Source organism: Planococcus sp. TJ-307 (assembly GCF_058268435.1).
In genome coordinates this window covers 230,686-285,219 of the sequence record NZ_JBZDOJ010000002.1, presented here as the reverse complement: position 1 = coordinate 285,219, position 54,534 = coordinate 230,686, and the positions used below count along the sequence as shown (strand labels likewise).

The 54,534-nt window shown below is 42.5% G+C and carries 73 protein-coding genes and 1 other annotated feature (2 of these 74 cut by a window edge); of the genes, 14 read left to right on the top strand and 59 right to left on the bottom strand.

What is annotated here, in order from left to right:
• The 4 genes from AC4EHK_RS07675 to murG form a co-directional block, all read right to left on the bottom strand.
• Positions 1-32, bottom strand: partial view of a 2-oxoglutarate dehydrogenase E1 component gene (locus AC4EHK_RS07675; RefSeq protein WP_490978208.1) — the start only. The gene continues 2,785 nt to the left of window position 1, outside the view; 32 of the gene's 2,817 nt are visible here — the first part of the coding sequence; its start codon is at positions 30-32; its stop codon lies off the left edge, out of view.
• 245 nt (positions 33-277) lie between these two features.
• A complete protein-coding gene (locus AC4EHK_RS07670) occupies positions 278-1,924 on the bottom strand; it encodes a diguanylate cyclase domain-containing protein (RefSeq protein ID WP_490978207.1) in 1,647 nt (548 codons plus the stop codon).
• Positions 1,925-1,942: 18 nt separating this feature from the next.
• The gene (dapF, locus tag AC4EHK_RS07665; protein WP_490978206.1) at positions 1,943-2,896 is read right to left on the bottom strand and encodes a diaminopimelate epimerase; all 954 of its coding nucleotides are present in this window, start codon (positions 2,894-2,896) and stop codon (positions 1,943-1,945) included.
• A gap of 29 nt (positions 2,897-2,925) precedes the next feature.
• A complete protein-coding gene (murG, locus tag AC4EHK_RS07660; RefSeq protein ID WP_490978205.1) occupies positions 2,926-4,002 on the bottom strand; it encodes an undecaprenyldiphospho-muramoylpentapeptide beta-N-acetylglucosaminyltransferase in 1,077 nt (358 codons plus the stop codon).
• Positions 4,003-4,298: 296 nt separating this feature from the next.
• Here murG and AC4EHK_RS07655 point away from each other — a divergent pair, with 296 nt between their 5' ends.
• The gene (locus tag AC4EHK_RS07655; protein WP_490978204.1) at positions 4,299-5,675 is read left to right on the top strand and encodes an MATE family efflux transporter; all 1,377 of its coding nucleotides are present in this window, start codon (positions 4,299-4,301) and stop codon (positions 5,673-5,675) included.
• 79 nt (positions 5,676-5,754) lie between these two features.
• On the opposite strand, the gene AC4EHK_RS07650 is transcribed toward AC4EHK_RS07655, so the two are convergent.
• From AC4EHK_RS07650 to pnuC, 20 genes are all read right to left on the bottom strand, one after another.
• The gene (locus AC4EHK_RS07650) at positions 5,755-5,994 is read right to left on the bottom strand and encodes a hypothetical protein (RefSeq protein WP_490978203.1); all 240 of its coding nucleotides are present in this window, start codon (positions 5,992-5,994) and stop codon (positions 5,755-5,757) included.
• Entirely contained in the window at positions 5,991-6,872 is an 882-nt protein-coding gene (locus AC4EHK_RS07645; protein ID WP_490978202.1) for a CobW family GTP-binding protein, read from the bottom strand. The genes AC4EHK_RS07650 and AC4EHK_RS07645 overlap by 4 nt, the downstream gene beginning before the upstream one ends.
• A 54-nt stretch (positions 6,873-6,926) precedes the next feature.
• Positions 6,927-8,456: a lmo1851 family serine protease gene (locus AC4EHK_RS07640; RefSeq protein WP_490978201.1), complete on the bottom strand. Its 1,530-nt coding sequence runs from the start codon at positions 8,454-8,456 to the stop codon at positions 6,927-6,929.
• 267 nt (positions 8,457-8,723) lie between these two features.
• On the bottom strand, positions 8,724-9,428 hold the full coding sequence (gene deoD / locus AC4EHK_RS07635; protein WP_490978200.1) for a purine-nucleoside phosphorylase: 705 nt from the start codon (positions 9,426-9,428) through the stop codon (positions 8,724-8,726).
• Positions 9,429-9,498: 70 nt separating this feature from the next.
• The gene (locus tag AC4EHK_RS07630; RefSeq protein WP_490978199.1) at positions 9,499-9,714 is read right to left on the bottom strand and encodes a YozE family protein; all 216 of its coding nucleotides are present in this window, start codon (positions 9,712-9,714) and stop codon (positions 9,499-9,501) included.
• Positions 9,715-9,772: 58 nt separating this feature from the next.
• A complete protein-coding gene (gene msrB, locus AC4EHK_RS07625) occupies positions 9,773-10,198 on the bottom strand; it encodes a peptide-methionine (R)-S-oxide reductase MsrB (RefSeq protein WP_490978198.1) in 426 nt (141 codons plus the stop codon).
• Positions 10,195-10,725, bottom strand: coding sequence for a peptide-methionine (S)-S-oxide reductase MsrA (gene msrA, locus AC4EHK_RS07620; protein ID WP_490978197.1), 531 nt, complete (start codon positions 10,723-10,725; stop codon positions 10,195-10,197). The genes msrB and msrA overlap by 4 nt, the downstream gene beginning before the upstream one ends.
• A 16-nt stretch (positions 10,726-10,741) precedes the next feature.
• On the bottom strand, positions 10,742-11,317 hold the full coding sequence (locus AC4EHK_RS07615; RefSeq protein WP_490978196.1) for a YpmS family protein: 576 nt from the start codon (positions 11,315-11,317) through the stop codon (positions 10,742-10,744).
• A gap of 13 nt (positions 11,318-11,330) precedes the next feature.
• The gene (locus AC4EHK_RS07610; protein ID WP_490978195.1) at positions 11,331-12,128 is read right to left on the bottom strand and encodes a GDSL-type esterase/lipase family protein; all 798 of its coding nucleotides are present in this window, start codon (positions 12,126-12,128) and stop codon (positions 11,331-11,333) included.
• Between the two features lie 20 nt (positions 12,129-12,148).
• Positions 12,149-12,988: a DegV family protein gene (locus AC4EHK_RS07605; RefSeq protein ID WP_490978194.1), complete on the bottom strand. Its 840-nt coding sequence runs from the start codon at positions 12,986-12,988 to the stop codon at positions 12,149-12,151.
• 96 nt (positions 12,989-13,084) lie between these two features.
• Complete coding sequence (locus AC4EHK_RS07600; protein ID WP_490978193.1) at positions 13,085-13,825, bottom strand: lysophospholipid acyltransferase family protein; 741 nt, start codon at positions 13,823-13,825, stop codon at positions 13,085-13,087.
• On the bottom strand, positions 13,818-14,315 hold the full coding sequence (locus AC4EHK_RS07595) for a dihydrofolate reductase (protein WP_490978192.1): 498 nt from the start codon (positions 14,313-14,315) through the stop codon (positions 13,818-13,820). The genes AC4EHK_RS07600 and AC4EHK_RS07595 overlap by 8 nt, the downstream gene beginning before the upstream one ends.
• 52 nt (positions 14,316-14,367) lie before the next feature.
• Positions 14,368-15,312, bottom strand: a complete 945-nt coding sequence (locus tag AC4EHK_RS07590; protein WP_490978191.1) for a thymidylate synthase — start codon at positions 15,310-15,312, stop codon at positions 14,368-14,370.
• A 183-nt stretch (positions 15,313-15,495) separates the two neighbouring features.
• The gene (locus AC4EHK_RS07585) at positions 15,496-16,089 is read right to left on the bottom strand and encodes a YpjP family protein (RefSeq protein ID WP_490978190.1); all 594 of its coding nucleotides are present in this window, start codon (positions 16,087-16,089) and stop codon (positions 15,496-15,498) included.
• Between the two features lie 280 nt (positions 16,090-16,369).
• Positions 16,370-17,146, bottom strand: coding sequence for a class I SAM-dependent methyltransferase (locus AC4EHK_RS07580; protein WP_490978189.1), 777 nt, complete (start codon positions 17,144-17,146; stop codon positions 16,370-16,372).
• Positions 17,143-17,580 carry a BrxA/BrxB family bacilliredoxin gene (locus AC4EHK_RS07575; RefSeq protein WP_490978188.1) on the bottom strand — a complete coding sequence of 146 codons (438 nt, stop codon included), beginning with the start codon at positions 17,578-17,580 and terminating at the stop codon, positions 17,143-17,145. Before AC4EHK_RS07575 ends, AC4EHK_RS07580 begins: the two co-directional genes overlap by 4 nt.
• Before the next feature lie 515 nt (positions 17,581-18,095).
• Complete coding sequence (locus tag AC4EHK_RS07570; RefSeq protein WP_490978187.1) at positions 18,096-18,227, bottom strand: hypothetical protein; 132 nt, start codon at positions 18,225-18,227, stop codon at positions 18,096-18,098.
• Between the two features lie 165 nt (positions 18,228-18,392).
• Positions 18,393-18,635, bottom strand: a complete 243-nt coding sequence (locus AC4EHK_RS07565) for a hypothetical protein (protein ID WP_490978186.1) — start codon at positions 18,633-18,635, stop codon at positions 18,393-18,395.
• Positions 18,636-18,802: 167 nt separating this feature from the next.
• On the bottom strand, positions 18,803-19,855 hold the full coding sequence (nadR, locus tag AC4EHK_RS07560; RefSeq protein WP_490978185.1) for a multifunctional transcriptional regulator/nicotinamide-nucleotide adenylyltransferase/ribosylnicotinamide kinase NadR: 1,053 nt from the start codon (positions 19,853-19,855) through the stop codon (positions 18,803-18,805).
• Positions 19,856-20,593: a nicotinamide riboside transporter PnuC gene (gene pnuC / locus AC4EHK_RS07555; protein WP_490978184.1), complete on the bottom strand. Its 738-nt coding sequence runs from the start codon at positions 20,591-20,593 to the stop codon at positions 19,856-19,858.
• 289 nt (positions 20,594-20,882) lie between these two features.
• Here pnuC and AC4EHK_RS07550 point away from each other — a divergent pair, with 289 nt between their 5' ends.
• Positions 20,883-21,107 (top strand): hypothetical protein, encoded by a 225-nt coding sequence (locus AC4EHK_RS07550; protein WP_490978183.1) that lies wholly within the window; start codon positions 20,883-20,885, stop codon positions 21,105-21,107.
• Between the two features lie 136 nt (positions 21,108-21,243).
• Complete coding sequence (locus tag AC4EHK_RS07545) at positions 21,244-21,480, top strand: hypothetical protein (RefSeq protein WP_490978182.1); 237 nt, start codon at positions 21,244-21,246, stop codon at positions 21,478-21,480.
• 196 nt (positions 21,481-21,676) lie between these two features.
• On the opposite strand, the gene AC4EHK_RS07540 is transcribed toward AC4EHK_RS07545, so the two are convergent.
• The 5 genes from AC4EHK_RS07540 to AC4EHK_RS07520 all read right to left on the bottom strand — a co-directional run bounded on the left by AC4EHK_RS07540 (position 21,677) and on the right by AC4EHK_RS07520 (position 26,291).
• Complete coding sequence (locus AC4EHK_RS07540) at positions 21,677-21,883, bottom strand: hypothetical protein (RefSeq protein WP_490978181.1); 207 nt, start codon at positions 21,881-21,883, stop codon at positions 21,677-21,679.
• Between the two features lie 301 nt (positions 21,884-22,184).
• Positions 22,185-22,487: a hypothetical protein gene (locus AC4EHK_RS07535; RefSeq protein WP_490978180.1), complete on the bottom strand. Its 303-nt coding sequence runs from the start codon at positions 22,485-22,487 to the stop codon at positions 22,185-22,187.
• A gap of 137 nt (positions 22,488-22,624) precedes the next feature.
• Positions 22,625-23,755, bottom strand: coding sequence for a conserved virulence factor C family protein (locus AC4EHK_RS07530; RefSeq protein WP_490978179.1), 1,131 nt, complete (start codon positions 23,753-23,755; stop codon positions 22,625-22,627).
• 26 nt (positions 23,756-23,781) lie between these two features.
• Positions 23,782-25,659: an ABC-F family ATP-binding cassette domain-containing protein gene (locus AC4EHK_RS07525; RefSeq protein WP_490978178.1), complete on the bottom strand. Its 1,878-nt coding sequence runs from the start codon at positions 25,657-25,659 to the stop codon at positions 23,782-23,784.
• Positions 25,656-26,291 (bottom strand): HD domain-containing protein, encoded by a 636-nt coding sequence (locus AC4EHK_RS07520; RefSeq protein ID WP_490978177.1) that lies wholly within the window; start codon positions 26,289-26,291, stop codon positions 25,656-25,658. Before AC4EHK_RS07520 ends, AC4EHK_RS07525 begins: the two co-directional genes overlap by 4 nt.
• Positions 26,292-26,456: 165 nt before the next feature.
• Here AC4EHK_RS07520 and AC4EHK_RS07515 point away from each other — a divergent pair, with 165 nt between their 5' ends.
• Entirely contained in the window at positions 26,457-26,666 is a 210-nt protein-coding gene (locus AC4EHK_RS07515) for a cold-shock protein (protein ID WP_490978176.1), read from the top strand.
• Positions 26,667-26,732: 66 nt separating this feature from the next.
• On the opposite strand, the gene AC4EHK_RS07510 is transcribed toward AC4EHK_RS07515, so the two are convergent.
• The gene (locus tag AC4EHK_RS07510; protein ID WP_490978175.1) at positions 26,733-26,930 is read right to left on the bottom strand and encodes a zinc-finger domain-containing protein; all 198 of its coding nucleotides are present in this window, start codon (positions 26,928-26,930) and stop codon (positions 26,733-26,735) included.
• Positions 26,931-27,077: 147 nt separating this feature from the next.
• Between AC4EHK_RS07510 and AC4EHK_RS07505 the strand changes: the two genes are divergently transcribed.
• The 4 genes from AC4EHK_RS07505 to AC4EHK_RS07490 all read left to right on the top strand — a co-directional run bounded on the left by AC4EHK_RS07505 (position 27,078) and on the right by AC4EHK_RS07490 (position 28,820).
• Positions 27,078-27,761, top strand: coding sequence for a queuosine precursor transporter (locus AC4EHK_RS07505; protein WP_490978174.1), 684 nt, complete (start codon positions 27,078-27,080; stop codon positions 27,759-27,761).
• An 8-nt stretch (positions 27,762-27,769) separates the two neighbouring features.
• Entirely contained in the window at positions 27,770-28,159 is a 390-nt protein-coding gene (locus AC4EHK_RS07500; protein WP_490978173.1) for a ribonuclease HI family protein, read from the top strand.
• Between the two features lie 117 nt (positions 28,160-28,276).
• On the top strand, positions 28,277-28,486 hold the full coding sequence (locus tag AC4EHK_RS07495; RefSeq protein WP_490978172.1) for a hypothetical protein: 210 nt from the start codon (positions 28,277-28,279) through the stop codon (positions 28,484-28,486).
• Positions 28,487-28,505: 19 nt separating this feature from the next.
• On the top strand, positions 28,506-28,820 hold the full coding sequence (locus tag AC4EHK_RS07490; RefSeq protein WP_490978171.1) for a hypothetical protein: 315 nt from the start codon (positions 28,506-28,508) through the stop codon (positions 28,818-28,820).
• Between the two features lie 117 nt (positions 28,821-28,937).
• On the opposite strand, the gene AC4EHK_RS07485 is transcribed toward AC4EHK_RS07490, so the two are convergent.
• The gene (locus AC4EHK_RS07485) at positions 28,938-29,060 is read right to left on the bottom strand and encodes a hypothetical protein (protein ID WP_490978170.1); all 123 of its coding nucleotides are present in this window, start codon (positions 29,058-29,060) and stop codon (positions 28,938-28,940) included.
• Between the two features lie 75 nt (positions 29,061-29,135).
• Here AC4EHK_RS07485 and AC4EHK_RS07480 point away from each other — a divergent pair, with 75 nt between their 5' ends.
• The gene (locus tag AC4EHK_RS07480; protein WP_490978169.1) at positions 29,136-30,146 is read left to right on the top strand and encodes a PQQ-dependent sugar dehydrogenase; all 1,011 of its coding nucleotides are present in this window, start codon (positions 29,136-29,138) and stop codon (positions 30,144-30,146) included.
• Positions 30,147-30,196: 50 nt separating this feature from the next.
• Here the strand turns inward: AC4EHK_RS07480 and AC4EHK_RS07475 are convergent, their stop codons facing one another.
• From AC4EHK_RS07475 to AC4EHK_RS07465, 3 genes are read right to left on the bottom strand one after another with little or no spacing between them, the layout of a single operon-like run.
• Positions 30,197-30,694, bottom strand: coding sequence for a GNAT family N-acetyltransferase (locus AC4EHK_RS07475; protein ID WP_490978168.1), 498 nt, complete (start codon positions 30,692-30,694; stop codon positions 30,197-30,199).
• Between the two features lie 15 nt (positions 30,695-30,709).
• Positions 30,710-31,720: a S66 family peptidase gene (locus tag AC4EHK_RS07470; RefSeq protein WP_490978167.1), complete on the bottom strand. Its 1,011-nt coding sequence runs from the start codon at positions 31,718-31,720 to the stop codon at positions 30,710-30,712.
• 20 nt (positions 31,721-31,740) lie between these two features.
• Entirely contained in the window at positions 31,741-31,947 is a 207-nt protein-coding gene (locus AC4EHK_RS07465; protein ID WP_490978166.1) for a hypothetical protein, read from the bottom strand.
• A 193-nt stretch (positions 31,948-32,140) separates the two neighbouring features.
• On the opposite strand from AC4EHK_RS07465, the gene AC4EHK_RS07460 reads away from it, so the two are divergent.
• Positions 32,141-32,785, top strand: a complete 645-nt coding sequence (locus AC4EHK_RS07460) for an SDR family oxidoreductase (RefSeq protein ID WP_490978165.1) — start codon at positions 32,141-32,143, stop codon at positions 32,783-32,785.
• 178 nt (positions 32,786-32,963) lie between these two features.
• Here the strand turns inward: AC4EHK_RS07460 and AC4EHK_RS07455 are convergent, their stop codons facing one another.
• From AC4EHK_RS07455 to AC4EHK_RS07445, 3 genes are all read right to left on the bottom strand, one after another.
• A complete protein-coding gene (locus AC4EHK_RS07455) occupies positions 32,964-33,458 on the bottom strand; it encodes a hypothetical protein (RefSeq protein ID WP_490978164.1) in 495 nt (164 codons plus the stop codon).
• 166 nt (positions 33,459-33,624) lie between these two features.
• Entirely contained in the window at positions 33,625-33,888 is a 264-nt protein-coding gene (locus AC4EHK_RS07450; protein WP_490978163.1) for a hypothetical protein, read from the bottom strand.
• A 76-nt stretch (positions 33,889-33,964) separates the two neighbouring features.
• On the bottom strand, positions 33,965-34,453 hold the full coding sequence (locus AC4EHK_RS07445; RefSeq protein ID WP_490978162.1) for a cupin domain-containing protein: 489 nt from the start codon (positions 34,451-34,453) through the stop codon (positions 33,965-33,967).
• A 117-nt stretch (positions 34,454-34,570) separates the two neighbouring features.
• Between AC4EHK_RS07445 and AC4EHK_RS07440 the strand changes: the two genes are divergently transcribed.
• Positions 34,571-35,371: a TIGR00266 family protein gene (locus tag AC4EHK_RS07440; protein WP_490978161.1), complete on the top strand. Its 801-nt coding sequence runs from the start codon at positions 34,571-34,573 to the stop codon at positions 35,369-35,371.
• A gap of 241 nt (positions 35,372-35,612) precedes the next feature.
• Here AC4EHK_RS07440 and AC4EHK_RS07435 read toward each other — a convergent pair whose 3' ends face one another.
• The gene (locus AC4EHK_RS07435; protein WP_490978160.1) at positions 35,613-36,371 is read right to left on the bottom strand and encodes an MBL fold metallo-hydrolase; all 759 of its coding nucleotides are present in this window, start codon (positions 36,369-36,371) and stop codon (positions 35,613-35,615) included.
• Between the two features lie 193 nt (positions 36,372-36,564).
• On the opposite strand from AC4EHK_RS07435, the gene AC4EHK_RS07430 reads away from it, so the two are divergent.
• Positions 36,565-37,086, top strand: coding sequence for a GNAT family N-acetyltransferase (locus tag AC4EHK_RS07430; RefSeq protein WP_490978940.1), 522 nt, complete (start codon positions 36,565-36,567; stop codon positions 37,084-37,086).
• Between the two features lie 51 nt (positions 37,087-37,137).
• On the opposite strand, the gene AC4EHK_RS07425 is transcribed toward AC4EHK_RS07430, so the two are convergent.
• The 15 genes from AC4EHK_RS07425 to AC4EHK_RS07355 form a co-directional block, all read right to left on the bottom strand.
• Positions 37,138-37,524, bottom strand: a complete 387-nt coding sequence (locus AC4EHK_RS07425; RefSeq protein WP_490978159.1) for a VOC family protein — start codon at positions 37,522-37,524, stop codon at positions 37,138-37,140.
• Positions 37,525-37,568: 44 nt separating this feature from the next.
• Positions 37,569-37,844, bottom strand: a complete 276-nt coding sequence (locus AC4EHK_RS07420; RefSeq protein ID WP_490978158.1) for an ArsR/SmtB family transcription factor — start codon at positions 37,842-37,844, stop codon at positions 37,569-37,571.
• A gap of 68 nt (positions 37,845-37,912) precedes the next feature.
• The gene (locus tag AC4EHK_RS07415) at positions 37,913-38,362 is read right to left on the bottom strand and encodes a GNAT family N-acetyltransferase (protein ID WP_490978157.1); all 450 of its coding nucleotides are present in this window, start codon (positions 38,360-38,362) and stop codon (positions 37,913-37,915) included.
• A gap of 100 nt (positions 38,363-38,462) precedes the next feature.
• Positions 38,463-39,002 (bottom strand): GNAT family N-acetyltransferase, encoded by a 540-nt coding sequence (locus tag AC4EHK_RS07410; protein WP_490978156.1) that lies wholly within the window; start codon positions 39,000-39,002, stop codon positions 38,463-38,465.
• 33 nt (positions 39,003-39,035) lie between these two features.
• Positions 39,036-40,277, bottom strand: a complete 1,242-nt coding sequence (locus AC4EHK_RS07405) for an MFS transporter (RefSeq protein WP_490978155.1) — start codon at positions 40,275-40,277, stop codon at positions 39,036-39,038.
• A gap of 152 nt (positions 40,278-40,429) precedes the next feature.
• The gene (locus AC4EHK_RS07400) at positions 40,430-40,840 is read right to left on the bottom strand and encodes an HIT family protein (protein WP_490978154.1); all 411 of its coding nucleotides are present in this window, start codon (positions 40,838-40,840) and stop codon (positions 40,430-40,432) included.
• 21 nt (positions 40,841-40,861) lie between these two features.
• Positions 40,862-42,553 carry an arginine--tRNA ligase gene (argS, locus tag AC4EHK_RS07395; protein WP_490978153.1) on the bottom strand — a complete coding sequence of 564 codons (1,692 nt, stop codon included), beginning with the start codon at positions 42,551-42,553 and terminating at the stop codon, positions 40,862-40,864.
• Between the two features lie 55 nt (positions 42,554-42,608).
• Positions 42,609-42,824: a binding site (T-box leader), on the bottom strand.
• A 38-nt stretch (positions 42,825-42,862) separates the two neighbouring features.
• Complete coding sequence (locus tag AC4EHK_RS07390) at positions 42,863-43,300, bottom strand: NUDIX hydrolase (RefSeq protein ID WP_490978152.1); 438 nt, start codon at positions 43,298-43,300, stop codon at positions 42,863-42,865.
• Positions 43,293-43,718: an NUDIX hydrolase gene (locus AC4EHK_RS07385; protein WP_490978151.1), complete on the bottom strand. Its 426-nt coding sequence runs from the start codon at positions 43,716-43,718 to the stop codon at positions 43,293-43,295. Before AC4EHK_RS07385 ends, AC4EHK_RS07390 begins: the two co-directional genes overlap by 8 nt.
• A gap of 62 nt (positions 43,719-43,780) precedes the next feature.
• Complete coding sequence (locus AC4EHK_RS07380) at positions 43,781-43,975, bottom strand: hypothetical protein (RefSeq protein WP_490978150.1); 195 nt, start codon at positions 43,973-43,975, stop codon at positions 43,781-43,783.
• Entirely contained in the window at positions 43,972-44,460 is a 489-nt protein-coding gene (locus AC4EHK_RS07375; protein WP_490978149.1) for a hypothetical protein, read from the bottom strand. Before AC4EHK_RS07375 ends, AC4EHK_RS07380 begins: the two co-directional genes overlap by 4 nt.
• A gap of 114 nt (positions 44,461-44,574) precedes the next feature.
• On the bottom strand, positions 44,575-45,027 hold the full coding sequence (locus tag AC4EHK_RS07370; protein ID WP_490978148.1) for a hypothetical protein: 453 nt from the start codon (positions 45,025-45,027) through the stop codon (positions 44,575-44,577).
• Positions 45,028-45,357: 330 nt separating this feature from the next.
• Positions 45,358-46,746, bottom strand: coding sequence for a M1 family metallopeptidase (locus AC4EHK_RS07365; RefSeq protein ID WP_490978147.1), 1,389 nt, complete (start codon positions 46,744-46,746; stop codon positions 45,358-45,360).
• Positions 46,747-46,967: 221 nt separating this feature from the next.
• Positions 46,968-47,555: a class I SAM-dependent methyltransferase gene (locus AC4EHK_RS07360; protein ID WP_490978146.1), complete on the bottom strand. Its 588-nt coding sequence runs from the start codon at positions 47,553-47,555 to the stop codon at positions 46,968-46,970.
• A gap of 36 nt (positions 47,556-47,591) precedes the next feature.
• Positions 47,592-48,503, bottom strand: a complete 912-nt coding sequence (locus tag AC4EHK_RS07355; RefSeq protein ID WP_490978145.1) for an NAD(P)/FAD-dependent oxidoreductase — start codon at positions 48,501-48,503, stop codon at positions 47,592-47,594.
• 425 nt (positions 48,504-48,928) lie between these two features.
• On the opposite strand from AC4EHK_RS07355, the gene AC4EHK_RS07350 reads away from it, so the two are divergent.
• Together AC4EHK_RS07350 and AC4EHK_RS07345 are read left to right on the top strand one after the other, a co-directional pair.
• Positions 48,929-49,135, top strand: a complete 207-nt coding sequence (locus AC4EHK_RS07350; RefSeq protein ID WP_490978144.1) for a helix-turn-helix transcriptional regulator — start codon at positions 48,929-48,931, stop codon at positions 49,133-49,135.
• A complete protein-coding gene (locus AC4EHK_RS07345; RefSeq protein ID WP_490978143.1) occupies positions 49,132-49,824 on the top strand; it encodes a DUF3169 family protein in 693 nt (230 codons plus the stop codon). The genes AC4EHK_RS07350 and AC4EHK_RS07345 overlap by 4 nt, the downstream gene beginning before the upstream one ends.
• 69 nt (positions 49,825-49,893) lie before the next feature.
• Here the strand turns inward: AC4EHK_RS07345 and AC4EHK_RS07340 are convergent, their stop codons facing one another.
• The 6 genes from AC4EHK_RS07340 to AC4EHK_RS07315 all read right to left on the bottom strand — a co-directional run.
• On the bottom strand, positions 49,894-50,109 hold the full coding sequence (locus tag AC4EHK_RS07340; RefSeq protein ID WP_490978142.1) for a hypothetical protein: 216 nt from the start codon (positions 50,107-50,109) through the stop codon (positions 49,894-49,896).
• A 209-nt stretch (positions 50,110-50,318) separates the two neighbouring features.
• Positions 50,319-51,254: a phosphotransferase enzyme family protein gene (locus AC4EHK_RS07335; protein ID WP_490978141.1), complete on the bottom strand. Its 936-nt coding sequence runs from the start codon at positions 51,252-51,254 to the stop codon at positions 50,319-50,321.
• Between the two features lie 156 nt (positions 51,255-51,410).
• Positions 51,411-52,841, bottom strand: coding sequence for a cardiolipin synthase (gene cls / locus AC4EHK_RS07330; RefSeq protein WP_490978939.1), 1,431 nt, complete (start codon positions 52,839-52,841; stop codon positions 51,411-51,413).
• Positions 52,842-53,068: 227 nt separating this feature from the next.
• On the bottom strand, positions 53,069-53,323 hold the full coding sequence (locus AC4EHK_RS07325) for a hypothetical protein (protein ID WP_490978140.1): 255 nt from the start codon (positions 53,321-53,323) through the stop codon (positions 53,069-53,071).
• A gap of 246 nt (positions 53,324-53,569) precedes the next feature.
• Entirely contained in the window at positions 53,570-54,052 is a 483-nt protein-coding gene (locus tag AC4EHK_RS07320; RefSeq protein ID WP_490978139.1) for a nucleotidyltransferase family protein, read from the bottom strand.
• Between the two features lie 34 nt (positions 54,053-54,086).
• Positions 54,087-54,534: the 3' portion of an NUDIX hydrolase gene (locus AC4EHK_RS07315; protein ID WP_490978138.1), read on the bottom strand. The gene runs 41 nt beyond the window's last position; 448 of the gene's 489 nt are visible here — the last part of the coding sequence; its start codon lies beyond the right edge, outside the window; its stop codon occupies positions 54,087-54,089.

Below are 54,534 nucleotides of genomic sequence, written 5' to 3'. Positions count from 1 at the left end.
GGGGATTTGGCATCTGAATAATTGCTAGACATTAAAAAAACCTCCAACTATTTGTTTGACGGCAGTCATACTAATTTGTTATATGTCTCATTTATTTTATCATGCATCCCACTAGACATAAAGCAGAAGGCGTTATAGCAATAAAAGATTAAAATTCCCTATCAATCTTACTACTTCCAGAATGAAAAACAAAGCATTTCCGTGAAAAGATTCACACACTTTTGTGTAAAGCGCTTTCATTATTTGCAGTGATTTACATTACGCGGTTTTTGCTTATTTAAGAAGACGTATAAAGGTAGCATTTCCCTTTTCCGTTGCTCTTGGCTACATAGAGGGCAGCATCCGCTTTTTTGACCAGATCATCAAAATCGTTTCCATGAATGGGATATACAGATATGCCGATCGACGAACTTGGCGTGAAATGATGTCCATTTATTTCCCATCCCTCAGCCAACGTTTGGTTGATACGGCCAATAATTTTTTCAATATGCAATTGGCTTTCTTCAGGAGCAATTCCGCAAAGTGCTACGAGAAATTCGTCGCCGCCTATCCTGGCAGCCAAATCCCCTTTACGCAAACTCTTTTTGATCGCTTGGCCAAAATGATAGATAAAGTCATCTCCCACATCATGTCCAAACTGATCATTGATCGATTTAAAATTATCTCCATCCATGTAGAGCAATGCGATATGTTCGCCATTTTTTTCCGCGTGCTCTTTCATTTGTTGAAATTTTTTGACCATTAAACGGCGATTTGGCAAAGTAGTCAAACTATCGTGATAAGCCATGAAGTGGAGCTGCTCTTCCAGTTGTTTTCTTTCTGTTATATCGAACAATATTGATAGTACTTGGTAAATGTTTCCGTTCACTTCCAACAACGGAATAATGGTTGCATCGACCCAAAAAATTTCGCCATTTTTTTTCATGCTCTGGAGCTGACCGCGCCAGATAGTGCCTTGCAAAACTTCTGCCCGTATTTTTTCATACTCTTCAGTAGACACGATCGCTTCTCCAATATCATAAACATTCAAACCTATTAATTCTTCAGGCATGTAGCCAGTAAGCTTGTTTAAATTATCATTGACGAACTCTATCGTACCAGACAGACTCCATATTGCGACCAGCGCTGCGTAATTAAGCGCATCTTTGTAGCTTTCCAGTATATTCTCTGTCTTTTTCAGCTCATTTTTCAACAGCAGTTCACTGGTCAACTCGCGAAATACAACATGAAATGCCCGGATAATACCGTTTTCATTAATTGGCGAATAACTTGCTGAGAATTTCGCCATCGTGCCATCGCCTTTTCGGCGCTTCATAAGGAGCGAAGAACTTTTGGATCCAGGGACAAATTGATCAATAAGGTCTTTGCCAGACCGAAATAGTTCTTTTTGATGGTCGGGCAAATCTTTAAAGTAGCGATTGATCCACGTTTCTTTTTTGACACCAAATGTTTTTTCATAAGCTGGGTTCAGATCAATGATCATGTACTCTGCAGAAATCATGAGCATAGGATCGACCGAGTTTTGTACCAATGACTGATAGAACAGGTAGTCCTCTTCCACTTTTTTCTGCGAGCTTACATTTTTTGTTACTGCCAATACGAATCTTTGTCCGCCAAATTTAATGGGAGTCAATTCTGTTTCCATCGCAGCAGCATTGTCACTGAACAAGCTGTAATCACGGTAAGTACGCTTCTCACCCACCTTCAAAGCAATGAGATATTGTTTTTTAATTTCTCTGGACAGCTCATACGGCATGCTCTCATCCAAACTTGTGCCCACCAATTCTTTTTTGAAAATAATTAAACAAGCAGGATTGACATACACATAGTCAAATGTGTCGCCATTTTGTTTCATAAAAAAAACTGGATCTTTTGCATTTTTATAAAGAAGATCCAACTGTCCCACCGTAAAAGGCATTGGCATCTATTTCACCGCTTTCCATTATACAAATTGTTTTGAGATGGTAGAAATGTGCTCAATAAACTCTTCGTAATGCACTTGTTCATTCAGGGGTTCAGAGGCCAAGATGCTGCTTTCCTCCACATTTTCCGACCAGTTGAATTTCATTGCCGATAAATAAGTCGCATTGCCGGTAAGCTGCAGGTGAAGGTCCTCACCTTGCTTGGAAATGGAACACTTCACCATGCCTCCTGGATTGTAGACCGAAACATCCCCGTAAGGCATCAGCCCTGCCATACAAACAATCAATGCAGAAGCGGTCATCGCGGTTCCGCAAGCATTGGTAAATCCAACACCCCGTTCATAAGTTCGGACAAATATACCGTCCTCCATTGGCGTTACGTAACTAACATTGACCCCATCAGAAAAATATTCGTTTTTGCTATTAAAGTATTGCGCCCATTGCTGCTGGTGACTGACATCCCTTTGCAGTTCAGATGGAACAATCCCGATCAAATGCGGATTGGGAACTGATACTGCAGAAAAGGGAATTTCTTCTGAAACAAATGGCAAGGCTTGATGAATCCATTCGCGATTGTCTCCGTAGCTCATAGGCAAGCTGCTAAGCGAAAAAGAAACCGGCGAGATTTCAACCGAGTAGGTTTCGATTCCCTCATTCAAGGTTTCTTCATGTTTCACACGAAGAGAAGCTTTCATGGTTTCGATGACCGCTTCCTGCATTCCGTCCCGTTCACAAACAAACCGGGCTACGCAGCGCAGGCCATTTCCACACATCGATGCTTCTGAGCCGTCGTTATTGAATACGCGCATTTTTGCATGTGCCACTGCAGAAGGCAAAATCACTAAAATCCCATCAATTTCTGGATCCAGTGCAGAAAGCTGGATAGCCAGCTGTGCAAAATCAGCACGTTCTGCAGATTCAAACATATAGAAGGTATTCATAGAGCCATGAACTTTTAACATTGTCATTTCCATTTCAGTCACCTCTTCAAATATACTCGGCGTTATTTTGTATAGGACGAAACCAGTTTCGCCATTTCCGCAGCGGTAATCGGTGCTTCCGCTTGTGTCATGGTTTCAATTAATTGGTCTTTATCAGCTTGCAGACGATCCAGCTCCTCCATAAACCGGTCAGCCGACAGCTCTTCTTCTTCAACCACATGGGCAAATCCTTGTTTTTCAAACAAATTGGCATTCAATATTTGGTCGCCACGGCTTTTTTGCATAGAAAGCGGCACGAGCAGCATGGGCTTTTTCAATGCCAAAAATTCAAAAATGGAATTGGACCCTGCCCGAGACACCACAAAATCGGTCATGTGCAGCAAATGCGGCAGTTCATGCGTCACGTATTCAAACTGGCGGTAATTCACATGGACGTTCAGTTCCGGCATGCTATTGCCTTTGCCGCATAAGTGAATAATATTAAACTGTTCCAACAGCCGTTCCAAGTTGTTTCGGACAGCTGAATTGATCATCGCCGAACCTTGGCTTCCACCCATAACCAGTAAGACGGGCCTTTTGTTATCAAAAGGACAAATTTCCTGCCCTTGTGCTGCCGATCCCTCCATCAGTTCGCTGCGAATGACAGATCCCGTACACGTCGATTTCGTACTTGGCACGTGCGCCAAAGTTTCTTTAAAGACTGTAAAAATATGATCAGCAAATGGCAAAGCTAACTTATTAGCAAGTCCTGGTGTCACATCCGATTCATGGATAATAACCGGCACAGACATCATTCGCCCAGCCATGACGACCGGTACCGAGACAAATCCACCTTTTGAGAAAATTGCGACAGGCTTGGTTTTGCGGATAATATTAAGTGCCTGTGTCAGTCCAGCCCCTACACGGAAAGGGTCCGAAAAATTCTTAGTCGAAAAATAACGTCTTAATTTACCGCTGGAAATGGGGTGATACGGGACCGATGGAAACGAATCGCGGATCAGTTCGTTTTCAATCCCTTCTTTGGAACCAATGTATTCAACGTGAAAACCTAAATTTTTCAGTTCTGGTATTAATGCTTGATTTAGGGAGACGTGCCCTGCGGTTCCGCCTCCGGTTAATAAAATGGTTTTGCTTTTCATTGCTAGTCCTACTTTCATCTATTAATTTGGCGCAGCCAGATTTGCTTTAGCGCAATACCATCTATGCTATACTGGATTTTATGTGTTAAATTGGAATCGGATAACATAAAACATTGAATTCACTACATAATGATTTAGCTTTTCTTGAATTGCAACTTCGTTTTACTTTATTTTCAAAATTGAAGATGGATTGCCTTTTCATCCACTAGCTTTTTCAGCACCAACGCATCCATCTATGCTAAAAGTTGCCGGTGCAATGCAAAAATTAATTTTAGGGATTGGCGGGGGAAAGAAGTATGTACCAAACAACTACCAAAAAAGAAAAAATGCTGCTGCTACTAAAAATTGTGTTTCCGATTCTTGTTACGCAAGTCGCGATGTATATGGTAACATTTTTCGATATTTACATGACTGCCCGCTACGGAACAGAAGATTTGGCTGGTGTTTCTATTGGGTCATCCTTTTGGGTTCCCGTCTACATCGGATTAGCCGGTATTCTCATGTCCATTACTCCAATTGTAGCACAATTGATGGGGGCTAAGAAAAAAGAACAAGTAAAACAATCCGTCCAGCAAGGAATTTATTTGGCTGTCCTGCTGGCCGCAATTGTCTTTGCCTTTTTCTATTTCGGCATCGACTACCTGCTTGCATTTATGGATCTCGAACCGGTCGTTGCTGATGTCGCGAGCCGCTACATCTTTGCGATGTCGATTGGGCTGATTCCGTTATTTGTTTACAATGCTCTGCGCTCGTACATTGATGCACTTGGAGCGACCCGTGTAACAATGGTCATCTCGCTATTGTCCACACCGATTAATATTTTCTTCAACTACTTGCTGATTTTCGGAAAGTTTGGTTTTCCGGAACTTGGAGGCGTTGGCGCCGGACTCGCATCGGCCATTACTTATTGGCTGATTCTTGCCATTGCCATTTGGATCATCCATACAAGAAATCCATTTAACGCTTATAATATTTTCCGCAAGTGGCCAAAATTTTCATTGAGCAGCTGGATCGAAATCAGTCGAATCGGTGTACCAATCGGCATTTCAATCTTTGTGGAGACCAGCATTTTCTCTGCCGTCACTTTTCTCTTGGCAGTTTACGGCACTGTCACCATCGCAGCTCATCAAATTGCCTTGAATTTCGCCTCTCTGCTTTATATGCTGCCGCTCAGCATCTCCATGGGTGCAACGATCTTAGTCGGCTATGAAGTCGGCGCCAAGCGCTTCCAGGATGCCAAACAATACAGTTGGCTGAGCGTCGGATCCGCTGTCGGATTAAGCTCTCTGTCCGCTTGTGTTCTGTTTTTCATGCGCAGTGAAATTGCCGCTTTGTACTCATCTGACCCGGTAGTGGTTGAACTCGCTGTGCAATTCCTGCTGTTTGCAGCGTTGTTCCAATTGTCGGATGCGATTCAAGCACCTGTCCAAGGAGCACTCCGCGGCTACAAGGACGTGAACATCACCTTTGTCATGGCGCTTGTGTCTTACTGGGTTATTGGTTTGCCTTCTGGTTATTTGCTCGCCAACTTCACCGACTTTGGTGCTTTTGGCTACTGGATCGGCCTGATTATTGGCTTAACGGCAGGTGCGATTACCTTGTCTATTCGCTTGCTCTCGATTCAAAAAAGAATTTCTGGTCAAACAGCCACTCACAAACAAGCAGTAAAATAAAAACTGGCAAGGAAAATGATTAATTTTCCTTGCCAGTTTTTTTAGTCGGATTGCCTAAGTATTTAAACACATAAGCACATTAGCGGGAAGCAAGATTTTTGTACAATGCACTCAAGCCGCTTTTTTCGGACGCCGATAAATCCGAAGCTTCGATTCGAGCCAATGCCAATGCTAACTTTTCCGCTTTGGATTTTCGAACACGTGGATGGGTCAGTTCATCGTTCAATTCAATCAAAATGTTTTTTTCAAGGTCCAGATGTGTTGAAATCCCTGCCACAGCTTTACGATCTGACCAAAGTTTACGGTACGATTCAATCACGGCAACTCGACTCCTTCCAGCCCTTCCCCTATCACAACCACCTGGTTTTGCATCTTTATATATTCCGGAAGCCACTGTGCCATCCCATATGCAAACTGAAAGGCGTGTGGGTATTTATCTCCTTCAAGCGGCACATACCCCTTAATGCGAAACACAGAATCAGGCAAAGCTCGAAGCCATTCTTCAAACTTTTCACGTTGGACCGGCGCATTAAACTGAAGAACTTTCGCATTCAAATTCATTTTTGCAACAGGAGTTTTCACAACGTCTTCTGCCGCTGTAGGCGTTATTTTTTCCAATGCTGAAAATGGTACTTTGGCATGGACCGTTTGGATAATTTGTGCTGTCGGATTTAGCGACTGAATTTCATAAGTTACTGTGCCTTGTTCAGCATCGGTCAATAAATCCATTTTATTGGCGAGAATAAGATCGGCATGGCGGATCTGTTCCAAAAATAGAGAACGGATCTGCGGAGACAAGCGATTGCGGTCCATCCAGCGTTTGCTGTCTGCTACCGTTACAATTCCCTTAAAGTTCAACTGTTCAGCAAACAAAGGTGAAAAGATGGCATCCAATGCTTCTACCGGATGCGCCGCACCTGTTGTTTCGATCAACAACACATCAAACTCTTCTTCAGCCAGTAAAGTTTGAATTTGTGCTTCAGATTTCTCTGATCCCGTGCAGCAAATACAGCCATCAAGAATTTCCTTTAACGGCACTCCATCCTCTACAGAATCCGAATCCATGTTCATTTTTCCTAATTCATTCATGAAGACTGCCGGCTTTAAGCCTTGGCTTTTCATTTGGCTGATCATGCTTTTTAGCAGCGTCGTTTTGCCACTTCCTAAAAATCCGCTGAACAAATATACATCTTTCATGTTCTCATCCTTTCTTTTCCTGAAGAAAAGGCCCGCCTAAGCGGACCTTTAACATCACTCTTCAGTTTCTTCTGATGCAGCTTCATTTTCTTCTGACGGTGTAATTCCAGCTTCTTCCATCAAAATATCTTTTGCTTGCAACAGTTGTGGATCTTCATCTTCAATTTTCTGGCGTAATGCATCCATAACTGCGACTGTACTCTCCCCAGTTAAGATACCCGTTACTTCCAGGTCATTTTCTTCTTGGAACGTTTCAACAGCTTCTGTCATTTGCTCTTCGAAGACGCCGTCTATATCACCGACTTCATAACCTAGCGCTTCAAGCATTTGTTCAGCAGTTTCCACTTGGTCAGAAATGACGCCATCTTGCAGTTCCAATGAAGTATCTAAAACTGGAAGAGATGCATACTCTGGATAGGCGACTTCTACATCCGGCTCGATTCCTTTTTCATGAATCCAATTGCCATCAGGTGTCAGCCATTTAGCTGTTGTAAATTTCAGATTTGAGCCGTCTTGAAGATCGTTAGCAGTTTGAACTGTCCCTTTGCCGAATGTTTTTTCTCCAACTAATTGGATATCAGCCGATTCTTTCATCGCTCCAGCTAAAATTTCAGAGGCTGAGGCGCTGCCGCCATCAATCAACAAAGTAACAGGCACTTCGATTTTGGTACCTGGTGACGACATGTAAATTTCGGGTTCTGCACCTTTTGCCTGTACTTCAAACAAAGGGTTGCCATCTTCAATAAACAAGTTGGAAATATCAAGTGCTACATCCAGCAAGCCACCCGGGTTTTGGCGAACGTCCATCACGACCGCTTCCATTCCTTCAGCTTCCATCGCTTCAATGGCATCCAACAATTCTTGATAGGTGTTTTCAGAGAAGCTTGTCACTTGAATATGGGCCACATTGTCTCCGATCATTTCTGCGTACACGGTCTCAATTGGTATTTCATCGCGAACGATGGTGATGTCAATTGGATCAGTGTTTTCCCCGCGTTGAATGGTTAAAGTAACTTCAGTTCCTTTTTCACCACGAATCAGCATAACAGCTTCAGTTGTGGTAAAACCTTGAATGCTTTCACCGTCAACTGCTAGAATTTGATCATTTGGCTGAACGCCTGCTTCTTCAGCTGGTGAATTTCTAATGGGTGATACCACCGTTACATATCCACCACGTTCCTGCACTTCTGCACCTATCCCCTGGAAACTGGACGAAATCCCTTCCAGAAATTGCGATGCTTCTTCTTCATTCAAGTAATCGGAATATGGATCTTCCAATGAATCAACCATACCGTTAATGGCTCCGTTCACAAGAACTTCTCGGTCAACTTCTTCAAAATATTGATCTTGTATTTGATCATAAGCTGTGTAAAGTTTTTCGAACTCACGTCTTTCTGGTGAATTGACTTCCACTGCTTTGTCGTCGCCAAACGTCAATGCAAAAACGGTCAAACCTGCCGTAGCTATTATCAAAAGAAACACAAGCATTATAAATGAGAATGTCTTCATCTTAATAGTGTGCGACGGCGATTCTTCTACTGGCGGAATCTGTTCGTGCTCTTCCTCCGGACGTTTATCATCCATCTATTTCACCACTTTCATAATTGCTGCAGAGCCAAGAATATGAAAACAAAAAGACTGCCGAGACAGTCTTTTTGTTATGTTTCGCTTTTCTTTATTGTCTAGACTTCAGCCCCCAGCTACACGGGCGCTTGCGCTTTTCTTCTTGTCCAGACTCCAGCGCCCAGATTCTAGGGTCATAAGCCACCCTGGCTGTGCGGCTGAAGAAACGCCACTTCGCCAGTGCGTCTTATGCCCGTCGAATCTACACGGGCGCTTGCGCTTTTCTTTCTACTCTTGTATTGCTGCGTCCAAAGCCACGACAATCATATCGTTGAATGTTGTTTGGCGTTCTTCAGAAGTTGTTACTTCGCCCGTCAACAAGTGATCGCTGACAGTCAGGATTGATAATGCCTGACGGCCAAATTTTGCAGCCAATGTGTAAAGGGCTGAAGATTCCATTTCAAGTGCTAGCACACCGTACTGCGCCCATTTTTCATGTTCTGCAAATTCGTTGTAGAAAACATCTTCGGTAAAGACATTTCCGACACGCAAGTTCAATCCTTTTTCAACGCCTGCGTTATAAGCTTTCAACAATAAATCAAAATCAGCTGTTGGTGCATAGTTGATGCCGTTGAAAATAATTTCATTCATTTTTGAATCGGTTGAAGCACTTTGTGCCAAAATGACGTCGCGGACTTTTACGTCTTTGTGGATTGAACCGCAAGTTCCAACGCGGATCAATTTTTTCACATCATACTCCTGCATTAATTCTGTTACGTAGATAGAAATCGACGGTACGCCCATTCCTGTTCCTTGTACGGAAATGCGTTTACCTTTATATGTTCCGGTATAGCCAAACATATTGCGGACTTCATTGTATAACGTTACATCTTCCAAAAAAGTTTCCGCTATGTATTTTGCGCGGAGTGGATCTCCTGGCAGTAAAATTGTTTCAGCGATATCGCCTTTTTTTGCATTGATATGAACACTCATTTAAAAAACCTCACTTTAATATAGTCGAATTAATCATACTGTTTTTTTTCCTATAGTGCAATGACCAGCATTATTCGCCCGCGTATTCTTCCCAAATTTCATCAAAGATGGACGCTCTCATGACAGGATGCGCCTTTTCTTCGACATATTTGGACAGCTGGTCGAAGTTTGAAGATGATTTTGGAAAAGAATGGTCCAAAAACATCGAGTCTGCAAATCGGGAAAAATCATCTTCATGCAGTTTTCCACGGTATTTTAATGCAAATTGATAAAATGATCGGTCCATGAAAGGCTCCTTCCAGATTTTAAGCAAAAAAAACCCGGACAGTTGTCCGGGCAACTTATTATTCAAACAGTTTTTTGTATTCGGATAAGCCTTCTGCTTCCAATTGCTCTTTTGGAACAAAACGAAGCGCTGCTGAATTGATGCAGTACCGCAGGCCGCCAAGAGATGACGGACCATCCGGGAACAAATGTCCAAGATGAGAGTCGGCAGTCTCAGAACGTACTTCCGTTCTTCTCATGCCATGGCTCGTGTCCAAGTTCTCTTTTACTTCAGATCCTTCGATCGGCTTTGCAAAACTCGGCCAACCGCAATGCGCATCAAATTTGTCCAAAGAACTGAACAATGGTTTGCCAGAAACAATATCCACATATATGCCTTCTTCAAAATGCTGGTCGTATTCTCCTTGGAATGGCGGCTCTGTGCCACTTTCCTGGGTTACATGATATTGCATCGGTGTTAATTTAGCTTTCAAGTCTTCTTTCATGATTGTCCACCCCAATTCTTTTCAATAAAAGCTGTCCGCCCGGAACCAACCGAATAACGATTGTAATGGGCAGGGTTTTTCTTATAATAATCTTGATGGTAAGTTTCTGCCAAATAAAACGGTTTTGCTTCAACAATTGGTGTCGCTACAGGTTTTTGAAATCTGCCGGAATTGTCCAGTTCCTGCTTGGATTTTTCAGCAGCTTGCTGCTGTTCTTCAGAATGATAAAAAATCGCTGTTTGGTAAGACTCCCCACGGTCAAAAAATTGTCCCCCAGCATCAGTTGGGTCAATTTGTGTCCAAAATACATCAAGTAATTTTTCGTAAGGAAAAATGTCAGGCTGGAACGTGATTTGGACTGCTTCAACATGTCCTGTAGCATTCGAGCATACTTGCTCATAGGTCGGATTCGGCAATTCGCCGCCTGTATAGCCGCTCACTACTTCTTCAATGCCATCCAAAGAATCAAATGGTTTGACCATGCACCAAAAACAGCCTCCTGCAAATGTCGCTTTTTCCGTTTTCATATGCTCACTCCGTTCCCTATGGTTCAATTGTCACCAATAACCGAATATCGTCTTCTTGCAAGTTGAACGATGCTGCCCGCACTGAGATGCCATCATCCAACGGAATTTCCGTCAGTTTCAGCAGCACTTCTTCGTCGGCAGGCATCACTTCCATAAATTCTGGAAGTTCAACTGAGTCTCTAAGCAACTTTAACGCAGATTCAGGCGGAATATCCAGCATGCCGACTTCAACTGACTTTTGTTCCAACAATAAATTGCCATCTTCTTGAACAAGTGGTTCAAACTTCATTAATATTGGCAAGGTCACTGAAAAGATAGTCAGTTCGGTTGATATGCTGACGTCGTCATTAACCGACAGCGCCAATGGAATGGGTTGATCTTTCATTGCATCCTGTATATACGTATTGGCTATTCCTTCAAAATCGGCTTTCGTGGTGTTGACGACAACTGTATTTCCAGCAGTCGATGAATTTTGCAAGGCTTGGTAAGTTGTATGGTCCTGAGATGGAGTGGTTACGTAAACAACAAGTCCCACTAAAGCTAGAGCATTTACAGCCAAAAGTACAAAGAAAGCAAAACGCCATTTTTTCATTTGTCACCACCCCTTATTCTTCATAGCTTATCCCGCATTCTTCCATCCGTTCCAACATGCGTTCGGCAATAAGGTCATACCCATTGCTGTTCGGATGGAAAAAATCTGAATGATAAACCAAATTCTTATTGCCGACAAACAAATCGCTGACAGGCACAAAGCATGCCTGAGGATCTTGTTCAACTCTTTCCTCCATCGCCTCATTATAGGATGCGATGATTTGATCAAATTCTTCCACTTCATCCGTGATCAGCGAAAACGGATTGTAGATGCCCATGACGATCATGGGCGCATTCGGGTTGATTTCCCGAATTGCCATGAAGATTGTGTTAAATCTATTTTCATAGAGGACCAGTTCACCCTCAAATGCTTCCATATTCAGTGAAAACAAATCGCGCTTGATGATTCGCATCACATCGTTGCCACCAATTGTCAGCGACAAATAATCAGCTTCCGCGACAGGTCCGGTCAGTTCACCTTGTTGAATCATGGCCAGAAGCTGGTCGCTGCGGCGTCCGCGCTTAGCTGTATTTTCAACGGCAACACCTTCAATTCCTTGCCAAGTTCGAATCTCGTTTGCCAATCGACCCGTGTAGCCGCCCAAGTTTTCTTCATCACCTACACCTTGAGACAAGGAATCCCCAAGCGCCGTCATCACAACGGCTTGAGGTATGAAATTTGGCGGAATGGTATATGAATTGATTAATGGTTCGGTTCTTACTTGTGCTTCTTTATCGCCAAAGATAAAAGTTGGACTGCATCCCGCTACTATACCCATGGACAAAATGATGATGAACAGGATGCGCTTCAATTTTTTCTCTCCCTTTCAAATCAATCCGTATAATACATAAAACCAATGGCTCCAATTCCTGTGTGCGTGGAGATGACCGGCGTTGTAAAATCAAATTTAATATCGGTAAAACCTGTTTCCTTAATTTTTTCACGAAGTGGTTCCGCCATAGCCAGACCATTTGCTTGGGCTATGCCAACACCTTTCACAATTTTCCCTGCTGTCCGGTCCACAAAGTCTTTCATCAAGTATTCAACTACTTGCTTATGGCTTCTCACTTTAGCAACTGGTGTGTATTCCCCGTCATCCAAAGACGCGATTGGCTTAATCTTCATTAACGATCCTAGCAATGCGCGGCCTTTTCCGATGCGCCCACCTTTAACCAAATTATCGAGGGTGTCCACAACCACAAAAAGCTTCGTATTCAGCCGAATTTGTTCTACCCGCGCAACAATTTCTTCCATTGATTTCCCATCTTTCGCCATATCGGCCGCTTCAAACACTTGAAATGCCAGAGCATGGGAAATATAACGCGAGTCGATGACCGTAACGTCTGAATCCGTCAGTTGAGCTGCTGCTTTCGCCGATTCAACCGTGCCACTCATTCCACCAGTCATATGAATGGAAAGGATTTGATCTCCCGTTTTCCCGAGTTCATCATATAGTTCCTTAAATACTCCTGGAGCTGGCTGTGAGCTTTTTGGCATTTCATCCGAGCTTTTCATCAGCTCCAGAAAAGATTCCGGGTCCAAGTCTACACGGTCTAAATATGTTTTTCCGCCAATTTGAATGGTTAGCGGAACCACATGTAAATTGTATTTTTTGATGACTTCCGGCTTTAAATCCGCAGTCGAGTCCGTGACAATGTGAATTTTCGGCATGCAAAACACTTCCTTCTTCGCTTTAGTTTAAGTAAATAGTCGATAAACAACCACTGATAGGGCTGCTAGTTTAATGGCTGGGATCCGAAAAAACATTTAACTGACAGGATTTTTAGAGAGCTCTGATTGAAGAGCTGCTTCGATTCGTGAACGAATCAGTTCGATTGCTGATTTGGCTCCTAACTCTTTGATTACTTCCGAGGAAACTTGTTCGAGCAATTGAACTGTTACAGTTGCTGCCATAATTTTGTTGTTGTTTTTTTCCATAATATCAGAAGTTCCGGAAATCGCAATCGGCAAGATTGGGACATTGGCATCTTTCGCAATGCGCATAAAACCGGATTTGAACTCACCCATCCCCTGCCCTTTGCTTCTGGTGCCTTCCGGAAAAATGAGGATGGAGTGGCCTAGTTTCAGTTTTTCAACGGTATCAGTGATTGATTTTAAAGCACTCCGGCGATCGGTACGGTCCAAAAACACACAGTTCATCTCTTCCATATACATCGGAATGATCGGCATTTTCTTCACTTCTTTTTTGGAAATAAAGCCAAACGGTTTGGGAATAGTTGACAGCAAGACCGGAATATCAAAATTCCCTTCGTGGTTACTGACAAAAAGGACAGGCCCAGCAGGAAGATTCTCCAAACCTGTTACGGAAACAGTACTTTTCGTTCGTTTCATAATGCCTGTCGCCCATTTTTGAGGCTCCGAGTGAATCAACTTGTCGTACTCCTCAATACTCAGCTGTGGTTTTTGTTTAATGAATTTTTTCAAATGAACAGCACTGATCGGCAAATAGCCAAATAGGAATGAGAAAGTCCGGACCGAATTAAGCATAATCTTTTTTCTTTTTGCGCCGCTCATATACTTGATACGAAAATGGCACTTCGTTTGAGATTTGCTGCTCTGACTCTGAAACAAGCTTCCATTCACGGCCGTATTCCGGAAAATACGTATCCCCTTCAAAAGTTTGGTGAACGAGCGTGATATACAGTCGGTCAGCGTCATCTAAAATCGAATTAAAAATCTGTTCGCCGCCAATAATCATCACTTCTTCATGAAACTCTTTAGCCAATTTCACAGCGTCCTGCAGATTATGGACCACATCTACGCCTTCTGCCTGATAATCGTCGTTGCGTGTCACAACAATGTTGCGGCGTTTTGGAAGCGGGCGGCCAATGGATTCAAACGTATTGCGCCCCATGACGATGCCTTTTCCGATTGTCTGCTCTTTGAAATACGCCAAGTCAGCTGGAATGTGCCAAGGCAATTCGTTGTCTATTCCGATGACCCGGTTGGGATCATGCGCTACCATCAATGAAATCATAAATCTTCCTCCTATCCCGCTTTTAACGGGAGTGAACTTTAAGTATGGACCGTTAAACTGCGACCGGCGCTTTGATCCGTGGATGCGGATCATAGCCTTCGATGGTGATATCTTCTAATTTCAGGTCAAAAATGGATGCGATGTCTTCGTTGATTTTTAAGGTTGGCAAAGGTTTGGGTTGTCTGGTCAATTGCTCCTTGACTTGCTCCATATGATTGGAATACAAGTGGGTGTCACCTGTCGTATGGACAAAATCACCGACTTCCAAATTGCATTCGCGCGCAATAAGATGCGTCAACAGCGCATAGGAAGCAATATTAAACGGCACGCCCAAAAAGACGTCTGCACTGCGCTGATAAAGCTGACAGGATAGTTTGCCATCTGCTACGTAGAATTGGAACATGATGTGGCACGGCGGCAAAGCCATGTCGTCAATGAATTCCGGGTTCCAAGCGGTCACGAGGTGGCGGCGCGAATCTGGATTTTGTTTGATGGATTTGATGACGTTCTTTAATTGGTCAATGGTGCCGCCTTCAGTTGTCGCCCACGAACGCCATTGCTTGCCGTAAACCGGTCCAAGATCTCCATATTTTTCCGCAAACTCCGGATTTTCAATGACTTTTCGCTGAAAACTTTGCATCTCCAATTTATACAGTTCCGCAAACTCCGGATCTTTTTGCGCACGCCGTCCAAAGTCGGACATGTCGGGCCCTGCATATTCCTCACTTGCTATCCACTGGGCAAATGCCCATTCATCCCAAATATGATTATTGTCCTGAAGTAAAGTTCGGACATTTGTATCGCCCTTAATAAACCAAAGAAGTTCTGAAACGATTAGGCGAAATGCTGTTTTTTTAGTGGTCATCAGCGGAAATCCTTCGCTCAAATCAAATCGCATCTGGTGGCCGAAGACACTTAAAGTGCCTGTGCCGGTCCGGTCTTCTTTTGTCGCTCCATTATGTAAAACGTGTTCGCATAAATCTAAATATTGCTTCATATAATTCGCCTCCATTGTTATGTTTAATCATAACAATACTGCCTGTGTTAATAAAGCATGACAGTTATTTCAAATATCGCTCTGGCTGCTGAACTTATTGCATTAAAGAGCACAATTAAAGATGATCCTTATTTTAACTTATATAAATGGTGCAAAACAAAAAACCGCCACAAAGTGAACGGTTTAGGAAAGCCATTTGGGCGGCGTATTTTTGGACCAATAAATATCGCCAACGGTAATGTGTTTTTGGAAATCATCTTCGGCTAGATGGTAATGAAAATTGAAGGAATAGCCCACTTGCGGCTTTTTTTCCGTTCTCACATGGAAACGAATTTCATCTTTGTTGGTTTCGGTATCATACACATGGAAAATCTTTTCCGAGTAGTCGCCTGACGGCTTTTCAGAAATGGCCAATTTGTTCAATTTGCTGGTGTCTAGTGTAGCCAAATGCATGTCAATTGCCTGTTGGATGTTTGGAAGAATCATCGTCTGGAACTCATCTTGAATGACAGGGCCAATCCGCGAACCGAATTTTAAATAAGATTGCTCTTCAGCAGACTGGTGGACTGTGTCGAGTATGGATACGCTGGTGTCGTAAAATTCACTCGGGTCGATCCAATCATAGAAATATTGTTTGTTATCGCTTTCAGCAGCGTGTGATTTGGGTTGTCCTTTTTCGTCTAGAAGCGACTCCCAAATTAAATGATTCGGGGAGATCGCACCTAATGTCAAAACGGCAACTGCAATCATCAGCGACTTTTGCCACCAATTTTTCATCAACATCACCTTTTCATTTATGAACATTTTAGTAACACGTTTGCTTATTTATACGATTTATATTGGTAAAGGTTTCATCTTCTTGAAATTCATTGTACAATAAAGTCATTAACAACGCCTTGTTTTTTTTGAAAAGGAGGAATTTTCATGGATGCATCATTATTGATTGGACTGGGTCTCCTGTTTATGCTCGGATACTTGACTTCGCTTTCTTTTACAGACTAATATGCACACAAAAAGAACCTTCTGGACAATTCAGAAGGTTCTTTTTGTGTCTATTTTATGGCTGAATAGTAATCACACCGTAATGGAATTTTGTATTTGGCCGAACGCGCCGGACAAATCCAAATCGTTCAAAATCCCCTGAGCGGAAGTGAGCTTTTAACACAACCGATTTGCGTGCCACCCGTCTTGCTTCAGCAACCCACCCGTCTGTCAATTGCTCTTGGTTGGCAGGTCCTCTGAGCGGAGCAAAGTTGGAAGCCTCGGCAATTTCCTCAGTAAACATTGGATCCATATAGATCACATCAAACGAATCGGATTCGAGCGTCTCCAGAAATGAGACCGCATTGGATGAAATCACGTTGATGCGCTGCATTGCCTGTTCTAAATGAGGCATCTCCTTATACCCTTTCAAGCCCTCTCCAACAACGTAGGCAAGAATGGGATGGCTCTCGCAACCAACGATCCTGCCATCCTCACCAACACGCTGAGAAGCCACGATCGAGTCTGAAGCTAAACCCAAAGTACAGTCTAAAAAAGAATCTCCAGGTTCGAGTCCTGAAACTTCGATGACCGGATCTTGTTCAAGCGGCCGTTTTGTCCGGAAAGCCGCGGAATTGGGATGAAAAAAGAACGGCTCCTTTTTACCCAATGGGTAAAACTCAAGCCGTTCTTTTAAACAGACCAGCACATCTGCCTCTTCATCTGCATGCAATTTCTCAATAGAACGTTTGTTGCGAGAGACTTGCATAAGCGAAAGATCTGCCGAAACACGAGCTGCCCGCTCCAATGTGTATGAAGTTGGCCGGTATGCTGTCGTTACTACTGTTTTCACTGAGCTGCCACCTGTTCAAGAACCTGCGACAAATGGTCGCGAATTTGTTCCATTGGATAGCCTTCAATTTGTTCACGCGGAATAAAGTAAGCCAGCTGGCCATCTTTCAATACCGCAATGGACGGCGATGACGGTGGAACTTCTTCAAAATAATTGCGCATTTGCGCAGTTGCTTCTTTGTCTTGGCCAGCAAAGACCGTTACCAAATGTTCCGGCCTTGCTTCTACTGTCTGAAGCGCTTCGATAACTGCTGGACGTGCCAAACCTGCAGCACAACCGCAAACCGAGTTAATGACAACAAGGCTTGTCCCTTCAGAACTGCTCATATGTTCATTGACTTCCTCAGCCGTCAATAATTCCTTAAATCCTGCACCCGTCAACTCTTGGCGCATCGGCACGACAATGCCTTTCATGTACTCGTCATATGCGTTCATGCTTTCGCCCCTTTTCATCTAATTAGTTTTGGCATGGAGATAGTCTCTTATCCTTTTCAGTGTAACCTAGATGGTCTGGAATTTCATAGTGGACTGTTTCGGAGCCGCATACTTTATGCTGGAATAAACTATTTTTAAAAAATCAGATCGATGTAAAAATTTTCTATATAATAATTTATAACGAAAACAAATACTGCCACGAGAGACTCTCGTGGCAGTATTTAAAAACTTGAGCAGACTAGGAGATAGGACATGAAGAAAAAGCCGAAGAAAAAGGAAAATTGTTTTACTGAACTGCTTAAAGAGCTTAGCTTTGAAATGGTTGCTAATATGATATTTTCGATCATATGGAATACCATTCTGTTCATACCAAGAATGACCTTTCGATTTTTTAGCAATATATGATTCAACTATCAGCTAACGGGGCATGCAGCAGAAAATACCCATCACTCCTGATTATTCGTATAATTTCAGATGGTTGATGGAATATTGAAATGCCTCTATGCACTCAAACATTAAGTAGAATCGGTTCTTTCGCTTTTTTCAAAAGCACGCTCCTCTTTAAGGTAACGAATGTAACTGCTCCCAAAAGCGGCAAGTGATGTGATCCAAAGCGAAATTACAGCAGCATTTAAGATCATGAACATAATTGTTCCTCCTCTTTTGCTCATCAGCAAATTAGTCAACTAACAGTTCAACTCGCTTATTCATGGCTTTTGCAAATGTTTCATCGTGCTTCATTATTTTCATTAGTCGTTTTAGGGCATCAATAAGTTTCACAGAAAAAGAGCGCCCATTGGACGCTCTCTCAGTTACTCGTTAGAAATGCTGGTATACATATTTTTGAGGTATTTATCCGGATGAGGCATCGGATGACTTTTTCCTCTTTTGGTATTTTTTTGATAACTTTCAAAAGCAGTATTAATCAATTCCCAATCTTCGGGAAAATCATTTTTGAAGTTTATTTTGAACGTATGCCACGTCATGTCTTTGCCATATTTTTGGATCATAGCTTCCAGTTTTTTCTTTTTTGCCGGAAATACTGCACTGCCCATATCATCACTCTTTTCTTTTATCAATATACAACAAAAGCAACATTTTGAAAAGAAACGAAAAGCGGTTTTTGCCCCATTGGTCTTAAACGATTCATCTTTTTTTCTTCAATCAAAAAAGGATGCGATCGAAGCTCTCGCTCACAACCAGCATCCCGTATCCGAATGAGTTAGTTTTCTTTGCTGCTGTATAGCTGTTCTTCTAAAACCTCGTCTACCAATCGAACTGCCTGTTCCAGACGTTCGCTGTAGTTTCCACTGATAGAGTGATAGTGAATATTTTGGCGATCGAGTATTGCTTTCAAATAGTTATTGTTGCGATCACGGATTTCTTGCGCACCGAATAGACGAGTGCCATCATCGACCCATTTTACATCAGGTTCAAGGAAAATCCACAAGTCGTATTGTTGGAGCGCGGCTACTTGGTCCAGTACCGGCTGTTCGTAACCGAGATAAGCCCAGGAAAAATACTGCGTGACATTTGCTTCTGTGTCGATAAACAGCAGCTTGTTCGCACGCTTTGCTTGTTCTTCTTCGTGGTATTTGTGCTCGAATGCAATCTTCGGAAAATCTGACTCTATGGTGATCTCAGCACCAATATTTTCATAAAACTTGCGCCCGTATTCCTCAACATAACTGGTGTTGTAGAGATTTGCCAGATTTTTCACCAATGTCGACTTCCCAGCGCTTTCGGTTCCAACTATGACAACGGTCCGAACAAAATAAGGCTGCACGACGTGCGGGATGATGGCCCAGTGCTTCATCGCACCTTCTTCTCGTATTTGCGTTGCGGAAATCGGGTAGGTTTGCCGTTCTGCATCCAGTACAACATGCTTCGCACCTGGATAGAGCTTTTCGAAATGTTCGCCGTATGCATGTTCTGAACTGAAGACGGTATCAATTTCTTTGCCAATTGCTGCCTTAATGCCAATGGAACCTTTTTCCCAGTCATAAAATTCACCCGTCTGCTTTTCAGCGATGGCATGGACTTTCACATGAGGAAGGTCTTTCGTGAGTTCATTCCACCAGCGAAGCCGTTGGTGGAATGGGATAGGTTTCATCGTCGTACCATTAAAGTAAAATTTGCGTTCATACTCCTCGTCATGCGTTAAAATGACATGCAACTCTTCTACCATTGTACTCGCCCGAATCATGGCACTGACATGCCCCTGATGGATAATTAAAAACTTACCGCCGTACATTCCAATTTTGCCCATTGCCATTTAACTGGTCTCCTCTTTTAACACTTGTTTTGTAGCCATTTTTCTCCAGTTGTAATATCCGTAAATTGAGTTGACAAGAAAAGCCGTCCACATGACAACTAATGTATAGTCATTGCCGCCTGTAGCATCTAGCGTAACAACCCAAAGTATGATGGAAAGAATGTTCACTGCTATCCAAATCAGCCATTGTTCGGCAAAGCGCTTCAGCATAAAAATTTGTGCAGTAACAGACAATACATTTGTTGCAGAATCAAGACCGACAGATCGTCCACCGATTGTCCCCAGCAAGATGGCGTACAGAATGGTTCCTATAACGATGGCAATTGCAGTATACAGCCAAGAACGAAGATTCATCGTTTTAACAACTACATCTTCACCCTGAACACTATTTTTATTTTTTATGGTGTTACGGCGCCATAAATAAAGTCCGATAAATTGAATCGGAAAGTAAAAGAGGCCATTGAGCATCGCCTCTCCGTAAAGCCCATATGTAAAAGAAATGTAGGCATAAGTAGATGTTTGAATTATGCCGAAGTAATAATTGCTGATTTTCCCTTTTGCCACTAGAAGTACACAAAGCATACCGCTGAGAGAGCTGATCAAACCGAGTAATGTGTCGTCCCATGCGAAAAACAGGTAAATGTTCACGGCCGTGAAAATAAGAAGCCAAGATTTTTCGAACAAACTCCAGTCTTTTAAAAATCGATGTGATTTTGATTCGGTGGCAGTAATGGACATAGCGGTTCCTCCAATTTTTATGCGTTACAACTCTTTTTGCACTACTTGAAGCTATATTTTTTATACCCAAATTATAACATCTACTTTTAGCACGATGTATATTTTTTCACTACACACAATATTATCTTTTGGGCCTATGCTCCTTGCCTGATGCGTTTGCATGAGTTTCTACTTGCTTCACCTGACGAACAGACTTTGCTTTTGTATGCTATAGTGAGGTCCGACAGATATTAATGGATTCTTCGAGACTTTTATTAGTCAATTTCCAAAGTGGAAGCGAGGAATTACGATGAGCCCGGAAAGAATTAATGAAATATTATCTACAATGCGTCAATACAACACAGCCAAAATCACTCATGTTTTTAGCAAAGATGGTAATGGTTTGATTCGTGCGAGATGCGTACCTTTAACTTCGACTTTAGAACTTACTTTTTTAATGGATCAAAGAGTAGAATTGTATGAATCTCTTGCTGAAGCAGTGAAAGTAGTAGAAATACAAGTTAATTTGACTTAACCTTTCCATCCCTGACATTTTCAGGTTTTTTATGCCTTTCTCGAAGATAGTGAAATATATTGCCTTTCATGGAACTCGCCTTGGATTCACTTAAAAGTGAAACAGCTATGCCTTACCTTGAAAGAGAGCGATTTTCATGCAACTGGATCATATTAAAGAACTTTTGGTTATCACATGCAATTTCAATACATCTACCATCACCCATACATTTGCCATTGATGACGGCGAAGATGCACTCATCGTTAAGTGCATCAGAGACACATTCATCATAGAGATCACATCACGTAAAAGCCATTATGTGGAACATTACACATCTATCGACCAAGCTGCTGAAAGACTTTTTAACAAAATGGATTCCAACAAAGCTTGCTGATTCATTAGCATAATAAAGACAGTTAAAATTATACGATGTATGCACGATGTTTCCGCAAAAATACTAGCCGCATGAAATATTGTTTTAAACGCTAACCCAAAAAGCAATTTGCCGTTTGTTTGCGAACGGCAAATTGCTTTTATATATATTCATCTATTTTTCTGTGAAGTTCTTAGACCATATTAAAAGCCATCTTTCACGATGACTTGAATAGCGATATTTGAATGCCTTCAACCGACGGTGGACGAAGTATAATCGAACTGTCTGATTCTTCCACTGTATAGTTTTTCAAAAATTCTTCCACATCTTTTGGATGTTCAGCAACTTCTTCTCGCATAAGTTCTCGAATTATTAACGAACTTCTTTTGTGATTTAAGATGACCCCATTGACTGTAAGATTCACGCGTAACCCTCCTATGTATACATACACGATATCATAATTTTATTACCAATAAACGTATATAAGGACCTAATGTTTTTTTATATATTTTACGAATTTTAGTAATTTTATACCTTTTGATATATAAAGTGATTTAAAATACCTATTTTACCCGAGATTCGTATTATTCCACATCTTTAAAACAACGTATTTGTGACACTAAAAAAAACTACCTAAACTAGGTAGTTTGCTTGTCATTTACTTTACTTTTATGTGATCACAATATGCCGCTGGCCCTTAGCTTTATTCTACAGTACTGGAAGTGCTACTCTTTTTTATCGTATTCTTTGTTAATAAAATCAAGCATTTGGCTGAAAATATCATATTCGAACCATTCATAAGATGTGTCCTGGTCGTATTTTCCGTCTTCTTTTATTTCTAAGTTATTAGAGGAAAGCTGTACAATTTGCGTATCTTCCACTTGATCTTCCTGTTCTGTTACCTTCTGGCCTGCAAACTGATTGGCTACCTTGCCATAAAAAGCATCCCGCTTTTGCCGGTCTTCAAACTCCCATGATTCATACTTGCCGCTATATAAGATTTCCATCGAATACACACTGTTTTCCACTTTAAATTCCTCCTAGTAATGATGACCCCTTATTTTCTATCGTTTAGGTGCACTTTACCTCTTATTGGACACTTGGAAACATTTAATTTATCTGGAACAGAAAAAGGCCAAGGACTCTTCAGTCCCCGACCTTTTTCTTATTCGTCTTTCATGGCTTGGCGTGCTTCGGTCATTTGTTTCCAAACGGACCCTTTCGCATCTTCGCCTTGTTCGATTCGTGCGATGGCCATTTTGATCTGCAGCTTGACTTCAAACTCCGGATCTTCCTGCGCTTGCTTTAACGCCGGCAAAGCCGCTTCAGTTCCTGTTTCGTACAAGAACATCGCTGCTCTCCAGCGAACCAATTTGTTTTTGTCTTTCAAGGTTTCCATCATAACCGGTTCAAATTCCTCAAAACCAAGATCACTGATGGTGTCCCCCGTTGTTCTGCGGACTGCCCAACTCTTGTCTTTCATTGCGCGTTCAGCGAAAGGCACGACTGCCTTGTCCTTGATATCACCCAGGAAAATAGCTGCTTGGCGTCGAATGGACATTTTTTCATCGTCTAACGCCAGCGACAGCAGCGGCAAGTCATCAGCATCTGCCTCAATCATTTGATCCAAAAGCTGGAAACGGGTTTCCCAATCAGGTGCATTGAATTCTTCCGCCGAAATTTTGCGTCCACGTGGTGCTGCCTCGTGTTGTTCCGCATCTTGTTTCGCAGTCAAGACATCTAAACGCTCTTGCGGAAAGGCAGCTTCAATTTCCTCAACCATGCTTTTGCCAATCTCCGCTTTATCGCCGTAGCGGACGCCGTAATCTGCCCATTTGCGCTGCAGCAGGTAGTTCTCTTCTGTCGGGTCCATCACCAGCTGCATCGCCGCGACAAAGCGCTCTGGCATGCCAAAACGTTCTTCTGAACTGTTGTCAAAGACTTTGACCTGGAGCGGAATTCCCTTGAACTCTTGAACATGTACATATACTTCTCCGTAATGCTCATCCAACTCGATTTCTTCGCTGCTGTGCTCGCGATCTTCCCCAAAGACATTACGGACTTGCGCCAAAATCGCCTCCCAATCGAACTTGGAAATGCGTTCGACCGCTAAAAAGTCAGCTACATGGTAAACGCCTTTTACGCCATCAATCAAGAGCATCTCTTGGACTTCTTTCGGAGCGCCTTCTAAATTGTCCTTATGGTAGTTATGGCTTTTGCCAAACGGCAACTCCTGATCGATGATGACTTTCATCGTATTCGGGCTTGGTGTTGGTTCAATGGTAATGATTTTCACAAAAAATCCCTCCTGCAATTAGTAGATCATGCTTCCGCGATTTCCTGAAGATAGGTCCAACGTTCGACCAAAGCATCGTATTCGGCCGTTAACGCATTGACTTCTTGGGTCAATTTTTGCAGCTTGTCGTAATCTGCACCAGCCAACGCCATTTCTTCTTCGCTTGATTCGATTTTCGCTTCTGTTTGTGCAATTTTATCAAGAATGCCATCGTATTCCTGTTGTTCTTTATAGCTCATTTTCTTTTTTGCTTTTACCGGTTGGGCTGTAAACGTCTCGACAAGCTCCTGTTCAGCGAGTTCCACTGGATTGCTCTTGTCTTTGATAAATTCAGAGTATAAGCCTTGGTATTCTTCGATACGTCCAGTACCTGTTGTCCATAATTTCCGCGCGATGCGGTCCAGGAAAAAGCGATCGTGCGAAATCGTAATAACGACGCCCGGGAAGTTTTCCAGGAAATCTTCCAGTACGGAAAGTGTTTGAATGTCCAAATCGTTTGTCGGCTCATCCAGGAACAAAATATTTGGCTGTTCCATCAACAGTTTCAATAAATACAGACGCTTGCGCTCTCCGCCGGACAACTTGCCGATTTGCGTACCATGACCATTTGATGGGAACAAGAAACGCTCCAGCATTTGAGTCGCTGATAAGCGAACCCCTTTTTCAGCTTCAAAATCACTTGATGTTTCCTGAATGTATTCGATCATTCGCTGCGATTCATCCATTTCCGGCAAATGCTGTGTAAAGTGGGCAATTTTCACGGTGCTGCCGTATTCCATCTTGCCGGTAGTCGGTTCCAGTTCACCAGCCAACATTTTCATCAAAGTCGATTTGCCGGCGCCATTCGGTCCAACGATGCCGATTCGGTCTCCCCCTTGCAAAAGAAAGTCAAAGCCGCTGAAAATTTGCTTGTCGCCATATGCGACGCCCATGTCCTTGCCCTCAATAATTTTCTTGCCAAGACGCTGGCTTTGCATTGATAGTTCAAGCGACGTATTGTCATTTACTTTTTGCACATCTTCTTTGATTTCATCAAAACGCTGAATCCGCGCTTTTTGTTTGGTTGAACGAGCTTTCGCCCCTCGGCGAATCCATTTTAGTTCAGACCGGAAACGGTTTTCCAGTTTTTGTTGAGACGAAGCGTTCATTTCATCGCGAATCGCTTTGTTTTCCAAATAATCGCCGTAGTTTCCTTTATGCGTATACATGGTTTGGTCGGCAATTTCGAAAATATGTGTTGAAACGGCATCTAAAAAGTACCGGTCATGCGTCACAAACAGCATGGCTGAACCCATACGCAATAAGGTTTCCTGTAGCCATTCTGTTGAAACAGCGTCTAAATGGTTGGTAGGCTCATCCAACAGGATTAAGTCCGCTGGTTCGATCAATGCTTTCGCGAGTGCGACACGCTTGCGCTGGCCGCCTGACAATTCGCTGACCACCTGGTCGTACATATCGATCCCCAGTTTTGATAAAGCCGTTTTCGCTAAGGCATTGATGTCCCATGCGTTTTCCTGTTCCATTTTTTCCTGGATGTCCATCAGTTCATCCTGCAATTTCGTAGAACTTGAATCGACCATCATATTCTTCAATGCATTTTCATAGGCACGGTTCAACGCCAAAATTGGCGATTTTCCTGAGAATACTGTTTCGAGTACCGTCAAGGACTCATCAAACTCAGGCTCCTGCATCAAGTACGTAATCTGATATTTTTTAGGGTGATCCATGACAACATTGTCAGCATCCATTGATCCCGCCAAAATAGACATTAAGGTCGATTTCCCTGTTCCGTTGACGCCGATCAATCCGGCACGTTCTCCTGGATACAATGAAAACTCGACATCTTTAAATAAAGTTTTCGCTCCAACTGTTTTGGTTAGTTTTGTAATATTTAAGTGGCTCATTTATTCCCATCCGTTTCTGTTTGTAGTTGCTTTAAGAAGGATAGCATAAATTGATGGCGTTCTTCAGCCATCTGCCTACCCGTTTCCGTCGTCATTTGATCTTTCAGCAATAGTAGCTTTTCGTAAAAATGTGTCACGCTGCTCGTCTGCGCTTGCCGATATTCGTGTTCGGTCATCTCGGTGCGGGCTTTTTCATCCCAATCGTATAGCTTTCGTCCTTTGGCTCCCCCGTAGGCAAATGCACGTGCGATGCCAATCGCCCCAATAGCATCCAGACGGTCTGCGTCCTGGACAATTTTCGCTTCCATGGTTTCTGCTGCTCTGCCATTTCCGCCTTTAAAGGAAACCGATGCAATAATGTCCTGGATGTGCTGCCGCTGTCTACCCGGCAATTCCAGACGATCCAAAATATCCTGTTCCAGGTGTTCCCCTGGCTTTTTGTATTTCGGGTCCGAGACGTCGTGCAGCAGCACGGCCAACTCGATCATATAAGCATCTGCTGGTTCGTGCTCAAGAATCTTTTTGGCGTTTTTCATGACGCGTTCAATATGCTGCCAATCGTGGCTGGCATCAAACTGCTCGTAAATTTTTTGTACTTCCTTTTGGCATTGCTTGATTTTTTGCTGCTCCATGCTTCCGCTCCTATCGCCTGTTTCTTCTATTATAACCTGAAATCACTCCAGAATGCCTGTATTCCCAACGATTATTGACGTTTCCTTAGGCTTCATGTATAGTATAGCCATCCATAACATGGCGTCTATAGGTCCATGGCATACTCAATAATAGGGGGAACTCGCATGCACCAGGGAACAGTGAAATGGTTTAACTCAGAAAAAGGATACGGATTTATTGAGTATAATGATGGTGATGATGTATTTGTCCATTTTACAGGCATCCAGGGCGAAGGGTTTAAGACATTGGCTGAAGGCAAGACCGTGTCATTCGATATTATTGATGGCAACCGCGGACCACAGGCTGCAAATGTTATCCAGATTGATTCAGAGTAAAACAATAGAAAAAAGCAGGGACGGAAATTCCGTTCCTGCTTTTTATATTGCAGAAAAACAACTTTGTTATTTGTCACCGGTTCCGACTTTGTTGAGCTCATTTCCAAGGAATTGGAGTTGGGTGCCGACTGTACAGTTGCTGATGCAAAATCTGTGGGCAGCCGTTTTCCCTTCGTCTTTGCGAAGTTGGGTCCGCACAAAGCAGCCTTCACAATATGTAGCCAGCATTTCATCAATTTCGTTGATAATGGAAACTTTTTTCACTTTGTCACCTCTTAGCAAATCGTCATTTCCTCATTCTACTACGCATTTGTTTTTTATTCCAACAATAGTTATACTAACTGAGGATATTTTTAGAGGGACCAAGCGGTTCGCAAATTCCCGCTCTACCAAAACTAAGGAGGAAGTTTTTTGTTTAATGAATTTTGGGGACTGGGCTTTGCCCTGTTCAATTTTGTATTATTATTGATCATGTATAAGTTTTTTGGAAAAACCGGCTTGTTTGCTTGGGTCGCCATTTCAACTGTTTTGGCCAACATTCAAGTGACCAAAACCATCGAAATTATTGGCCTAACGGCAACCTTAGGAAATAGTTTGTATGCTTCCACATTTCTGGCAACTGATATCCTAAATGAAAAGTATGGCAAAAAAGAAGCCAAAAAAGCGGTATGGCTCGGTTTTTCTTCCTTGCTTATCATGGTGCTGGTCATGCAGTTTGGCATTAAGTTCATTCCAGCCGAAAGTGATTTCGCACAAGGCTCATTGGAGACTATTTTCGGATTGATTCCACAAATCGCCATCGGCAGCATGGTCGCTTACCTTGCCAGTCAGCATTTAGATGTCATTATCTTTAGTGCACTGCGCAGAATGTTTCCTAAAGACAGCCAGTTTTGGATCCGCAACAACGGATCGACATTGATCAGCCAGCTTTTGGATACGCTTATTTTTACTTCCATCGCTTTTTGGGGCGTATTTCCATTTGATGTATGGCTTCAAATTTTCATCTCGACTTATGTGCTGAAATTTATTGTCTCCGTTTTGGATACCCCATTCGGCTATTTGGCGAAGCGAATCAACCCCATTGACGAAAAGTAGGTGATCTCATGCTCGAAGTGTTTGTGGATGCGGCAACTGCCGGTGCTCCTCAAGTCAGCGCTGTAGGCATTTTTATTCGCGGCGAAGGCCATATGATTCAATGGAGCGAATATGTAGGAGAAATGGACAACCATACGGCTGAATTTACCGCGCTCGTAAAAGGACTGGAACTTGCGAAAGGCTTATCGTCAGGAATGGTGTCCATCAAGTCAGATTCCCAGGTAACAGTAGATGCGTTTGAAAGAGGCTCAATTAAAAATCCCAAGTTCAAACCGCTGCTGGCAAGAGCATTAGAGCTTGGCAGCCACTTTGACTACTGCTTTATTAAATGGATTCCCGACTCTCAAAACCGAGCAGCAGATGCGTTGGCAAGAACTGAGCTGCGCAAGCATAAATAATCTGTCCAACCTGTGGCAGCCGCCTGTAGTTATATGGGCGGCTGTTATGGTTTTGATGCATACGCTGAAGCTAAAGTCTGATAAGATTGAGATACTATCTTTTATTGGAGGAAACTAATGAGAACTAAATTAGGTACTGCACTTGATATTTTTATTTTGGTTATTGGACCATGGATTATCTACACACGAGTGGTGGAAATTATGCAAAACGGAGCTTCGGTTTATCCGGTAGTTTCGGTTGTCATCGTCACTATTGCATTGATTATCTCCATCTATAATTTGTATTTGCTGGTTGCCCGCAGACAGCAAAACAACACGAAAAAATAATCGAAAAGAGGCCCCAATTGTGAAATCGCTGTTGTTTTATTTTATTCCGCTGCTGGTATTTGCCATCGTTAACAATGTGGTGGCCAGCTTGGCTTGGCCACATTATTTGGCATTGCTCCTGGCCTTTCTGGTCTTTCAGATGGCACGCTTGCGCTACCCGAAAGATGGCGTTCCGCGCATCGCTAAAATTACCCAGGCTGTTTTTTACATACTGACCGTTGCCACGATCTTCCGTGATGAGTTTTTAAGTCCTTTGATTATAAATGTATTGATTGGCATCACAATTGGAATAGCAATCGTCGAAATTATTCAAACGAAAAAAAAGCCAGCCTAATAATTTAAAGCCCCAAAAGACTCTAGAAAGTTGAGTCCTTTGGGGCTTTGTTATGCAATCAGCGTTTATTCATATGGTTTTGGGCAAAGTAGGTAAGTAAACTTTAAAAAAGAAGCTTCATTTAGTAAAATACCAAACCAGTACCAGCACAACAGCCACGATTACCCAAGTCATAATGCGGATCAGGTTTTTCTTTTTGCGGATTTCTTCCGTTTCCTTGACGTCTTTGAGCAGCGGCATGGAATCACCTCCCTTAACGGTATTGTTTCCTATTGAGGCACGATTCTATTAAGATGGAAAAAAGGAGGTTTTTTTGTGAAAAAAATACTAATCCCCTCATTTTCACTACTGTTATTGGCAGGCTGCAACAATGCTGCTCCAAACCCGGACGAAGCGACGGCTCCTTTTGAAGCAGTAGCGACCGGACTTGAATCACCCTGGGCAATCAACAAGGCAGGCGATGAGTTTTACATTTCGGAACGGACGGGGCAAGTTGCCCATATAGATGGAGAAGGAACCCTCACACGACAGGAAGTCAATTTTTCCGATACTCTTTCTGATGCTTCGGAAGCTGGATTTTTAGGATTTGTCTTAAAACAGGATTTCGAAGAAAGTCAGGAAGCTTATGGCTACTATGTCTACGAAAGTGAAGGCAATGATTACAATAAAATCGTTTCACTTGTTTTGGAAGACGGGCAATGGCTGGAAAATGAAATTTTACTTGAAGGAATTCCGACCGGCAATGTTCACCATGGCGGACGCTTGGAATTGGACCCGGAAGGCAATTTATTTGCAACCATTGGCGATGCTTCGACGCCCGAACTTGCACAAGATTTAGCCTCGGTGAATGGCAAAATTTTAAAGCTAAACAGCTCCAACGAGTTTGAAATTTATTCGCATGGCCATCGCAATCCACAAGGCATTACATGGGACGATGATACCATGTATGCATCCGAGCACGGCCAATCGGCAAATGATGAAATCAACATGATCGAAGAAGGCAATAATTACGGCTGGCCGACCATCGAAGGTGAAGAATCCGAAGGGGGCCTGGAATCGCCTTTTTTCACTACCGGCGCTGACGATACTTGGGCACCCAGTGGAATGGATATGCACGACGGTTCTCTTTATGTCGCTGCCCTGCGCGGAACCGCTATTAAGATACTCGATCCTGAAAGTGCTGAAGTCTTGGACTCGGTAGAAGGATTTGGCCGTGTCCGGGATGTGTATTCAGATGGAGACTCTGTCTATTTTATCACCAACAATACAGATGGTCGCGGTACGCCTGTTGATGGCGACGATCATCTGTATAAGCTGAATGAATAGCAAAAAGGTGTATTGGAGCCATCCAATACACCTTTTTGCTTGAATTGATGCTACATAAATTTCACCATTAAATTTTCATCAATGTATTTTTCCGGTGTTTTCATTGAATTTATTTCTGTTCCGTATTTTTCAAAGCCCATTTGTTCATATAATGTGATGGCTGGCAGATTTTCACTCGCCACCATCAAGTCCAAACGTTCCAAGCCATGCCATTTTGCTGCATAGTGAAGCAATTCCCGCATAAGTCGGCTGGCAAGCCCATTCCCTCTGGCGTTGGGTGTCACGTATACAGCGACAACGGATGCGCGATGCTCCAGCTTTGGAGCTGCATTGCGAACAAGCGTTACATTGCCCTGCAGTTGGCCATCTTGAAATGCACCAAATGTGACCGCATTTTCCAACGCCAAACTTTCCGCTGTTTTGCTGATGGGTCTTTGAATGGCGTCTTCCAGCCGTGTAGCAAATGCGTCCGGACTGTCCTTTAATGCTTCGATGCGCAAGTCATAATAAGCTTGGGCGTCTTCTGCATCCAACTGGCGTATTTCCATAGTCCGACATCCTTTTTAGTTGAATTTTTGAATGACAGTTCCTTTGCCGTTTGCGACTTGAATTTCTGCATAGGCGCCGTTGACAAACGTGACCTGTGGCGGCACATGCCCCAAATCAATGTCGTAAACGATGGGCAGATCTAATTCTTCCGCCAGGTCCTGGTACATCCGTTCAACTGTATAGCCTTCAACCGGCATGTTTGCAGAACTTCGGCCGAAAACAATGCCGGCACAATTCTCGAACCAGCCTGCATATTTCATTCCCGTCAGCGACCGTTTTAAATCTGCAACAGACATCTCGCAATTTTCCAGGTACCAGATGACCTTTTCACTAGGGATATGCTGTTCCCGAAACGCTTGAACGTTGCCGTACGGTGTACCAGTCAAGTTGCGAATCACGTCGATGCATCCGCCCAGCAGGCGCCCGGAGAACGTCTCTTCCCTTCCGGAAACCGTTTTCCAATTGGTCGGCTCGGTTAAATGAAAGACCACTGGCGAAGGGTTCTGATGATTCCATTCTTTTTGGAAAAGTGTTGATGATTGTTGTGCAACGGTTTCTCCCGCAGCTGTTTTAAGAACATCCGACCAGCGTCCGGTCGTATCATCGCTCTTTTCGCCGCGCAAATCCACAATGTTCGTGCCATGTGCTGTGGCAAGCCCTGTTTTCAAGGTGATGGCCAACAAGAGTACACTGAGATCTGAATACCCAAGCACCCATTTTGGCTGCATCTTCGCAAAATCCAAGTATTCCAATGTTTCAATCAGCAGTTCGCCACCCCAAGGCGGAACGATTAAATCAATCTCCGGATTGTTCATCATTTCCATAAATTCGTTGGCGCGTTTTTGTGCAGGGGCTGACTTAGCTAGTTCCTGCGTCCAAGCCGTGTCGCCGGTGACCACGTTGAATCCATTCTGTTTTTGTCGGGCGATGGCCTGTTCCAATAGATGATGCTGTTCAGGCCCCACACCGGAAGAGGTTGCGGTGATGCCGATTGTCTTGAAGGTGTTCGCAGGATAACGAATCATCCAATAGTCCCCCTTTTGGTTTAAACGAAAAAGAATAATGAAAAAATCATCGCCAGTAAAATACCGGCACCCAAACAAAACCAAAATACATAGCCGAGCATTTCCATAAAACGGCTTGGCTCTTTATCTAATCTTTTCCCTTTGAATTGTGAAAAATCAGGTGGTGTTTCTCTTTTTGCAGTTGTTTTATTATTGCTCATTGCTTTGGTTTCGGTATATGGTTCCATTGTGTTCCTCCTAGAATCGGTTAGCAGTTACTTAATAAGATATCTTTCATTATACTAAACTTAACTTGAGAATATAGTCCCCTTTTCGACTAATTGTCATTTTTCAGAATAAACTAAGCAAAGCGGAGCTTGATTTGGATTTCTCAGGGTATATGATGGATAAGTACAGAAACAATGGAAGGGGCTGATCCGGATGAAGGTGTTGGTAGTAGGGGCAAATGGACAGATTGGACGTCATTTTGTAAAAATGTTGGCGGACAGCGACGATCATATCCCAAAAGCAATGATCCGCAAAGAAGAGCAACTCAGTTTTTTTAATAGCTTAGGCGTGGAAACCGTGTTGACCAGCCTTGAAGGCAGTGTCGAAGAAATTGCGGACGCTATGAAAGACTGTGATGCCGTCGTATTTGCAGCGGGCAGCGGCGGTGCTACAGGCGCAGACAAAACCTTGCTGATTGATTTGGATGGTGCCGCCAAAACGATTGAAGCAGCTGAACAAACCGGCACCGAACGCTTCCTGATGATCAGCGCCATCAACGCCGACAAACGGGAAATGTGGAAAGAAGACATGGCCCATTACTATGTCGCCAAGCACCACGCCGATAACATTTTGCGTGCCAGTGGATTGACTTATACAATTATTCGTCCCGGCTTATTGACGAACGATCCCGGTACCGGAAAGATTTCAGCAACTGAAAATCTGGATTCGGGAGAAATTCCACGAGAAGATGTAGCCCGTGTGCTGCTGCATTCTCTTGGAAATGAGCATGTCTACAATAAAACTTTTGAAATTGTGTCTGGTGAAGACGGTATCGAGGATGCACTCAACCGTTTATAGAAGCCTTCACCTTAAAGTGGCAGCATTCACTTTAGATTAAAATTACAGGAGATTGCTGATTAGATGTGCGGTGGGGATTCCCATCTCACATCTTTTTTGAGACACCAGCTCTATCGTGTTGCCAAACATAGTATTAAGAAACATTTACAAATAGTTTAGAGGGAAACTGGAAATCCCTCTATTTTTTCATTTTCAGGCGGCTCGTTGCGAGTATTACTATCATCATTTCCAAAAAAAGTGTCCTTCCTCCGCCTCTTGTATCATTCACAGCAAGATTGCCATCCCGCAAAGCTATCTCCTTTTTATCCGCAAAAACTTCATCTGCTAAATCTGTATTGCCCGTTGTCGGAGAACAAAGCGGATGGATCCATTTTCCACCTTCTGCATTCAGGTAGTACAAGTAATTTGCATCCAGCTGACTTTCTCCCCACATAATATCTTCTTTTACCGTAATCATATTCTCATCTACACCTTTAAAACTTTTATTGACCCGGATTGTTAAAATCTTGACACTGTTGCGGTCCTTGATTTTTTCAACCGTCCCTATAATCACAGCATCGTATTCCCGGTAAGCTCTATCTGGCGAAGAAGGCTCTGCACATGAGAGTGCAAGACTTTGTGTTGGCATTAAAAAGAATAGAAATAAAGTGATAGTCATCAATGCTTTTTCCATCGAATTACCATTCCTTCTTGTCAAATTTCCCTGTACTGCTTTAGTCGAACTTAAACTCAAAAAAGTTACATAGCGCGTTATTTTTAAAACAACTTCACAAGCCTCTCTTGCTTAAACGGATGCATGCAAAAAGCACCGTTCGCAACGGTGCTTCGTAGATTATTTTTCAATTGATATTTTCACTTTGCGATACGGTTTTGACGTTTTTTATTCCCAACACCAGCTGAAACACAAAGGCAATCGAACATAAAGCGATTGCGGCATAGCCTAGTCCGCCGATAGGCGTCATTTGGAATGTCTGTATAACCAACAGCGCCATCATAAGAGCGATGCCAAAATTCACAATGTACGGCTTATCGTAGTATTTTTTGGATGCAATGCCTACAAAAATCGCTACAGCAATAATCAAAATCAATAAAAAACTGCCCATTTTTCTCCCTCACCCTTTTTCTTTGTCTATCACAAGTCTAGCATTTATCCCGGATCGCCGATAGAGCACTTGAAATTTATTCGTATGCCAGCCTTTTAATAATTTGTTCTTGTTGCGGATAGAGTTTGAGCAGTTCAGCCTGCCGCAATAATTCGAAATCTGCAAAGTCAAAGCCTGGCGAAACCATGCACCCTACCAATGAAAATGTGTTCTCCGCATCGACCGTCGATCCAAAAATACTGCCTTTTTCCACCAATACCTGCGGCCGTTCCCCTGCAGCCAAATCCAGCCCTAACTTTTCGGCCCGGTAGTTTCCATCCGCATCTAAAATATGAACGGTTACGGCATTTCCCGTATGGAAATACCACAGTTCATCAGATTTCAGCCGGTGAAAATGGGAAATGTCCTGCGACCGCAGCAAAAAGTAGATGCTGGTGTACAAGTTCCGTTCTGCCGGATGAGTCGTCAGGCTAATTTTCTGGGGTGAAACGAACGACTGTTTAAAGTAACCACCTTCCGGATGTGCTGCCATGTCCAGATGGGTAATCCAATCTTCTGCATTCATCGCGTCTCTCTCCATTCGTAAATATTTTTTCATACACAAAAATTAGTGAAACTTTCTATCTCTTTAGACGTATCCATTATATATCAAAAATACCGGTTTAACCGAGGAGGAATAGGAATGAACAATCACGAAATCGATTTTAAACTGCATGGCGATGATATGCAATTTGTGGAAGTCGAGCTCGACCCTTCAGAAACTGTTATCGCAGAAGCTGGCGCATTAATGATGATGGAAGACGGTATCGCGATGGAGACGATTTTCGGCGATGGCTCCAAAAGTTCCGGTGGCAGCGGCTTGATGGGCAAACTGATGAGTGCTGGAAAACGTGTTGTTACAGGCGAAAGCTTATTCATGACAGCATTCACCAACAAAGGAACGGGCAAACGCCACGTGTCTTTCGCAGCTCCCTATCCAGGCAAGATTATTCCGATGGACTTAAGCATGCTGAACGGCAAAATCATTTGCCAAAAAGATTCATTCTTGGCCGCCGCTAAAGGCGTTTCCATCGGTATTGAATTTCAGCGTAAACTCGGTGCAGGCTTTTTTGGGGGCGAAGGGTTTATCATGCAAAAATTAGAAGGGGATGGGCTGGCATTTGTCCATGCTGGAGGCACCATTTACCGCAAAAATCTTCAAAAAGGCGAAGTGCTCCGAGTTGATACTGGCTGTTTAGTCGCTATGACCGGTGATGTCGATTACAATATCGAAACAGTTCCAGGAATCAAAACCGCCTTGTTTGGCGGCGAAGGCTTGTTTTTTGCAACACTTCGCGGCCCCGGCAGTGTATGGATTCAATCAATGCCGTTTAGCCGCCTGGCTAGTCGCGTGTTTGCGGCAGCTCCGCAAAACCCTGCAGGCCGTTCACAAGGTGAAGGCAGTGCCGCCGGTGGATTGTTTGACCTACTGGGTGGAAGATAATATTTCCAGCTGTGAGTCATGCCATAAAGAAAGCAAAGCCAAAAAGCGTCTACTCTTTCCTGATCAAGGATAGGAGTAGACGCTTTTTGGCTTTTATAAATACAGTAATAGTGAATAATGCACTAATGTAACGGGATTTAAATACACAATTTCCCTAAATATTCGAAACGGCTAAAGGATTGACAAATTAATGTAATCATAGAAATTTTAGTTTCTAATGGACTTAGTAGCTGTAGCTGCTTTAAAAAGTATACGTTTCTCCATCATCCGGAACTATTAGATGTTCAGACATTCCTTTTTCATCTGCAAAGCTTTTCAATTCTTCTCTTGATAGAGCCCAATGATTGACTGCCTCCATATGAACAGCCATGATTTTAGCACTCGGAGCTCCTTCAAAAACAGAGTGGACATCCTCTTTCCCCATGACCAATGAACCACCTTCCAGAAATTGATTGTCTCCGGCATTCAGCACAATCACTTCTGGGCGGTGTTTCGTTAGTTCATCCTGGATTGCCTGGTACCAAACCGTGTCACCTGCAACATACAAGGTTTTTTCATCAGGATGGTTGAATACTACACCGCATACCAGGCCGATACGCTTGAGGACGTCACCTCTCCCGTGCTCGCCTTTTGTTTTAGTCAATTGAATCTCTTCGAAGACCGTATGTTCCTGTAAAACTTCTACATTATCGAAGCCGGCTTTTTGAATTTCATAAGCATCTTCTTTATTTTGAGTATATAGCTTAATTTTTTTTGGCAATGCTTCTTTTGCAGCATCGTCCCAGTGATCCAAGTGCAAATGCGTCACAATCACGGCGTCAACATCTACGATATGTTCAATGGCAACTGGCAAATCAATCAACGGATTTTTTTGATCTTGTCTGGCCGAATTCGCAAAAGGCGGATACGTACCCTTTGGTGCTAAAAATGGATCAATTAAAAATTTTTTGCCCGCGTATTCAACGATTAACGTTGCGTTTCGGATATGTTGGATTTTCAAATAGACAACTCCTTTTACTGTAATGTCTCAGTGTACATGTTCTTTGAAATTAGACAGTTTAATCCCATACCGGCTACTAATCATCAGTATACTATTTTTTCATTAAGCGGAAAACTTTTGCGTTCGCCCAGATTGTTGAGACTATTCCATGTTATTATTTATAAACTAATACAAAATCAGGAAGGATGAAATGATGCATATACGCAAAGCAACAATAGAAGATGCTTCAGGCATCGCTAAAGTTCACGTAGATAGTTGGAGAACGACTTACCAAGGCATTATGCCAAGCAGCTTTCTCGACCGACTGTCCTATGAAAAACGAACAGCTTTATGGGAAAGCAATATCGGAAGAATAGAAGACTACGTGGCAGTTGCTGAAACCAGCAGCGGCGACATTATCGGCTTTGGCACTGCTTCGAAAAGAGATACCAATACAGTGGAGAGATCTGGAGATTTAACTTCCATCTATTTGCTTGAAGCTTATCAAGGCCAAGGAATTGGAAAAATGCTGCTTAAGGCGCTGTTTCTGCATTTTAAGAAATTAGGTTATGAAAAGATTTTTGTGGAGGTATTGGAAGACAATAAAACTAAGTATTTTTACGAATATTATGGAGCGAAGCTAGTGAACAAAATTCAGCTGAACTACGACGAGAAAATACTGAACGAATTGATATACGAGTGGGAAAATCTAAATAAGGTATTGGAGAAACTCTAAATCGCTACAAAAAACCACCCTCAGCTGAAGGCGGTTTTATTTTTACCATTTTTAAAGCATTTGCGCAAGTTGAATTAAGTTCCCGCAGGTGTCGTCGAGCACAGCAATTTTGACGTTGCCCATTTCTGTTGGTTCTACCGTGAAGCTTACACCCTTTTCAAGCAATTGTTCATACTCGCTTTGGACATCTTCCACGCCAAACATGGTAGCTGGAACACCTTCCTCAAAAATCTTTTGTTGATATTCTTTTGCAGCAGGATGAGCGTTCGGTTCGAGCACAAGCTCGGTTCCCCGTAGATGATTGGGAGAAACAACCGTGATCCACCTGAACTCCCCCATTGGGATGTCGTGCTTTTTGACAAAGCCAAGGGTTTCCGAATAAAACTCCAAAGCCTTGTCCTGATCTTCGACAAATAAACTGGTTACAATAATATCCATACTGTTTGCCTCCTTCATTAGAGATGGTTTCCATGTCACGACTCTTACCTGATCCATCCTTCCAGCAAGTTTTCTAATGGTTCTTTGTCGAAAGTCAGAACCCGATACTTCCCCTTTTTCGTAGACTTTACCAGCCCCGCTTCATCTAACAGGGAAAGGTGCTTTGCGATTGCCTGCCTGGTAATTGTAAGATGGTGTTTCGTAATGAGACGAACGGTCAGTTCATACAAAGTCATTTCATTGCGTTCGGACAGTTCGTCCAATATCAAACGCCTCGTTGAGTCGTTGAGTGCTTTGAATATTGCATCTTTATTATCCATACACCCATTATAAGCAACCTTTTAGTTGCATGTCAAGTGAATAAAAAGACCGATATTCGGTCTTAACGCTACTTGTTCTTTTGCCAATAAATCATACCGTCATGTTCGTTCGTCCTTTTCATCCCCATCTTTTCCAACACCCTTATCGATCCAATGTTATCTGAATTTGCTTCTGCAACGATCTTTTCAACTAGATTTGTTTTGAACGCCCATTCTAAGAGTCCCTCAACTGCTTCTGTCGCATAGCCCATTCCCCAATAAGGTTCCAAAAATCCGTAGCCCACTTCGGCTTTCTTATTGGAGGTTGGCTTGCCTTTAAAACCCGCGTCCCCAAGTATCAAACCATCAGATTTTCGGAACACGAGCCAGCTTCCCCAACCGTCTATTGTCGGATCTTCCGCCAGTTGCCCGAGGTGATTTTTAACTTGATCGCCATTTTTGTAATTTTGTTCTTCCATTATTTGGAGAAATTTGCTGTCACATGAAACAATCTTTAATCGCTTTGTTTCAATTTTCATTTTTAATCCCCCACTTAATAGCCTACGTTGTAACGAGTCAATCATAAATAGCAACGTCAAGAGTATGCCTCATAACGTATGGGTTTAACTCCTAGATAAACTATATATTTTCATTAATCCTGCCCATCAAAATGGTATCATAATAGTTTCCATCAGAAAGAAGTTTATCGTCCTTTAAAATTCCTTCTACTTCAAAATCAAGTTTTTCATACAAATTGATCGCTTTCGCATTGGTTTCAAGGACCCTCAAATTTATCTTTCTGATGCCAACAGTATCTGCCCATCGAATGGATTCAGCTAACAAACGCCCTCCGATACCATGTCCCCAAAATGCTTTCAGCACCCCGACCCCAAATTCAGTTTGATGAGAAGTCCTCTTCAGATCGTTTCCAGTACATCTGGAAAATGCAACGAGCTGTCCAGTTGCTTCAGCCACCAAAAAAAGACTATTTTTACTGGCTCTATCTCTTTCGATCAATCTTCTAAACCCTTCGTCATCTATGTATGCTTCTCCCTGTTCTCGATCCAAATTTTCGGTTTCCCCGTCTATCTGCAGCCTGAGTTCAGCTAGACTGCCAGCATCGCTTTGACGGGCCGTCCGGATTGTATAGGATGCAAAATCTTTGGATGCAATCTCCATTCGTCCTCTCCGCCTTTCTGATTGCTATTTGCTTCATGCAAATTCCTCATTGCTTTCCTCTTCCTCTTCGTACCAGCCGGAATGCTCTGGGTTTAACACAGCGATCGTATAAACAACAGCCAGCAGCAACATCAGGACAGCCAGTGAGCCGATTGTCAGCTTTAACGAAATCCAATCCGCCAAAAAGCCGATCAGCAAGATAAAAAAGATTTGAAAAACACTTTGGATCAATCCAAAAATGCTCGTTACCCTGCCCATGACTCGAATGGGAACATTGTTCTGATAAAATGTGGCAATCCCTGCATTCAAAAACACATTAAAAAATCCTAGGACGACAAAGCCAACAGCAACCGAAGCAAATGACCAGGAAAATGCGTACACAACATAACCAACCGTCATCATCAGCAGGCCCACAACAATCATGGAGCGGATGGATAGTTTATTGGCAAACACCGAAAGCAAAAAGGCGCCGAGCACAGAACCCATTCCCGTAATGCTGATGAGCAAGCTGTATTCCACTTCAGACAACCCAACAACTTCTTGAATGAATACCACTTCCTGGACGTCCATCGCAAAAGAAAACAGCATGACAGCCAGAAACCCCAAGTAAATCATGGAGACATATTTCTTTTCTGCCATAAAATCCACTACAACGGAAAAATCACTGGCAATTTGCTTGAGCGTTAAAGCAGGAATCTTATCCGCTTTAGTTTTTTCTGTTTCCGGCAACATGGCCAGAAGAGCAGCCGCTGCTAAGAAGAACACAGCGTTCAACCACAAAGTTATCGATATACTGGTCAGCAAAATAAGCGAACCGCCTATCGCCGGTCCGATAATAAATGCTCCAGAAGAAGTGAATGACCGCAACGAATTGAACCGTTTGCGCTTTTGCGGTTCTACAAGCATGGTCACGAGGGTCATGGATGCCGGTCCAAAAAATGCTTTGGCAATGCTGAGCAGTACAAGAACTGAATAGATCCCCAATAAATTAGGCATAAACGGAATCAACGCAATGAAACCTGCACGCAAAATAAAGGTTGCCAAGACAATTTTTTTCTTGCTTCGGTAGTCAATAAAACTGCCCGTCCAAAACTTCATCACAATATTGGTCAAAGGGCTGACCACCCACAGTCCCGCTACAGCCGCTGCAGATCCCGTCATTTGGTAGACAATGAGGTTGATGGCGATGAGGTAGACAAAGTCACCGATACCGGCAACGCCCAATGACCCAAGCAGAATGGCCGGCGTTTTCCATTCTTTTATCTTTTGCTTCACCCTCACTCCTCCTTTGGATAGAAACTGCAATGCCTATGCAACCGTTTATTTCTTGATGCATCCATAAAGTGATTTTTCTGATAGATAACTAGTATATCATTTTTATATTCCATAATAAGTAATTTCTAAGAGAGCACTCTCCTTTAGTTGTGCTATAAATTTTCTTTCGTTCGTTTGTTTTCGGGTTTTTTCAGCCAGTGGCGAAGTCCTTTTCCAGCTAACGGTTCATCGCTATACCGAGGAATGACATGAAAATGGCTGTGTTTGACCGATTGATTGGACGCATCTCCCACGTTCCAGCCTAGCGTAAAACCATCTGGAGCAAACTTCGCCTCCAAGTATTCCTTGGCTAGATGCAGCAAGTCATATGTGTCGCTCCATTCCTCTTTTGTCAAATCAAATGTCGTGACACGGTGCAGCTTCGGCACAATCACCCCACTGCCTTCCAGCACCTCCTGCTCGTTGTCATGCTGTAGAAAAAAGCAGGTTTGGTTTTCAAATACGATCTGTTGGTTATGATCTTTGTTGGGATTGCAAAATGGACAATCGGTTTTGTAAGACATGTTTTTCCGCCTTCCTCTCCTCTACATTTTTTCAGGCGCTTTTATGCCGAGCAGCCTCAATCCTTCTTTTAAAACGATGGTGACAGCTTGAACCAATGCCAGCCTCTCCTCTAGTTCTTCGTCGGCATTCAGGATTTTCACATGTGCATAGTACGCATTAAATTCCTGAGACAATAAAATCAGGTATTTAGCCAGCTGCGACGGCTCTGTGTTCTCAAAGCTTTTGGCAATGACCTTTGGAAATGCCAACAAAAGCTTGATGATGGGCCAGCTATCGGAATCTCTTAGTCCAGTCGGTTTCAATAGATCCAGATCATAAGATGATTTCATTAATATGGAGCAGGCTCTTGCATGGGTATACTGGACATAAGGTCCGGTTGCCCCTTCAAACTTCAGCATGTCGGTCAGCGAAAACTCAATATTGTTTTGGCGTTCGTTTTTTAAATCATGGAAGAGGATTGCTCCAACGCCAACCATTTTCGCAACCGCTGTTTTATCCGGCAATGCCGCATTTTTTTCTTCAATATTTTGTTCCGCAAGCTTGATAGCGTCTCCAATCACTTGCTCGAGCAGCACAATCCCGCCTTTTCTGGTCGACATCTTCTTGCCGTCTTTTAAAATAAAACCAAACGAGACATGCTTCATCTCTTGCTGCCACTCAAACCCCAGTTTTTCCAGCACCAACGACAATTGCTGAAAATGCAAGGTCTGTTCTTGTCCTACAACATAAAGCGATTGATCGAACTGATAGTTTCGTTTTCTGAATAATGCTGCGGCTAAATCACGTGTGCCATATAGAGTGGCACCGTCGCTTTTTCTGATGAGAAATGGCGGCAAGCTATAGTCACTCAAATCGACCACCTCCGCACCATTGGACTGAACCAGCAATTGTTTTGCTCGAAGCAGCTCCACCACTTCATCCATTTTATCGTTGTAAAAAGCCTCTCCCTCATTGGAATCAAAATCAATGTCCAGCAGCTGATAGATTTTATTGAACTCCTGTAGTGATTCATCCCGAAACCATGTCCATAGTTTTTGAGCTTCTTCGTTTCCATTTTCGAGTTTTTTAAACCACAGCCTGGCTTCACTTTCCAGTTCTGGACTGTTTCCAACTTCCTCATGGAATTTCACATAAAGCTTCAGGAGCTCACTGATGGGCGCATCCCTAACTTCCTGCTCACTTCCCCACAACTTGTAAGCCGTAATCAGTTTGCCGAATTGAGTTCCCCAATCTCCCAGGTGATTGATCCGAACCGCTTTATAGCCGCATTTTTCTGAGAGAAGTGCCAGCGAATTGCCAATCACCGTTGAACGCAGATGGCCCATTGAAAACGGCTTGGCGATATTAGGCGAAGAGAAATCCAAAGTTACGGTCTTTGACTGACCCATCACTGAAGAGCCGTAGTCCGACTGGATGTGCAATATATTTTTTAATACCTCTCCGCTAACAAAAGATTTATGGTAAAAACAATTTACATACGGTCCCTCTGCCACAACTCGTTCAAACAGTGGGTTGGAAATTCTTGCGGCCAGCTGTTCGGCGATTGAATCGGGCGACTTTCTCATACTTTTTGCCAATGTAAAACAAGGAAAAGCCAAGTCTCCCTGCTTGTCGAACTTTGGCTGTTCCATCAAATTCATGATTTCATCGAATTTAACCCCTCCATCTAACGCCAAAGCAATTTCCTCAGCATAGGTTTTTACTAATTCCATATTTACATCCCCCTTTTTTAAATAAAACAAAAAAGCCCGCCTCTGCATAATTAAATACAGAGACGGGCTTTCCCGCGGTACCACTCTTTTTGTTCAAGATTACTTGAACCGGCTCAAAATTGATAACGGGATTTCCCGGCAATACCCTACTAATTAGGTTCAGGCAGCTTCTCAGAAGTGCGCTTCGTCGCAACAAACACAATCAGGCTTCCACTATCCCTGAATCGCTGGCGTGTTAATTTGCGATTACTCTCTTCATCATCGAATGTGCATATTTTTCAGTTATCATAGCGCACCAAAAAAATTAAGTCAACCACGATTTACATAATTAGAATTTTTTTCCTTATTATCCTTAAAAAAAGACAGGAGCATTTCCAAATCTTCGGGGTAATCATGCTGCATTGCCAACAACTCATCATAGGTTTTCCAGGCAACTTCGGTGATTTCTTCATCTGGGTCTGCATAAGCAAGTTGTCCATCCGTCATCCGGCAAAGAAAATAATAAGTGGTTACCTTATAATGGCCGATATGGACGTTCTTGGTGTAAACAGACTTTTCGACTTCAACCGTGAACCCTGTTTCTTCCCAAACCTCTCTTGCACATGCCTGTTCAGGGCTCTCGCCTTTTTCAATTTCGCCTGATGGCACACTCCACCCTTTAGTTTCTTTTTCTTTCACCATCAGCATTTTATTTTTCACCATCACAATGCCAGCTGCTCCATTCCATATAATTCTTTCGTTAGCCACTTAACAAATTCCCTTCCGACTGAATTTTTTCAGCAATCTTTTTTGGAATAATATTTATGGAATCCAATTCGTCAAAATCCACCCATAACGGCAAATACGTCCCCCTGTTTCGATCAGGATCTATGTATTCTTCTCCACTGCCTGAACCAAAATTCCCGCCCCTTATTTCTGCCAGAAAAAAGTACTGGATGCCGTTGAAATTGATGCGATCAATACAACGAAGAACCTTGACTTCCAGTCCAAGTTCTTCCATTGCTTCTCGTTCAGCTGCCTTCTCCGGGGTTTCTCCTGGTTCTACTCCACCACCTGGGAAAACGTAATACGTGCTTCCATTTCTCACACGTTTGATCAGCGCTACTTTATTATTTTGAATAAGGATAATTGCTCCGCGTTCTCTCATTAAAATACCTGCTTTCATGGCTGTTCTCCAGTTGGACTTAGCGCAAGAAACTAACTGGCTGAAGAGCATTAGCAAATTTACTATTTATTATTCTCTCTATTTTCAATGATTTTCATCGATACCAATCCCATCAAGCCAGCAATGGCGATGCTGTACATAATTGTTTTTTGAGTTTCGCCCCATGTAGTTGCTAAGGATATAAGGAGCAAGATCAATAACAAACCATAACTCACATAACTTTGCATTTTCTTGAATTCCTTTCTTTCTGCTGTCACGTAATCAGTCTTTTCTTCCCTCTCAGGAAACTCCAGATGGTTCCGATTAGGAAACAACATGCCACTGCCAACATAAATGTCAGTGGATTGAAAAACGGGTGTTTGGAAAAGACGTTAAATAAAGCGAATTGTTGTGAATTGCTGTAGGCATCCTTTGCAGCAACGATATAATTGCGATATTCGTGAGCTCTGCTAAAGGTAATCCATAAAACGGCTAAAATAAAGCTAGTGCTGATCAGAAGGCCAAGTAACTTTCCCTTTTGGCTTAGCCATTTGTCGGCAGCACGCATCGACAACTCGATTGTTCCATACAAAAAATAAAGAATAAACGGCATTCCAACCGCCAAAATAAAGAAGGCAGGATTGCCGTTGCTGCCGCGAAAGTCATCATCCCTTACAGGTTCAGTCATATAATTCATTCCATAGAACGCTGCAATGGTCATTAATACAGAAACGACATACAAGAAAATGAGTATTTTATGCACCAAGCACATCACCCGCTCTGATTTTAATTGTTATCTGGTTATATTCTCCATTTGTTCAATAATTCCTTTCCATATTTCTGCCGTTAATCTTTCCCAAAGAAAAAAAGCTTATCGCTAAGCTTCTTTTCTCACACTATACATGAGTTGAATTGTTTCTTTATTTTGGGGTACGATCAATATTTGCTCTGCTTCAAGCGATTTTTTGGAAGCAATAAACAAGAAGGCGGCCGGAACAAATGTAAAAAGAGAAAAAACACCGGCCATTGCAAGAAACCCAGCAGCTACAGAAGTATGATTTTCAACTGTAAAAAAACCGATTAAACTAAGGAATAGCGCAATTAGGAGCATGAAGAATGGATAGATCAGAACCTCTTTCGCAAATTTGACAGCATGATCCGCGAATTCTTCAGCTGAAAGGGTGGCTTCTCCTCTGCTCAAATCCTGCTGCACTTTTGAGTCGTGCTGAAACACCTCAATTAAGATACCTTGAACCAAATGATTTTTTTCAAGTGAGTTCGAAAAATGTCCAAAACTTGCTGCACATATACTCAGCAGCACAATAGACAACAATATGTATTTCCTGACCGACTGCATTTTTTTCGAATCGATAGCGAAACCTCCCAGACTTTATTTAAGTATGCATTTAAACCCATGTTAAACTGAATGGCCACTTAAATAATCCGCCTTGGGATGGCTTCGCACTAAGACTTAAGATGTATAAGAATTTATGTATTGGTTTAGCCCATGGCATGCGCAGAATAACCACTCCACTAATTGAGCAAGGCTACAAATCATTCGGCGTCGACCTGCATCCTGCCCTACAAGCTAAAAATGAAACAAGCAGGAGGTATACAAACAAAGAAGACACTCAAACTGAGTGCCTTCTTTTACGTTCTCCTATTCTAACCAGCTGTCCAAAAACTCGCTTTGGTCTCCTTCAAAATAGTCTTCGAAAAATGCTTTAAATGCTTCTGTATCCACTTGCTCGAACTGAAATTCTTCGTAGTAAGCCGAAAGGAATTCAAGTGCTGCTCCTTCTTCATCCAACAGGTCGAAATACTCCTTCAGCAGCATTGGCACCTTTCCGTAAATGGTGGAGTAGTATGACTCGTCTTCAAATCGGTCAAGCGGCAAATTAACATAGGTTTCCGGCAGATAGTAATCCTGGGCTGTGGAGGCACTCCAGAATCCGTACTCCTCATCATCATAATAGTCGCTGAGAAAAAGCGAACTGCTGAATTCCGTTATCCCTTCATCCAGCCACGCTTCATTGTACGGATCGTTCGTCACAATAAAATAAAACCATTGATGAGCAATTTCGTGCACCAGGACCGACTCTTGAGATGCTTCATCTGCAGCCACTTCAATAATATTTGGGTATTCCATATAGCCATCGTTGCCGATGATGTCCAGTTCGCCAAATGGGTTGTCGCCAATCTTTTCTTCAAAATAGACATAAGCATCCACAGCCAGTTCAGACGTTTCTTGCAGCATATTCGCTGAGCGCGGGGTAAATACACGCAAATTTGTATTGTTGGCTGATACCGTTTCAAATTCCCATTCGTCCGGATTCATAATGGCTAAATAAAAATCTTTAATGTTTTCCCCTGTAACAACCCCGTCCGCAGCCGCTTCAATAGAGCCATCTTCAGCTGAACTCGCGACCAAGTAATCCTTGGGCAAGTCATAGCTCACGGTAAAATCTCCGTAGTCGGTATCGTAAGACTCACCGGTTGGATCGTAATCTTTAATATCCCAGCCCTCTTGATAGTGGCCGAGCATTGGGTACCAATGCGCCAAGTAATAATTATCGTCTACTTGAGACAAGCGCATGCCATTTTGCGGCAGCACCATTGAGTACTCAATGGTTACATTCGCTTTTGACGCTGTTTTCAAATCTGCTGCCAGTTCAACCATCAACTCATTGTTATCCAAATTAAATTCAGCCACTTGACCATCGACACTTACAGAGGAAATATCAATTTCCAAATCTTCGTCTTCATAAAAAGGCGTTGCCTCTGAATTCATGGCGTTTGGCACCAAATAAAATCCGATTTCTGACCAAGCGTCCGAAGAATCGTTCGTTACATCAACTGAAGCTGCCACTTGAAATTCATCTGCCTCGTTCAACTCAATCCCAATATCATAAACTGCATTTGTGACATTTTGAATCCGCTCGGCTTCCTGCTGACCACATTCACCGCAAAAAACAGTGTTCTTCAAAATTAAGAAAACAATTGCACCTATAACAGCTGCCAGCACCCCCAACCACATGTTCCGTTTCATCTTGCATCTCCCGTTCCCTTACTTTTTTTAATACCTTTCGTCCATTACTCTTCAATTTTAGCATTTGTTTTTGGTGCTGGCTTGGAGTTTTTGACAACAAATAAAAGAGCAGATACAAACTCTGCTCTTTGCTCAATGATACAATTCTTTGATCTATTAGATACTTTAGAGACATTTGTTATCTCTAATACAACCGAAAAAATAAATATTTTACTTTATTGCTAGCATTTTTGTGCAATCAATACATAAATATTTTCGGTTGGAAAGAATTTTTCTATTAGGCGCATTCCTGCATCAGTTATTTCCTGTTCCATTCCAGCTCGTGAAATTCTCGGCGCTCTATGGCTTGAACTATTTTTTGGCTCCAATTCGGTGACGACTAAATGACCACCTGGTTTTAGTACATCTTTGATTTTCTTTATCGTTTTGGCCAATGGATAGATTTCATGCAGCACCAATGAAGCAACAACTATATCGATGGAATCAGCTGGTAATGGCAGTTCTCCGTCGCCTCCCATAATCGGAACAACATTGGAAAGATTTTCGCTGTTTGCTTTCTCGCGAATCATTTCCAGCATGCTCGGATCGATGTCGAGTGCATATACTGGACCAGCCACTCTTTTTGCTGCGGGTATGGCCAGATAACCCGTACCTGCACCAAAATCTAATAGATGATCAGTTGTTTTTAATGGAATCATATTCAGCAGTGCTTCCGGTGAGAACTCTGCTCTTCTTTTAGCACTTTCCAGGTAAGATACTTTGCCGTGCTGGTGAGCTGCACCGTGTGTTTTATCGTGTTCATTGAGCATGTGCATTTCTCCTCTTCTGCTTTTAAATAGTGGATTTCAGCTTGCCGTTATAAACGATTCTTCCAACAGTTCTCCGTTAACGCCAATTCCGGCCATACTGCCTTCTGCAGCGGCGATGATCAACTGTGACGGCCCGCCCATTAGGGTATCTCCACAGGCAAAAACGCCTTTGACAGTGGTGCGTTGAAAACGGTCGGCTTCAATTCCGCCCCGCTCGTTCAGCTCACAGCCTAGTAAAGAGGCAATAGAAGAAGGCTGCACCCACTGCGATCCAACAAATCCGCCCGTCCGTGAAAGAACTTCTCCATCTTCGAACTGAATTCCTTTCAGCGCTCCATTTTCTCCGATCAGTGTCTGAATGGTTTTCTCATTGAGTTCTATACCGTTCATACTTAAAGCTATTTTTTCTTCCTCAGATAGAATTTGCTTTCCGTTTGTGCAAAAAACCAGGTCGTTTGTCCAATTGGAAGCTACTTTAGCCATATGAAAAGCGCCAGGTATTTCTGCTATGACAGCCAGCGGACGATCTCTGAGCTCCCAGCCGTCACAGAAAGGACAGCTAAAGAGGCTGGTACCATAAAATTCTTCTATCCGGCTGATGTCCGGAAGAATTTCTTTAAACCCGGTTGCCAAAATTAGTTTTTTGGCTTTGAACAGATCGCCATTTTGGGCCTTGATGTGGAAAAGCTTTTGTTCCTTGCTGACATGCAACACCCGCTGCTTTTCAATTTTGATGTCCGGATAACGGGACAACTCCTCTTGCGCAATTCGTTTCAATTCCTGCGGATCAATGCCATCGCGTGTGATAAATCCATGTGCTTCCGAAGTCACGGCATTGCGTGGCTTGTTGTCATCAAATAAGACAATTTTCTTTCTTGCTCTCCCAAGGACCAGCGAGGCATTTAATCCTGCCGGTCCGCCGCCAATTATTGCACAGTCCATTATCATATCATCATCTTCCTTCTGTCAGTTTTAGATACAGTTTCTGCTGGTTCTTTTCCTCTGTTCCCTTAGCTTTCGACTTCCCTCCGATTCACAAGCCACGTTTTTGCCTTTATTGATCACCTATAAAAAAAGTACACCTGGCTTAATCTGACTTATCGACAATCCAGTCATTGACAAGCAGTTAAATTTTTTCGTACTTCCCAATCAGAGATATCAAAGACTCTCTTTATCTCTAATTAAGAAGAAGATATCACTTAATAAATAATCAGTCAAGCAATTGATTGGTCATTTATTTATTATTGCTGCAAGCCACTTGGAAATTTAAGCAATTCGATATGTTATTTCTAAACACAAACCCGTTATTCTGACTAATATACTTGTCATTTTGAAACATATGATTTACACTTGGTTTTATAAGAGGTGAGGACATGAAAACAAAATTAAAGGAGTTGCGTGCACGGTTAAACATTAACCAGACAGAATTGGCAAAGCGTGCAAAGATTTCCAGACAGACGGTGAGCTTGATTGAACGTGGAGAATTTATGCCTTCTTTACTTATTGCCACAAAAATTGCACGGGTCTTCAATGAGCCTGTAGAAGAAATTTTTCAGTTTGAAGAGGAGGAATTGGAATGAAAAAAATAGTTAAAATTAGCGGTCAACTTATTATCGGTGCCTTGATTGGATTTTTTGGAATGCTAGTTGCACTTCAGGAAGATTTCCGCTTAGATTTTTCAGCTTATGCACCTGCTATAAATTTTATTATTTTGGCGATGGGTGTTCTATTCTTCTTGTTCTCAATCTATCGGTATTTTAGTATTCAAAACCTCACCAAACAAAAATTGACTGGAGACGAGGAGGATGCAGCAGAAGGAAAAATGTACAGGCAATATAGCGATGCAAATCTTAGTTCCAATCTGGCTATGCTGTTGGGTTTGGCATCCTTAAGCTTGAGCAGCTTAACTAATCAGTCTCTTTGGTTGCTAATCCCCGGAATATTCCTCTTATTTTCCAGCTTTTTCATGTCTTTTGTTATTCAAAACTTAATCCCAAAAATGTATCCAAACCGTGAGCTTCCATCAGTCAGCGACAAAAATTATGCCAAAAAGTTGCTGGAGGTTTCAGACGATGGTGAAAGACATATTATGTTGGGCGGTCTCTACAAAACTTATCTGACAATGAATTCTTTGTTGATTGGAGCGGTTGTACTGCTTCTTTTTTACTCGATCGCGTCAGAATCATCCCAGCTATTCAGTATTTTCATCGTCATCAGCGTTCTCGTAATAACAAATACACAATATCAAATTAGTGTACGAAACAAGTAACCCTAAATATTGAAGACGAACGTAAAAACCCTGATTTCTTTTGATAGAAATCAGGGTTTTATGTATTGATTACGCCCCGCGAGGCGCTTTTGGCGGTTGGCAGACGTCGCATTTACGTTGATTTTTTGTGTTGAATTTCGTAAATGTTTTTTCAAAATTATTGCCGCATGCGCATTTAAACAGCAGCTTTTGAGAAAAACCGTGATATTCCGTCGACAATAAGGTACTGTCTGAGTTTTTCTCGACAAATGCTTTAATTTCTTTATAAGTCCATCGTTTGTTCATGTTGTTACACCTCCATATTTGATCGATAACCGGAGGCTTTTGGCATCCGTTCAGTTATAGGCAAAGATTTCAAAAGCCTTAAGTTTCTCATTATAGCACGTGTCGGCCTCCAGATAGAATAGTAAATGTCTTTTAGGCACAGTCTCTCTGCATATCTTAATTCACCATCATCTCCAAAAGTCCCCAATAGATTGATCAGCAAACTCTCCCTATTGCTCTGCGATACTGTATACATCAAGATTTTGCATTAATTCGAATAGGCCATTGAACAAATTGCGTTGCGCCGGATTGTCCCAGTCATCTGGTACATCTGCCATCTGCCACATCACCTCATCAAGAAACACATGCTCAACGGCTTTTTGCCAGTACTTTTCCTCTTCTGGCGTCAGTACAACAAACTCGTTGTAACCTGTTAAAAAAAGGTTCCATTGCTTACTGCTAAACGGCTGATCTGGAGCTGTGTCCAATTCATTATGAAACAGCAAGAGGACCAATGCCAAATCAAACACGCGAGGGATCCAGCATGCGTTGTCCGGATCCACTAAGTAAGGTTCAGGCGTATAAATTAAATTGTTCGCTTTGAAATCATGGGGGGTTGCGACATGAGGCAAGCTGCTGCTTTTTAATTCATCTTGACTGTGGACAGACTGCATCAGCTGCACTTCTAGTTCTATGCCTATTTTGATCTTCCAGATCTTTGCATGTTCTAAAATATGTGCAACACTTTCTTTCACTTCAGCTTCATTAAAATCAAACACATCATAAGAATCTAGTTTATATTCGTTTGTTAAAGAAGAGAGGGAATGGATCCTGCCAAGCATTCGGCCAGCTTCTTTAATCTCCCAATCCTTTCCTGTATATCCCGCTCCATCGATAAATGGATAAACGACATACGTATCTTCGTGTATGGACATTGGGTTTTCGACTGGTAAAGCCACAGGCACCACAATCCTTACACCACGCTCACTCAACCTGGTCATGTATTTCATTAAACGCTCAGCTTTTAACATGGGATGCTGTGTTTTCTTGATAATAAAGTCTCTTTTAGCATTTTTAATCCGGTAAACAGGCGAAAAAGGATATATGCTTTTAGGCTCTTCATTTACGCGAAATCCGAACTTTTCTATAACGGTTTTAGCATCCATTGGACTTCTCCTTCGCTGGGTTATCCATAATATGCTCTATCATTTTATTTATTGAGTATACTGCTAAAACATCTTTGTGACTATTAAAATAAGGAGAAATCCGCTATGGACTTCTCCTCTTTTAATAATCCTATTAAGCTGTGGATTCTAACGGTCCTACAGTATGGGTGAAACCAGCTTCGCAACATCCTGCTTCGCTTTTTCTACCCATGATTGCTCCTGAAACGTTTGCTCGGTCAATTGAACGGATAGCTTTTTGTCCTGGAAAAAGAGTGTCGCCATTTCTGATGCGGAATCTGAATCGTAAACAAATGCATTCAATTCAAAATTCAAGGCGAAGCTGCGGATGTCCATATTCGCTGATCCGACCGAATATGCTTTTTCGTCCACAACCAAAGTTTTTGCATGCAAAAATCCATTTTTGTAGCAGTATACTTTTACGCCATCTTCCAACAATTCACGAACAAATGACAATGTAGCTGAATGAACAAAAATATGGTCTGCCAAATGCGGGATCATAATTTGAACGTCAACGCCGCCAAGTGAAGCTGTTCGCAAAGCATCCATGATGGACTTATCTGGAATAAAATAAGGTGTTTGAAGGTAAATAGAGTTACGTGCATGGTGAATCATTTTCAAATAGCCATTCTTAATATCTTCATGAATGACTAACGGACCGCTCGCAACAATTTGAATCGCCGCTCCTTCGTGACTCTCGGCCTTTGGAAAATATTTTTCTGCATATTTTATTGGATCTTTTTCGGTTGCTTGATTCCAGTCAATGAAAAAACGGTTTTGAAGAGAATGCACGGTCTCTCCTTCTATCCGAAGATGCGTGTCGCGCCAATAACCGAATTCATGTTTCTTGCCTAGATATTCGTCTCCCACATTAAATCCGCCAACATACCCAATCAATCCATCCACAACCACCAATTTCCGGTGATTCCGATGATTCAGCCGTGGGTTTATGCGGGAAAACAATGCCGGCAAAAAGGCAGCTGTTTTTCCGCCAGCGGCTTCGAACTCTTCAAAAAATCGTTTTGGCAGGCTGCTGGATCCCAAATCGTCATACAGAAACAGCACTTTTACACCTTGCCGCGCTTTGTCGGTCAACAGCGATACCAGCCGACGTCCAAGATCATCATCGTTCAAAATAAAATACTGCAGATGGACATGGTTTGTGGCCTTGCTTATGTCTTCAAACAAAGCCTCAAATTTCCTAGTGCCATCGTTAAAAATCTTTATGTCAGTGGCTGTCGACAAAGGTGCATCCGTTCTCGCCACGTTCATTTGAATCACATCCAGCCATTCAGCTACAAGCTCAGAAGAGGGCTGGAAGATTCTGCTTTTCAGTTGAATTAGCTGCTGGTCCATTACATTTCGAAAATCTTTATTTTCGTAGGCAACCGGCCGATTCAACCGATCCTGCCTTAACGATTTTCCGAATAACAAATAGAGAATAAAGCCAACAATCGGCACAAAAAACAAGATCAAAATCCAAGCCCATGCAGAAGAGGCCGTTTTCCGCTCAAAAAATAAAATAAAAAACGCCAATACTACATTTAACATAATAAAAATATTGCTCAATGTACTTAACCAGTCGAATAAAATTGTAATTCCTCCTTGAGCTCTGCTTTTATCTAAGTTGACGTTATAGAAGCTTCCTCTATTTCCCATCATGGATTTACAAGGCTTGAGATTCACAGCACTTCCCTTGTATAAGCTACATCTTTTAGTTTGTTTTGTAAAAGGATAAAACTAGCAGCACAAACCAGTTCGGGTTTATGCTGCTAGTTTTATTTTGGAGTTCTCCATTATGCTGGGGAATTCCTCAGTTTAAAGTAGTAAAAAACCTGGATGGGCGGCAACATGAGCAAAGGCAAGAGGTAATAATCCATCTCCACAAAAATCAGCGCCATAAAAACTGGAAAGAATACAATGTAACTAAACAATATGACCCGATGCGAATTTTTCACAACGCCATATGCAAATAACAAGAGTGCAGGGACAATAAAGAGAAACGGCAAGTAGCCGGTAAACAATGTGCTGGACGAATTTAATATGTTCATGCGCCTTGCCCCTTCAAGTTAATTGGACAAACTTTCAATAAATCCACCAATGCATTCTTTAAACTGAACTCTCCTTTGCGTCGCCACCTTACTTTTTACCTATACAATTTTTACTACCCTTTCTCCATTTAGAAGAAACCAAATCTTCCTGCCTTTATTTTAAGCCTCAAAAACGATAGTCAGTTTGGGCCAAGTTGATGTCCATCCTTTGTTTTCCATGCGCTCGCGGTAGATTTCCAAACGGTTTTAGTTCACCCTAAAGTAAGGGGTAGGCTTTACTTCCAGACGGACCAGGTCTTTAATCCCAAGAGGTGCAGCCAACGCCAATTGTTTTTGCCGGTCTAATTTTACTGCAACTGCTGTGGCCGTTTCTGGAAATTTTGCTATGGCATCGACTGATGAAATGTAAGGGGATGTTTGATTTCGCAAATGCATTCTTGCCTGATTTTTCACTGACCAAGGAATACCTGGAGCCAAATTTTGTAGGTTTTCCTCTATTCTTTTCTCCTCTTCTTCAGCCATATTGTGCTTATCATAATAAATGACATCGATATCCGGAAGTTTTGTTCTATCCGAAAAGCCATGAAGTGTGTCCCAAACCTTTGACCGGACAAACCCTGCACATATCCACCAATCAGGCAGATCCAATGTTTCTACCGCCATCAGCAATTCCATCATCCACTCATCTTGCTGAATAAGGACGATAATATCATTTTCGCTCTTTAGCATGGTCTGCTCACTCCTACTGTTTAAATTATTTTTACTATGTACGAATAGCTTCAGATAAAATTTCCTGATAAAGTTTATTCCAATTGTGGTGAAGTTGCTCTACTTTATCGAGAGACACCAGCATTCTCCGGACAGATTCACACCCGGCTTTAAAGTCGTGAATTTTTTCAATCTCCATTTTATAAAATGCCTGGTATCCGATCACAGGATATTTTCCAGCTTTTTCCCAAAGTGGATTTTCAGTATGGTCAACCTCAACAAACCCTAAAAGCCGACTGCTGCCTGAGACGTATCCTTCTTCCATCGCTTCTCTATGCACGCTTTCTTCAGGCGTTTCATTTTCTTCAATATGACCTCCTGGAAAATCCCATCCCCGGTGCACTAAATCAACTAAAAGCAGTTGGTTTTCATAGAAACAAAAACCATGCACACTGGTCAGCAGTCCTTTATCCGGCAACTGATCATTTGCATGCCACGTCAGC

Bases quoted from the DNA above. Each gene is read 5' to 3' on its own strand.
- AC4EHK_RS07515 (WP_490978176.1), top strand. From the start codon at position 26,457: ATGCACCAGGGAACAGTGAAATGGTTTAACTCAGAAAAAGGATACGGA.
- deoD (WP_490978200.1), bottom strand. From the start codon at position 9,428: ATGAGTGTTCATATCAATGCAAAAAAAGGCGATATCGCTGAAACAATT.
- AC4EHK_RS07615 (WP_490978196.1), bottom strand. From the start codon at position 11,317: ATGAAAAAATGGCGTTTTGCTTTCTTTGTACTTTTGGCTGTAAATGCT.
- AC4EHK_RS07425 (WP_490978159.1), bottom strand. From the start codon at position 37,524: ATGGATATTATTGTAACCAGTTTATTTGTCGAAGATCAGGACAAGGCT.
- AC4EHK_RS07385 (WP_490978151.1), bottom strand. From the start codon at position 43,718: ATGAAAGCAGGTATTTTAATGAGAGAACGCGGAGCAATTATCCTTATT.
- AC4EHK_RS07410 (WP_490978156.1), bottom strand. From the start codon at position 39,002: ATGGAGATTGCATCCAAAGATTTTGCATCCTATACAATCCGGACGGCC.
- AC4EHK_RS07600 (WP_490978193.1), bottom strand. From the start codon at position 13,825: ATGCTTAATTCGGTCCGGACTTTCTCATTCCTATTTGGCTATTTGCCG.
- AC4EHK_RS07520 (WP_490978177.1), bottom strand. From the start codon at position 26,291: ATGGAGCAGCAAAAAATCAAGCAATGCCAAAAGGAAGTACAAAAAATT.
- argS (WP_490978153.1), bottom strand. From the start codon at position 42,553: ATGGAATTAGTAAAAACCTATGCTGAGGAAATTGCTTTGGCGTTAGAT.
- murG (WP_490978205.1), bottom strand. From the start codon at position 4,002: ATGAAAAGCAAAACCATTTTATTAACCGGAGGCGGAACCGCAGGGCAC.
- AC4EHK_RS07460 (WP_490978165.1), top strand. From the start codon at position 32,141: ATGAAGGTGTTGGTAGTAGGGGCAAATGGACAGATTGGACGTCATTTT.
- AC4EHK_RS07450 (WP_490978163.1), bottom strand. From the start codon at position 33,888: ATGGGCAGTTTTTTATTGATTTTGATTATTGCTGTAGCGATTTTTGTA.
- AC4EHK_RS07415 (WP_490978157.1), bottom strand. From the start codon at position 38,362: ATGAAAATTGAAACAAAGCGATTAAAGATTGTTTCATGTGACAGCAAA.
- AC4EHK_RS07495 (WP_490978172.1), top strand. From the start codon at position 28,277: ATGAGAACTAAATTAGGTACTGCACTTGATATTTTTATTTTGGTTATT.
- nadR (WP_490978185.1), bottom strand. From the start codon at position 19,855: ATGGCAATGGGCAAAATTGGAATGTACGGCGGTAAGTTTTTAATTATC.
- AC4EHK_RS07445 (WP_490978162.1), bottom strand. From the start codon at position 34,453: ATGAATGCAGAAGATTGGATTACCCATCTGGACATGGCAGCACATCCG.
- AC4EHK_RS07595 (WP_490978192.1), bottom strand. From the start codon at position 14,315: ATGATTTCATTGATGGTAGCGCATGATCCCAACCGGGTCATCGGAATA.
- AC4EHK_RS07340 (WP_490978142.1), bottom strand. From the start codon at position 50,109: ATGAACAAACGATGGACTTATAAAGAAATTAAAGCATTTGTCGAGAAA.
- AC4EHK_RS07325 (WP_490978140.1), bottom strand. From the start codon at position 53,323: ATGAACATATTAAATTCGTCCAGCACATTGTTTACCGGCTACTTGCCG.
- AC4EHK_RS07355 (WP_490978145.1), bottom strand. From the start codon at position 48,503: ATGATAATGGACTGTGCAATAATTGGCGGCGGACCGGCAGGATTAAAT.
- AC4EHK_RS07545 (WP_490978182.1), top strand. From the start codon at position 21,244: ATGCAACTGGATCATATTAAAGAACTTTTGGTTATCACATGCAATTTC.
- AC4EHK_RS07565 (WP_490978186.1), bottom strand. From the start codon at position 18,635: ATGGGCAGTGCAGTATTTCCGGCAAAAAAGAAAAAACTGGAAGCTATG.
- AC4EHK_RS07570 (WP_490978187.1), bottom strand. From the start codon at position 18,227: ATGTTCATGATCTTAAATGCTGCTGTAATTTCGCTTTGGATCACATCA.
- AC4EHK_RS07360 (WP_490978146.1), bottom strand. From the start codon at position 47,555: ATGCTCAATGAACACGATAAAACACACGGTGCAGCTCACCAGCACGGC.
- AC4EHK_RS07365 (WP_490978147.1), bottom strand. From the start codon at position 46,746: ATGAAACGGAACATGTGGTTGGGGGTGCTGGCAGCTGTTATAGGTGCA.
- AC4EHK_RS07525 (WP_490978178.1), bottom strand. From the start codon at position 25,659: ATGAGCCACTTAAATATTACAAAACTAACCAAAACAGTTGGAGCGAAA.
- dapF (WP_490978206.1), bottom strand. From the start codon at position 2,896: ATGGAAATGACAATGTTAAAAGTTCATGGCTCTATGAATACCTTCTAT.
- AC4EHK_RS07590 (WP_490978191.1), bottom strand. From the start codon at position 15,312: ATGAAGCAATATTTAGATTTATGCGAACACGTTTTACATAATGGAGCG.
- AC4EHK_RS07345 (WP_490978143.1), top strand. From the start codon at position 49,132: ATGAAAAAAATAGTTAAAATTAGCGGTCAACTTATTATCGGTGCCTTG.
- AC4EHK_RS07485 (WP_490978170.1), bottom strand. From the start codon at position 29,060: ATGCCGCTGCTCAAAGACGTCAAGGAAACGGAAGAAATCCGCAAAAAG.
- AC4EHK_RS07470 (WP_490978167.1), bottom strand. From the start codon at position 31,720: ATGATTCGTTATCCTGCGAACACCTTCAAGACAATCGGCATCACCGCA.
- AC4EHK_RS07350 (WP_490978144.1), top strand. From the start codon at position 48,929: ATGAAAACAAAATTAAAGGAGTTGCGTGCACGGTTAAACATTAACCAG.
- AC4EHK_RS07655 (WP_490978204.1), top strand. From the start codon at position 4,299: ATGTACCAAACAACTACCAAAAAAGAAAAAATGCTGCTGCTACTAAAA.
- AC4EHK_RS07640 (WP_490978201.1), bottom strand. From the start codon at position 8,456: ATGGATGATAAACGTCCGGAGGAAGAGCACGAACAGATTCCGCCAGTA.
- AC4EHK_RS07645 (WP_490978202.1), bottom strand. From the start codon at position 6,872: ATGAAAGATGTATATTTGTTCAGCGGATTTTTAGGAAGTGGCAAAACG.
- AC4EHK_RS07430 (WP_490978940.1), top strand. From the start codon at position 36,565: ATGCATATACGCAAAGCAACAATAGAAGATGCTTCAGGCATCGCTAAA.
- AC4EHK_RS07400 (WP_490978154.1), bottom strand. From the start codon at position 40,840: ATGTCTTACAAAACCGATTGTCCATTTTGCAATCCCAACAAAGATCAT.
- pnuC (WP_490978184.1), bottom strand. From the start codon at position 20,593: ATGTCCATTACTGCCACCGAATCAAAATCACATCGATTTTTAAAAGAC.
- msrB (WP_490978198.1), bottom strand. From the start codon at position 10,198: ATGAAAGAAGACTTGAAAGCTAAATTAACACCGATGCAATATCATGTA.
- msrA (WP_490978197.1), bottom strand. From the start codon at position 10,725: ATGAAAACGGAAAAAGCGACATTTGCAGGAGGCTGTTTTTGGTGCATG.
- AC4EHK_RS07575 (WP_490978188.1), bottom strand. From the start codon at position 17,580: ATGAACGCATATGACGAGTACATGAAAGGCATTGTCGTGCCGATGCGC.
- AC4EHK_RS07500 (WP_490978173.1), top strand. From the start codon at position 27,770: ATGCTCGAAGTGTTTGTGGATGCGGCAACTGCCGGTGCTCCTCAAGTC.
- AC4EHK_RS07670 (WP_490978207.1), bottom strand. From the start codon at position 1,924: ATGCCAATGCCTTTTACGGTGGGACAGTTGGATCTTCTTTATAAAAAT.
- AC4EHK_RS07455 (WP_490978164.1), bottom strand. From the start codon at position 33,458: ATGGAAAAAGCATTGATGACTATCACTTTATTTCTATTCTTTTTAATG.
- AC4EHK_RS07440 (WP_490978161.1), top strand. From the start codon at position 34,571: ATGAACAATCACGAAATCGATTTTAAACTGCATGGCGATGATATGCAA.
- AC4EHK_RS07475 (WP_490978168.1), bottom strand. From the start codon at position 30,694: ATGGAAATACGCCAGTTGGATGCAGAAGACGCCCAAGCTTATTATGAC.
- AC4EHK_RS07550 (WP_490978183.1), top strand. From the start codon at position 20,883: ATGAGCCCGGAAAGAATTAATGAAATATTATCTACAATGCGTCAATAC.
- AC4EHK_RS07585 (WP_490978190.1), bottom strand. From the start codon at position 16,089: ATGAAAAATTGGTGGCAAAAGTCGCTGATGATTGCAGTTGCCGTTTTG.
- AC4EHK_RS07335 (WP_490978141.1), bottom strand. From the start codon at position 51,254: ATGGATGCTAAAACCGTTATAGAAAAGTTCGGATTTCGCGTAAATGAA.
- AC4EHK_RS07465 (WP_490978166.1), bottom strand. From the start codon at position 31,947: ATGGAACCATATACCGAAACCAAAGCAATGAGCAATAATAAAACAACT.
- AC4EHK_RS07320 (WP_490978139.1), bottom strand. From the start codon at position 54,052: ATGCTAAAGAGCGAAAATGATATTATCGTCCTTATTCAGCAAGATGAG.
- AC4EHK_RS07605 (WP_490978194.1), bottom strand. From the start codon at position 12,988: ATGCCGAAAATTCACATTGTCACGGACTCGACTGCGGATTTAAAGCCG.
- AC4EHK_RS07420 (WP_490978158.1), bottom strand. From the start codon at position 37,844: ATGGATAATAAAGATGCAATATTCAAAGCACTCAACGACTCAACGAGG.
- AC4EHK_RS07630 (WP_490978199.1), bottom strand. From the start codon at position 9,714: ATGGACCGATCATTTTATCAATTTGCATTAAAATACCGTGGAAAACTG.